Here is a 57,671-nt window from a genome sequence, read left to right as displayed (position 1 = left end):
TGTTCGTCAATCTGACGGCGAAACTGTGTACTTTCCTTCAAATTTAATTGAAAACTTATTTTTAAGTAATGGCATGAGCGCAGGTAATAACTTTGCCGAAGCTAAAGTGCAGTGCTTGTCAGAGATTTTTGAACGTGCAGTTAAACGCCAAATTATTGAGCAAGAACTCGTATTACCAGATGTGCCAGACGCAGTACTTGCTAAATACCCAGCTATTGTTGCCGGTATTAAAGGCTTAGAAGAGCAAGGTTTCCCTGTAGTAATTAAAGATGCCTCGTTAGGCGGTCAATTTCCGGTTATGTGCGTTACCCTAATGAACCCAAAAACAGGTGGTGTATTTGCCTCATTTGGCGCGCACCCAAGTTTTGAGGTCGCTCTTGAGCGCAGCTTAACGGAGCTATTACAAGGACGCAGCTTTGAAGGTTTAAATGACGTGCCAAAACCTACCTTTAACAGTATGGCCGTCTCTGAGCCTGAAAACTTTGTTGAACACTTTATAGACTCAACCGGTAAAATTTCATGGCGTTTTTTCAGTGCTAAACATGATTATGACTTTGTTGAATGGGATTTTTCTGGCACTAACGAAGAAGAAACTGCAAGTCTGTTCGGCATCTTGAAAGACTTAGGTAAAGAAGCCTACATAGCGGAGTTTTCAGATATTGGCACCGCGTGTCGTATTTTAGTGCCTGATTATTCAGAAGTTTACCCTGTAGAAGACTTAATTTGGGATAACACCAACAAAGCCCTTAAATACCGTGAAGACATTTTAAACCTGCACAGTTTAGATGAAGATCAACTAGCCGATTTAGTAGAGCGACTTGAAGAAAGCCAGCTGGATAACTACACAGATATTATCACTCTAATTGGTGTTGAGTTTGATGAAAACACAGTTTGGGGCCAGCTAACAATCCTAGAGCTTAAATTACTTATTTATTTAGCATTAGGTGATTTAGAAGCAACGATGGAATTAGTTGAAACCTTTTTACAGTTTAACGACAACACGGTTGAGCGCGGGTTATTTTATCAAGCAATGCACGCCACACTCGAAGTGGCACTAGGTGAAGACCTAGAAATTGAAGACTACATTCATAGCTTCACTCGCATGTTTGGGCAAGAAGTAATGGATGCCGTGGTAGGTTCAATCAATGGCGATGTGCTGTTCTACGGTTTAACACCGACCAACATGCAACTTGAAGGGTTAGAGCGTCATCAGCGTTTAATTGACAGCTACAAAAAACTCCACGCTGCACGCGCTGCAAGAACTAAATAAACTTTATACTGCTTATAATACTCAAATTAAATTTAAGCACCTAGCATTGGCAGGTGCTTTATTTTTTTGTAGCGCAAAGCCAACGACAAACAATGCGCAAGTTCCTTGTTCGGCAATGCTTGCTCTAGCTCAAACACCAAAGCACGATTACCTTGATAGACAAAGGTATCGCCATATAGCTCTTTAAAGGTATCGATTAGTTTTGTTTTACAATTAAAATAAATACAAAATTGCTGCGGCGCTTTTTCTTTATAATCGAATCTTATTGTTGAACCACTTTTTGCGATATAACTCGGCTCACCCCACTTTAAAGTTTCCTCGACAGTAGTAATACCATCCTGCGCAGCTACCTGAAAAATTAAGTCTCTTATTTCATGTAATACAACCGCGATACTTTCAGGGTACGTCATAAATTTTTGTTTAACGCTATCTTGCATTTAGCTACCCTTAAAGAGTCGAAAAATCATGTTCTTTCGTTAACGTAAGTATATTTACTTGTTTATCTAAGTCTGTACTTTGATAGATTTCAAGTGTAGTTGAATTAGTTAAAAATAAACTCACATCAATGTAGCCGTTTACCTGTGCTGAAAACATTTTTCCCTGCCACTGTAACTCCTGAGACAAATTGGTTTGCTTAGCTGCTGCAATAACATCCTTAATAACTGTTAACCCAACAGCGTTCGAATTGTCATCATGGCGCTTTACTGTAATTCCACCTACATCCGCTGCAAATGTGATTTCTAGCCATGCGGGCTTTTCTGAATGTTTCCAGATACCTGCTATCGAATTAACTACGGGCTCATACCGGTAATGTCCGGTGATCTTATAACGAAACAATACGTCTTCTCGCTGCGGCCCTGATCCGATATTATGCACTATCAAAGGCGTTTTATTATCTACTGCGTATGTGTTTACCACAATGCCGATATGCGGCAGGTTACCTGGTAGGATCCAGGTGACAATATCACCCGCTTTATAGTTTTCAACATTGTTCGTAATCGGCAGCACAGTGCCATGACGTTTAAAAAAAGTTTGTAAGTTGGGCACTCTGCGATGATCGATATTACTATCGGGCTTAGTCAAAGCCCATATTCTTTTTGAAGGATAAGAAGAAAAGTTATCGCGCATGTCTTCATGCACTAATTGTTGTAAATCAACCCCCAGTGAACGGTAGCTACGAATAACCACGTCAGTGCACACGCCAATATTGGCGGGAACATCACCATTTGGATACGCAATTCGATGATATGCGCCATCGTAACGTACATTGTGTTGTGTTCTATCATTTGCGGCGTTTGCCAATCCATCAGTAAATGTATTGCTATAACTAAAAGCAGAAAACAATAGCGGCAAAAACCAAAGTACATAAGTCATAGTCATTCCTGTAAATTTAAACGCTATTTAAACTTCAATAGCTTTAAAATCATGGCTGCTTATTCTCATCCAACATCTTCATTACTCGTTTTAACTCTCGAAGCACCAGCATAGGTTCATCATTTTGAATAAAATGACCGCTTTTTTCTGTTAATACACTACGTCCTTGAGGAAATTCAGCAGTCCAATTCTGCCATATCTCCCCCCACATTATTCGGCCCTTGTCTGTAAAAAACAAATTACTCGGTTCAGCCATTTTGCGCACTGACGCAATAACGGTGACAGGTATATCTTTAATCTGTGGATAGTCTGGTAAGGGCCGTTTACTCCAAAAATCTAAATATTGATTCGACATACCATTTGCCATATCACTTAGTTTTATTTGTGCGATTTCTTTATTACCCTGTTCTAGATTTATGGCACGCAGTATATCTACATCGTGCTCAGAAGAAGGATCGAGCATAAGTAAAGCATTCAGTTGCTGTGGGTATTTTGCGGCAAATTCTCGCGCAACACTGCCGCCATAAGAGTGTGCAGCCAATACTATAGGCTCTTAAATATCCAGCGCCAACAAGAATTCGCTCAGATGCTGTGCATAATCCATTGAAGTGAAATGCCGTTTAATTGCAGTTGAATTACCATTACCAACACGCGAGTATCGAATAACCTTAGTTTGTTCAGCTATGGAACTAAAAACCGAGTTCCAATCATCTAGCCCTGCGCTACCACCTGCCTCTAAAACCACAATTTGCTTACCACTGCCTGCAATTTCATATTGCAACTCAAACTCTCCCACTTTTACAAATGCTGCTTTAACATTTGCAGCAAACAATAAAGAGAGAGTCAGTAACAAGAAGCTATTAGTATTAACACCTAGAGATCTTAACTGCATTGCATTTTCCTTTTACATTTTAGCTTAGGTTTGACTGTTGGAGGTAAAATGCTCACTGAGAATTAGCCTAATTTCAAGCTCGCTTCGCTTGATTTCTTTCATTATCGATTGTCGGTTCATTTCCATAAACAGCCACAGTTTTATTGCAATTTGCATCATTAAACTACTCACAAAACACACTGCCCAAAACAATTGCTGCTCGGAGTTAAAAAATTGATAAGCTGATAATATAAAAATGGCAGTGAATATAAAAGCGAAAAACGTCCCTAAAATAGTCCAAAGTCGCATTTTTCCCTTATATATACCAATTAGTTGTTTAAATAAGCCTGGATCACTCTCTAAAATAGACTCTAAATTGTGTTGCTCTGCTTGCAAACTATGTTTAATTTTTTCATCAAAATTCATCATCATTCTCTCCAATTATTCATTTAACCATACTGCCAACTGAGCTCTTGCCCGATGCAAACGTGACTTAACTGTCCCAACCGCTACATCCGTTATTAAGGCGATGTCACTAATTGACATTTGCTCTAGATAAAATAAGTAGATACTGTGCCGCTCACTATCCGGCAGGTTATTTATTAGTTTGAGTAAATCAATCGATTGCTCATTACTACTTGTCATATCTCTTGTTTGTTCATGCTTATCTGGTTGAAAACTTTCGTAGCCCCTGCTTTGTCGGGTTGTATCTATAAATTTGTGATACACCACTCTAAATAGCCACGCTTTAAATACACTTGGCTCTTTTAGTTTTCGAATATCTTTTGCCACTACAGCCCACGCTTCTTGCGTAATATCCTTTGCTAAATCCGTCTGCTTGCTCAATTTCATCGCGAAGAGAAAGCTTGGTTTGTATAAACAGTTACATAATGAGTTAAAAGCTAGCTCATCGCCCTGCTGTGCATTAATAACAGTAAGCGTTATTTGCGTCGAATTCATGCAATTCCTTTATCTCTTTTTTACAAGACGGTTTAGCTTGGTAAAAGGTTCGCAACTTTTTATTTTTTACAAAAAAGCCCAAGCAATTGCTTGGGCTCATTGTAAGTTAACGCTTAAACTACTTAGTTACTTTTGCAGTTTAATACCATTAAAGTGCGCTTTTAAATCAGTAACCAGTGTTTGTTTTCGTAGATCGGCAAATGGAGTATCTGCAAATTTACTACCACGTAATTGCACATTTAAACGTGCAGCTTGCGGGTTTAGCATGGTTTGTTTGTAGTAATCTTTAATATCAGCAAGTGTGACCTTTTCGACCTCTGAAATTAACTTTTGTTTTGAGTTAAAATCAAAGTTTTCACGGTACCAATCACCAATCAGCGGGCCCATCTCATCGCTAAGGTTTTTAGGCTGCTCTTTTAACGAGACAAGTGTGGCATTTTTAAGCTGCGCAAAGGTCTCTTCGCTCATGGCTTCAAGCTCCACTGCGTACTGTTTTTTAAACGCTTCAAAACGCGCTTGCATCTCTTTCGGCCCTTTAACAGGGGTTTGGATAAACAAACCTATTGCTGAGTAATCTTCAACTGAACGTGCAAGTGCGCCAACAGCATAGGCTAACTGCTCTTCTGTGCGCATCTTATCAAAGGCAATAGTTCTAAAATGATCTTGCAATACTTGTGCTTGCGCCTTTTGCTTATAACCTGCAATTGGGTGAACTGTCATATCAATAATGGCAACATCAGCCACATCTATGTCTTTTTGTAAAACGATAGTTTCACCTACTTGCGGTAACCACGCTTTACTGCGCGTAAATGACGTTGACTTATGATCTTTCGGTAATATTGCCGTCAGCTCTTTTGCAATTGCTTCAACATCTTCTTGATTGTAGTTACCAAAAGTAAATACACGCAGTTCATTGCGGCTAAACGTTTGATTTTTTAGTTCTTCAAAATCAGCAATCGTCAGTGTTTGGGCTGTTTTGATCAATGCATCCGTATCAAAACTACCAGTGCGTACTAGTTTTGAATATTCACCAAAAGCTTGGTAATAAGGGAACTGCTTTTGTGCATTGAGTAAATCACGTTGGTAGCGATCGAGTGCTTGAGCAAAACCTTGCTCTGCTACTTTTACATCTATGCTTTCAAGTGCCTGCGCAAGTAAAACATTTTGTTTATCTGTAAAGCCGCTCATTGACAAAATAAGGCCATTGCTGTCTTCAAGGCCAACACTCATACCGGCTACAGCTGCTTCAGTGCTGAGTTTACTTTGCTGAAGATTATATAAATCTGCCCATACTGAATACAACACTTTCGCTTTAATATCCGCAAGTGCATCAGGAGTATTTAAATAAACTTCTACAAGGCCCTTTGGTTGCTCTGCAAAGTTTTGGCTCGCTTGACGCCATACTTTTACACCGTTTTTATCGTATGTAAGTTCTGGGTGTTTTTGCTCGCTAAATTGCGTGGTTTTAATTGCAAAACTCTCAGGAAGTAAACGATTAACTGTTGGTAATGCTAAGGCAAATTCACTTGGTTTGTTCCAGCTAGCAATTTCACTTTCACCAATGTCTGCTATGCGGTATTTACCATCATAAAAATGCAGTTTTGAGTCCGTTTTTTCTTGCTGTGAGGTGTACCAAATACGCAGTGTTTGCGCATTTAATTGTGCAAGTACTTCATTAATTGCATCTGCATCAAACTGTGCATAATGATATGGCGCATTAATAGCATGATTAAGTGGGTAATCTTGCATGCTGCCCGCTAAGTTACTAACATACCCAAATTCATCGCCTTTTTCTAAAAATTTAAATTCGTTATTAAGCGACGTGCGGATCTCATTAAAGTATTTACTATCAACCCCTTCACGCTTGATCAAGTCAATATATTGCATAATTGTCGCGACAATTGTTTCGCGGTTTTTCATGCCCTCATCAGTCAGCTGAATATCAACCGAAAGCATGCCATAGTTACCATAATGTGTCGGTGAACTACTTGCAGAAAGTTGTGATACCCAGCCCTTATCACGTAAAATTTGTGCTGGGCTTCCTTGCATCTCGTTGCTAAGTAAGTAAGCGACAAAACGGTTTGGTTTAACAGCAAATTCATCGCTATTATCTGTAATTGTAAAATCTAGTTGTAGCTGCTTCACATCTTCATTTGGTGCGTAATGTACGCGTTTTCCGCCAACATTATCAAAGTCTAACTTTTTAGTAACAGTGGGTTTATCAATTTTTTTATCTTCAATATCAGCAAAATATTTTTGTGCTTTCGCTTCCATTTCTGCAAGTGGAAGATTCGAAATCATCGCCACTTTCATAATATTTGCAGAGTAATACTTATTGTAAAAATCAACGGTTTCTTTATGCAGTGAGCTGCCTTCTTTATCGCCTAATGTTTCAAGGTTACCAATTAAAAAGCGGTTTGCTGGGTGATCGCCCATCATTTTACGGGCAAGTTTAAACTGTCCAAAAAAGTCCATTTCACGACGCATTGACCATTCTGCATTGACGGCATTTTTCTCTTTGTCTGTATACTCAGGGTAAAGCTTTGGTGATTTAAAAAAATCAGCAAAACGATCAAGTCCTTCATCGTAGGCATCGTTATTTACTTTAAACATGTAATTAGTGATATCGAGCCAAGTGTACGCGTTGTGCGCGCCACCATTTTTGGTCATAAAGTCAGAATAACCCTTTGTATCAGGGTAACGCTCGGTGCCTAAAAACAGCATGTGCTCTAGATAATGCGCCATACCTTGTTGACTCATTGGATCATGCAATAAACCAACACCTACACTTAATGCTGCAGCTGATTTTTCAGCACTTGGATCAGAGACTAAAATTACTTCGATTTCGTTAGCAAGCTTGAGTGTTTTATATTCACGGTTATCATTTGGGCTGACAACTAGCGTGTCTGATAACAAAGAGGTTTGCTGTTGAACTGGCGTCGTTGTTGTACCACAACCACTTAATACAGCTAGCGCAATGGCACTTAAGGTAATAATTTTTTTCATAACGGGAATATAATCCATATTTGTTGTCTTGTGAGTATGATCGGTAAACCCAACAGGGCTTGCAATCATTTTCATAAATACTTTGTAACACATTGTGAATTGTAAAAACAAACTGTTAGGCTTAGGAGACTGTAATTATAAGAGGTAATAACAATGGAAAAATATTTATTGCTCGCTATGTTTTGTCAGGTATTGCTGACGTTTGCGGTTATGATCATTATGGGGCGTCGCCGCTTTAGCGCTGCGCGTAATAAGACAATCTCGATGCAAGACTTTGTCACTATGAAATTAGATAAAGCCGGTGATGATGTTCATGTAGCAGGTCGTAACTTTGTTAATCAATTTGAAATGCCCGTATTGTTTTTTGTGGCCAGCTTAGCGGCTTTACAACTCAATGCTACGGGATATGTACTTATTGTATTGGCGTGGTGCTTTGTAATTTCACGAATAATACACAGTATAATTCACTTGGGAGGCAATCGCGTTAAGATGCGTTATTATAGCTTTTTAGTCAGTTGTTTATGTGTATTAGCTATGTGGATTCAAATAGTTACACAAGCCTTTTTGATGTAACGAGCATTTTTATATTTTGCTATCAATAAACCTGATAGCAAAATATACATAAAATTTGGATGACTATGCTGCGCGACGACGCTTAAAACCAGCAAATAATAAAGGGAGTAATAACCAGCCCATGCTGCCTCCATCTGAGCCACCCGTCGATGGTTTTTCAACTGTATCTATTAGTGTATTTTTAGTTGGGTTTAAATTAACTGATGAATTTTCATCGTTATCTAATACTACAACACTATTTATAGATACTAAGTTTGCTGTAGTAAGTACAGTATCTGTGCTGGCACACTGTTCTTTAGTCACATTGACAACGGGTACTTCACCACAATGCACTAACTCAGCAATGGTATCGAGCACAGCAAAACTGTCAGTGCTTATTTGGCCAAAAACCGTAAAACCACCATTTTGTATATCTAAATTTGCACTGTTATCTTTTAAATTAAAAAACCACTGACTGGTTGCACTATTTTCGTTGCTACCAAGTTTTGCCATCGCAATAGTGCCTTTAACATTAGACAGTTCGGGCTCATTCTGAACAGCAGCAGATGTAGTGATTGCTTTAAAACCCTCATTATAAGTAAAGCCACCCCCTTGAATAATAAAGTCATCAACAGAACGGTGTATTACCGTTTGATTATATGCGTCACTTTGGATGTACTTTAAAAAATTAGCGACTGTTTTAGGGGCTTGTTGATCAAATAGATCTATCTTAATAGTCCCTTGCGATGTTTGCATTTCAACAACCGTCGCATAACTGTTAAAAGATGCTGCGGCTAATAAACTACATAGTAATAATTTTTTCATTTTTGTTATGTTTCCCAAATTTATTTTAATTATTTAACATTTATGAAATGATAATAAACCTTTGCAGCGAAAGCGATAGCTAAGAGCCTGTTTATACAAATAAGAGCAGTTTGATTACAACTTAATTACATTTTGATTGCAGAGCCTTACACTATCTCTTTATTCTTTCATGTTATAACTAGGTTCTTCTTAAGTCTAAATCGTCTGAACAGGCTATTTCTTATTTGTTAGTATTACTCAAATAATAAAAACTAGTCGTAACAGGATACAAAGCAATGTCATACACTACTGAGCATATTTGTGATTTTGGATTGCACAAAGGCGAACCATACACCAAACTGCCCGCCAGCTTTTTAAACTGGATGGTTGGTAATAATCACGAAAAATCAGCGTTTGCACATCAAGAGTTACAAAGACGCCAACTTGCTGCAACAGGAAAATTAACTGCAGAAACTACATTTGAATTAGAATAATTACGTTATTTTAAAAACAAACTAGGTTAAACTACGCGCTTAATCACCAGCAAATATGGACAACACGGGTCACATTATGCGCGTATTTATTACACTCTTTTTATTACTGAGCCTCAGTGCATGTAGTAATAACAATACCCCAACTCAAAAAAAACCAGCAGCCGAAACTCAATATCTCACTGTTTTACATACCAATGATAATCATGGTCGCTTTTGGCACAATGAAAAAGGCGAATATGGTATGGCCGCACGTAAAACATTGATTGACCAGCTTAGAAATGACGCAAAAGCTCAGGGTCATGCCGTACTACTTTTATCTGGCGGTGATATTAATACAGGTATACCGGAGTCAGACTTGCAATTTGCAGAACCTGATTTTAAAGGTATGTCATTTATTGGTTATGATGCAATGGCCCTTGGCAATCATGAATTTGACAATCCTTTATCCATTTTAAAAAAACAACAACAATGGGCTAATTTCCCTCTGCTGTCGGCGAATATTTTCGATAAAAAGACTGGAGAAAATGCTTTTCAAGCCTATCAAATTTTCAAGCAACAAGGATTAACAATCGCTGTTATTGGTTTAACCACAACCGATACAGCAAAAATTGGTAACCCCCAATTTATTGGTGGTCTTGAATTTAAAGAGCCTGTTGAAATAACCAAAGCAGTAGCTCAAAAAATTAAAGTCCGATATCAACCAGATATCACGATTGCCGTCACCCATATGGGTCACTATGTTGATGCTTCATATGGTATTAACGCCCCTGGCGATGTAACCCTCGCACGCTCATTACCTCATGGCACCTTAGACATGATTATTGGGGGTCATTCACAAGAACCAATTTGTATGACTGCTGATAATAAAAGTGATGACAACTTTAAACCAGGCATGGCATGCAAGCCAGACCAACAAAATGGTACTTGGATTATGCAAGCCCACGAATGGGGTAAGTACGTTGGTAAGGCGATGTTCAAAATTGAAAACAAACAGCTTACGTTAATCAACTATGAACTACTGCCAGTTAATTTATACATAGATAAAGTAAACGCTAATGGTATAACTGTTCCCGAGTTAGCAAACGAATACATTACACCAAACCCTGAATTGAAGAGCTTTTTAGCACCGTATCAAGCTAAAGGAGCGAAACAAATCGAGGGGAAAATTGGCTTTGTTAATGCAAAATTAGAAGGCGATCGTAATAAAGTCCGTTATCAGCAAACTAATTTGGCGCGCGTCATTATTCAAGCACAAATGAACAGTGTTAACGCAGACTTTGGCCTTATTAGTGGCGGCGGTGTTAGAGACAGCATTTCGGCAGGTGAAGTAAGCTATAAAGATATTTTAAAAGTACACCCGTTTAAAAACCGCATTACTTATATGGATTGGCAAGGTCAAGATTTATTGGACTATCTTGATATTGTAACGCGTTTTCCGCCTGATTCTGGCGCTTATTTGCAATACCATCAGCTAAGCTTTGAGCGTAATAATGATTCTCTAATTAACGTAATGATAAACGGTAAAGAGTTAAATAAAACGAAAACATACAGAATGAGCCTTAATAGCTATAATGCTTCAGGCGGTGATGGCTACCCCGCCCTCACCGATTTAAAGGGCTTTGTAAGCACTGAGGAAACTGATGCACAAGCCTTAAAACGATTTTTTAGTGAGTACAGCCCTGTAGATGCTGCGGAATTTTCACCTAAATAACCGACTTTGACTATGGTCAACTTGAAATCTCAAATTGACCATAGTCAACCCCACCTCTACTATTTACCGTTCACAACAATGTCATCTGCTTTTATATTGACTAGCCCATAGCTATGAAGCCGCGAACGGGATCCTTCTCCATGTGCTTTTGGCGGGTAATACTTATCTTTTAGCTCGGGGTACTCACTGAGTATTTCATCAAGCGCAGCACGAATTTCACTTAATGTTTTTTCTAAACTATTGGTAAAATTAGGTCGTTTACGAATTGTATGACCTAGCTCAATCAAACGGTAAAAATATTTATTAGCAAGTTCAAGGAGCTCAACTGGCACATCTTTATTTTGGTTAAGCGTTACATCAGGGTTATCTATACAAAACTCGATTAGTGCTAAATAAAAACACAACGGCTTGTTAGCAAGAGATACCGCCAATATTTGATTTTCAGTATTGCCTAATGTTTTATTATTTAAATCAATCGTAACTTTTACAAACTCAGGAAGCGCTTTCTGAAGTTCTTGTTTTTTCGGGGACAATCGCTGGCGGTGTGTATATTGAATTAATTCAGCCCAGTACCCTAAAAGCAGCGCGCATGTTAAAAGGATCAAAATAACAACAACATCTCTCCATGCCCACCAGAGGTTATTAATAGAGAAAGTTACCGACACTCGCTGATCACTCGTTTGCAAATAATGAAGACGCTGTATTGAATTAGTTGTATTTGATACAGAATCAATAGCGGTGTCACCAATTGCGATTACACGCACTCGATGCGGGGCAAGTTGCAAATTAAGACGCTTAATATAATGTTTTATAGCCTCATTATTACCTGAGTGCTTTAAAAATGTATTTGATAAATCCAACCGCGGTAAATCTAACGCAATACGCTTTTCTGCTTGAGCTATAACTAACGCATCAAGATGGTTTAAGCGAGTATAATCAGACACTTTAAAAAGCCCAAACGAAATAACGAAAAATGAGAAAAATAAAATATAAATCATTTTCTTATTCATCACGTTGCTCTCCTAAATAATCCACACGATTAGTACCACTGTCGCAGCCCCAGTAGGGTTCAACATGGTTAAAATAAGGAGACGTTTGCAACTTAGAAAGCGTCATCAATCTTGCCTGAATAGCGCATAAAAGATCTGTATTTTCATGCTGCATCTTTAAATACCAGCGCGTGCCAACAATGTTATCGCTAATTGGTGTTATATAGTTTTTGGAAAAAGATAATTGATCTTCATCTTTCCAAAATGATGCAATTAAATCAACTTGACCATTAGCAAGTAAGTCTCTTAATTCATTGTGGGAACTTGCGTAAGTAATTTTTAAATTCTCTAAGTTAACACCTAAATTTTTAAACGTTTGTTTGGGTAAAATATGACCTGACCTGCTTGTTGGATAATCAAGTAAACCGATTCGTTTACCTAAGAAATACTGCTTATTAATCTTTGGTTTTTCTTTTGCTGAAATAAAAAAAGCCGTATAGCTAGGAAAGCCGACAATCGGCTGATAATTGTAAGTAGATTCAGCTTTGAATGCAGACATAATATTGTTTTTTGCCAAGATCAGATCAGCAATCCCCTTACCAACAAACTCAATACTGTCTGATGTTCTGTAGCCCCAAAAACCTACAACCTCGCCATATTGTTTTGCAACAACGGCATCCTCACACAAACTTTGAACTAATGAAAACGCTACATTTTTAGAAGGCGCATACACAATTAAATGCTCTTTATTTTGCAATGCTGTCGTTTGGCATCGGGTGGAAGTCTCAATCAACGGCTTTAATGTTCCTACCAATGCATTCGTATTTATTTGCCCACTAAGCCAAGTAAGTAAAAAAAACAGTAACAAAACAGTAACAAAGGTACTTTGTTGCAAGGCAAGGTGCTTAATTTTCAAAAGTTCAACAATCCAAAACTAAAAGTATCCCTATTTGACCAATTTTAATTACTCATTACAATAAGTAATTTTACCCAAAAGAACTAAGCATTTGATTTTTATTATTATTCAATAAGAAATTATGAATCTTATTGAGTCCTTCCTATTTCGCTGAAAATCAGGACAATCTACTTCTAATTATATTGTTCTTAACTGATAAATTATTTTTAGGAAAATGAAAATGTTAAGCAAAATAGTAAACGGAACAAGTTACTTCTTAGCCATAACTCTACTTTTAATCACTAACAATGCACTTGCTTGGGGTCAAAATGGTCATAGGATTATCGGCCAAATTGCTGAAAATCATTTAACTGAGCAAACAAGACTTGCATTAACGCCATTGTTAGAAAATCAAAGTTTACCGCAAATTTCAACTTGGGCAGATGAAATGCGCTCAGACCCGAGTGAGTTTTGGCAAAAAAAATCCTCACGTTGGCACTATATAAATGCCCCAAGTAATAGTAATCACTTTACGCACGATCATTCTCATACATTAAATAAAGAGAACGTTAAAAATATACTTGACGGCATGTACTTCGCAATTAACACATTAAAAGATGATAAAAGTTCACTTGAAGCGAAACGTTTCAGCTTGCGGTTTCTTGTCCATCTAGTGGGCGATAGCCACCAACCATTTCATGCCGGTCGTAAAGAAGACAGAGGCGGAAACAAAATTAAAGTCACATTTTTTGGCCAAAATACCAACCTACACTCACTGTGGGACACGAAGTTAATCGAAAATGAAAATTTATCGTTCACTGAGTTTGCACAATTTATAGATAGTAACAACGCTGAAATAATTTCCGAGTATCTTGCAAGCTCACCGGAGCAATGGTTAACAGAGTCACATAACTTTGCATCTGAATTATATAAACTTAAAAGTGACGAAATTGGATATAGCTATATTTACCAAAATACTCCCATTATTAAAATGCGCTTACAACAGGCTGGGATCAGACTCGCTGGATTGTTAAATAACCTATTTGACAATACGGCAAAACCGTTAGAAAAGGCACTTAAGATGCCAGCTAACATTAATTAAATATAAACCTTAAATAACCTTCACACGGGAATCAACAAAATGAACAAGCTTCGTCTTTCGAAATTAACTGGGGCAGTAATACTTGCTCTAGGCGTTTCAACGAGTGCTATGGCTGCAGACACATCATCAGCAATGCGTGGTAAAATTACAACACCATCAGGTGGCGCTGCTGCCAACGTTAAGATTAAAGTAATTCACCAGCCTACTGGTACTATTAGTGAGTTAACAACCAACGAAAGCGGTACTTTCATCGCCAACGGTCTTCGCGTCGGTGGCCCTTACACTGTGGTTGTCGATTCAGATACTTTTAACGATACAACGTTAGATAACATCTACTTACAGCTTGGCGACACATATCGTTTAAATTCACAGCTAACGCCGTTGAATATGGAAAAAATCGAAGTGTCTGGCTTTAAAATTGTACAGCAGTCAGGTGGTTCTAGCAGTGTGTTTGGTGAAGACACTATCGACAATATGCCAAGCTTTAACCGTGACATTAAAGATATTGCACGTCTTAACCCGCTTGCAAGTATCAATGGTAATGGCGAACTAACTTTTGCGGGCAGTAACCCTCGAAGCAACAGCTTAACTGTAGATGGCATTGGCCAAAACGATGACTTTGGTTTGAACTATGGTGGCTACCCTACCGAGCAACCACCGATCGCCCTTGATGCTATTGAACAAATTTCTGTCGATATTTCACCATTTTCAGCTTCAAAAGGTAACTTCGGTGGCGGTACTATTAATGCAGTAACAAAATCAGGTACTAATGAATTTAAGTTTTCTGGCTTTTACGAAACATCAACCCCAGATATTGCTGGTGATGTTGATAAGATTTCACAAATAACGGAAGATGGTCGCCCAGTTTTAGACGAAGATGGATATAGAACATATAAGATTAATAAAGTTGCTCCAATACAAACTGAAGAGCGTTTTGGCTTTAACATTGGTGGCCCATTAATTGAAGATAAGTTATTTTACTTTGTTAATTACAATAGTTGGAGAAGTGAGCTGGGCCTAGATTACGGCTTTGAAGACTCTGGTACCGTAAACGAGTATGATGTTTCTAAAGAAAGTTATGATAAATTCATCTCAATTTTAGATTCTGTTTACGGCATGCAAGACTCTCTTGGTGGTGACCCAGAAGACACCAATGACTCATTATTAGTTAAATTAAGCTGGAACGTTAATAATGATCACCGTTTAGATTTTACATACCAATGGCAAGATGACCAAGCTGAGAAAAATTTTGGCACCGGTGGTAGCACAGTTAACTTGGCCTCATCACGCTATACCTATGCAACTAAGTTCAACAACTTTTCTACAAAGCTTTATTCTGATTGGAATGAAGATTTTTCGACTGAGATTGGTGTTTCATATAAAGACGTAAGCTCTAATAGTATTACTAATTCAAATATTGGTAGTGTTAAAGTTGAAGAACGTTTTCGTGGACCTGCGTTTGAGTTTGGTACTGATGAATTTCGTCATGCTAACTCTTCATCAACAGAAAACCTAATTCTGACTCTCGATGCGACATACCTTATGGATGAGCATGAGATCAGTTTTGGTGCCCACTATGAATCATTAAACTTATACAATTTATTTGCCGCTAACTCATTAGGTTCTTGGGAGTTTGATACATTTGAGGGATTTGAAAATCGCGAAGTAGGTAACTACAAAGGCGAATATGATTTTTCATACGGCAACGCATATACAAATAACCCAGCAGATACTGCATACGATGCGACTCGCAGCCAGTTAGCACTTTATATCGAAGATACTTTCTATATCGGTGATGATTTAGAAATGACTGCAGGTATTCGTTATGAGCGCCTTTCGTCAGATGATAAGCCTACACTCAATACAAATTTTGCCAACACTTACGGGTTTACTAATCAAGAAAACTTAGATGGTTTAGACATCATCTTACCACGTGTTGGTTTTAAATATTATGCAACAGAAGCTCTGACTATAAACGGTGGAGTGGGTCGTTTCCAAGGGGGTATACCTAACGTTTGGTATAATAACTCATACCAAAATGACGGTATTACTTTTGTAGCAGCTCCGCAAGAAGCGATAGACGCTTATTTTGCAAATAACCCAGCTGATATTACAAAAGTGCCTGACGAAATCCAAGGCACATTAGTACAAGGCGCTGGTAGTACCAACTATGTTGACCCTAACTTTAAACTTCCGTCAAGTATTAGAGCCCAGCTTGGTTTTGAGTACGATTTTAACTCAGACTTACTAGGTGATGGCTTCAAATGGCAAGCTGAAATTGGTTACCATAAAAAAGAAAACGAAGCAGTTTGGCATAACACCGCGATTCGCCCTGTTGGCACAGCGGCTGACGGCGAGCGATTAATTCAAGAAAGTATCTACACAGGCGACTTAAAAGATAATTTTGATATTGCTATGACCAACTCATCGGACAATGGCCGTTCAGTGGTATTTTCGACAGCACTTGCAAAGGAATGGGATAATGGCTTATACATCTCAACTAGCTATGCACACCAAAATATAACTGAAGCAGCTTCAGGCTCATCTTCACGTGCGCAAAGTAATTACCAATATAATATTACTCAAAACCGTAATCAGGATTTAGCGCAACGCGGTTCATATGAAGTTGAACACAGCTTTAAAGTTAACCTTAGTTATAACACTGAACTATTTGCAGGTTATAAAACCAAGTTTAACATGTATTTTGAACGTCGCTCTGGCCGTCCATTTAGCTACACAATGGGCATGTTTAAAGAAGGCAGTTTAGGTGATTCTCGTGACTTTAACTCAAGTTCAGCTTATTTAGCTTATATCCCAACCGGTGCAGATGATACAAATGTCAATTGGGAAAAGTCAGGTATGAGCTGGAACGAACTTGAAGGTTTACTTAATCGCGCTGGAATCTCTGAGCGAGGACAAATCCTTAACCGTAACAGTGGCACTCAACCATGGGTTACAACAATGGATATTAGTATTAAACAAGAAATCCCAGGATTCGCAGAAGGTCATAGCGGAGAAGTTTATTTCATGATAGATAACTTCGCTAATCTATTAAATAGCGACTGGGGAATTGAAAAGCGTTTAGGTTTTTCTGATCAAGCAGTCTATGACTTTAAAGGCTTAGATGACGAAGGTCGCTACATTATAGCTCCTCGCTATAATGGTGCTGATGTACGTAATTATAGTCAAATCACAACGTCATCATCAGCTTGGCAAGCTAAAATTGGCGTTAGCTATAAGTTCTAATCCCCAACATTTTTGTATCAACATGCTAAAAGCCCGTTTTTAACGGGCTTTTTTATGCCCATTGCCTGCTATTTCATATCATTGTCATATTTAACTATTAATTTATATCATAACTTTATTTAAGCTCGATAAAATGAAAATGTGTTCTAAAATACTTTTTATTACAAATTTATGTGCTTTGTAATTTAAATGTAATCAAAAAATAGAGTACAATTCATTTGCTTGGTCTGACCTGAGCAAATAAAGTTCAAAAAAAATATAAAATATATAACCTTACACGGGAAATTAATAATGAAAATTCAATTACGCAAAACAGCTATATCGCTTGCGATAGCTGCATGTGTTGGTGCCAGTGGTGCCGTTTTTGCAAATGAAACTGCATCATCTGTAAAAGGCCAAATAACGGGACCTAATGGCAACCCAGCTGCTGGCACGCAAATAACGATTATTCACGTGCCGTCTGGCTCAACAAAAACAGCAACTGTGAATAACCAAGGTAACTTTTCAACTAAAGGCCTACGTGTTGGCGGCCCGTATAAAATAATAGTTGATTCTGATACATATCAAGATACTCAACTTGATGACATTTATTTAACTCTAGGTCAAACTTACCCTGTATCAGTTGCACTTCGTTCACAGCAAATGGAACAAATTGTTGTTAGCGGCGCGCCAATAAGCTCACAATCAGGTAGCACAGGTCCTGCATCTCATTTTTCATTAGATGACTTAGAAAGTAAACCTGCTATCAACCGCGACTTAAAAGATATAATCCGTGCCGACCCGCGTATTTATATTGATGAGACAAACGCAGGTGCGATTAACTGTGGTGGTGGCAATCCTCGCTTTAATAGCCTTACCGTAGATGGCGTTCGAATGAACGACAACTTTGGCCTAAATTCAAGTGGTTACCCGACTGAAAGAATGCCTTTCTCTTTTGATTCAATTGCACAGGTTGCCGTCGAACTGGCACCTTTTGATGTACACTATGGTGGCTTTACGTCATGTAACATCAACGCTGTAACAAAATCAGGCACAAACGATCTCACTGGTGGCTTCTTTTACGATTATACCAATGACTCAATGTCTGGTGACTCTATTAAAGGCAAAAATGAACCCATTGGTAACTACTCTGAAAAGCGTTATGGCTTCAACGTTGGTCTACCACTAATTGAAGACACATTATTTTTGTTTACTTCATATGAAAAACTTGAAGGCGCAGAAATTTTCTCTTATAGCCCGTTCGCTAATGAGCGTATAGATCAAGCTACTATCGACCGCGTTATCCAAATTTCAAAAGATAAATACAACTATGACCCAGGCACTATGGTACCAAGTATGCCTGTTGAAGATGAAAAAATCTTAATCAAGCTAGATTGGAATATTAGCGATGCTCACCGAGCAAGCTTTGTATATAACTACAACGATGGTTTTTCACTTGCTCAATCAGATACGGGCTCTAGCCGTTTATCACTTTCAAACCATTTTTATGAGCGCGGCGCTGAACTACAGTCTTATGTAACATCTTTTTATTCTGATTGGAGCGACAACTTTTCAACTGAAATCCGTGTAGGTTATTCGAAATTAGATAATCGTCAAAATTCACTCGATGCTGCATCTGGATTTGGTGAGTTTAATGTTGATGTTGGTGACGTTAACGTCTATTTAGGTCCTGATGATTCTCGCCAAGCAAATAAACTTAAGTACGACAATTTATCACTTAAATTTGCAGGTACTTATTACCTAGGAGATCATGAACTTTCATTTGGCTATGAACGTGAAGAATTAGACGTTTTTAACTTATTTGTACAGCATAATGAAGGTGAATACCGCTTTAGTTCTATTGAAGACTTTGAAAAGGGTGTAGCCCGTGTTTATTACGGCAATGCAGCAAGCCATAATACAAGTGACGCAGCAGGTGAGTTTAAGTACGCATTAAATACGTTATACGCTCAAGATAAATTTGATTTAATTGACTACGATTTGTCATTTACTGTTGGCCTTCGTTATGATTTTTACACCAGTAATGACCTACCAACACATAACCAAAATTTTGAAGACCGCTTTGGATTCTCAAATAGCCAAAACTTAGATGGTATTGATTTATTACAGCCTCGCTTAGGTGTTAATTGGATTTATAACGACCAATTAGAACTTCGTGGTGGTATTGGCTTGTACTCTGGTGGCAATCCTAACGTTTGGGTATCAAACAGCTATTCAAATGATGGCGTACGTAATATTCAAATTAATCAAAAGAATATGCAGTTACTTGGCCCTGATGCAGTAGCGTTCAACGGCACTGGCCAACCTGGTTTTGATATTCCTCAAGAACTTTATGATGATGTTGGAAGTGGCAGCGCAGACGCAAGCACAAATGTGACAGATCCTAACTTTAAAATTCCTTCAGAGTGGAAGCTTTCTCTAGGTGGTACGTATATCACTGAAAATGAGTATGTCTTTAATGTTGATTACCTATATACAGACAAGCAAAACTCAGCTGTTATTCGTAACCTTGCGGACGTTAAAACATCTGTAGCGCCTGATGGCCGTCCTGTGTATAGCGATAAATTACACTCTCGTAATTCAGATTTAATGCTTACAAATGTAAAAGGCACTGATGCCTATTCGCAAGTTTTATCATTAGCTATGAGTAAATCGTTTGATAACGGTATTGATTTATCGCTTTCTTATGCTTATACAATGGCAAAAGATATTCACCCGATGACTAGCTCTGTTGCGTTTTCTAACTATCACGGTATCGCGGTATCTGACCCTCAAAATCCTGGTCTTGCGCCATCAAATTATGAAATCCCACATCGCTTTACCATGAGCTTGTCATACAGCCATGAATTTTTTGATGGCTACGATACTAAGTTCAATCTATTTGGACAAGCATCACAAACAAGCCCTTACTCGTACACGTTTGATAGAGATACAAACGGGTTAGGCTTCAATGATAACAGTCGTCAACTTTTATACGTGCCGACACTTGATGATAGCCAAGTTGTATATGCCGATGGCTTCAATCAGGAAGACTTTAACAAGTGGGTTGAAAGCGAAGGCTTAACACGCGGTAAAATTCAAAACCGTAACAGCATTGATGGTGATTGGTGGGTGACGTTAGACTTTAAAGTTGAACAAGAATTCCCAGGTATTACTGCAGATCAAAAAGGTTCTGCTTACTTTGTGGTTAAAAACATCGGCAACATGCTTAATGATGATTGGGGCGTACTAGAGACTGGTAGCTCACTTCAAAGCGCAGTGACAGCTGAAGTTGTAGATGGTAAATATGTTTTTAATAGCTTTAATAACCCATCAGGTGCAACTGTAGACGTTAAACCGTCATTGTGGGAAGTACGTATTGGTGTTAAATACACTTTCTAATTTAGAGTAATATCACTTTAAATTAACTAAAGCCCATCCTTGATGGGCTTTTTATTTACTCATGATTAAGGCGTGTTTAGCTTAATACTTAACTTATCTAAGCATTGTTGTAACACCTGATATTCTTGCTCATCTAATACTGCTAATAACTGTTGCTCCCATGCTAATGCATCTGGTGCTAGCTGCTTATATAATTCATGCCCATCTGATGTTAACTCTAATAGACTCGCGCGTTTATCCTCAGGGTTTAAAATACTGATTATATATTGCTTATCAATGAGTGCTTTTATCGCACGGGATACAGTCGATTTATCCATAGAAGCTTGCATACATAACTCTTTTGCATGACTTTGGCCAAGTTGAGCTAAGTTAAATAAAATACGCCACTGGGGTATAGTTAAATTACTTTGCTGTTGGTAAACACATGCAAACTCTTCACTCATTTTACTGGCTATATTAGCTAATCTGTAGGGTAAAAAGGTTTCTAAATCGAGTGCCATTAATCTGCATCTCCTATTAATTTACAACCATGTTTTAACTGTTCATAAATATGTACACTTATAAAAAGCTTGATGATTGAATTTATTCTCACTTGAGAGTATCTTACAGTAAAACACAAAGGAGTCGAGTGATGACAAGCGAATTAAAATACATGACAGGGTTTGGTAATGAATTTGAAACCGAAGCTTTACCAGGTGCTCTACCTATTGGGCAGTTTAGCCCTCAAAAAGTAAAATACGATTTATATGCAGAACAATTTAGTACAACCGCGTTCACAGCGCCGCGTGCTGATAATCGTCGTACTTGGATGTATCGCATTCGCCCATCTGTTGTACAGGGTGATTACACATCGATTGATAATGGGCTAATTCGTACAGCCCCCATCACTGAAGTGCCGACTCCACCAACGATGCTGCGTTGGAACCCAATTGATATTCCAGCTACACCAACCGATTTTATTGACGGTTTGATCACTATGGCTGCAAACGGCAGTGCCAACGCTCAAACGGGTATTGGTATCCATGTTTACGTCGCTAATAAATCAATGACTGACCGCTATTTTTATAATGCCGACGGCGAAATGTTATTTGTACCGCAACAAGGTGAATTGCTGTTAAAAACAGAGTGCGGTAATTTAACAATTAAAGCAGGCGAAATTGCAGTGATCCCTCGCGGCATTAAGTTTCAAGTTGAATTATTAACTGACTCAGCGCGTGGTTTTATTTGCGAAAACTACGGCCATGCGTATGTTTTAGCTGAGCGCGGTCCAGTCGGTGCTAACGGATATGCCAACGACCGAGATTTTCAATACCCTGTCGCAGCCTTTGAAGATAAAGAAGGCGACTTTGAATTGATTGCTAAATTTAACGGGAATATGTTCCGTTGTGATATCGCTCATTCACCATTAGATGTAGTCGCATGGACAGGAAATAGTGCTCCGTATAAATACGACTTAGCACGCTTTAATGTGATGAATACGGTGAGTTTTGATCACCCAGATCCTTCTATTTTTACTGTTTTAACCTCGCCATCAGGCACCGAAGGCGTAGCAAATATTGATTTTGCCATCTTCCCACCACGCTGGATGGTTGCAGAGAACACTTTCCGCCCGCCGTATTATCACCGTAATATTATGAGTGAATTTATGGGCTTAATTGAAGGTGTATACGATGCTAAAGAACATGGTTTTGTGCCCGGTGGCATGAGCTTGCACAACTGTATGTCACCGCATGGTCCAGAAGCTGATGTGTTTGAAAAAGCCTCTAACGCAGAGCTTGAGCCGCAACGTTACGACAATACACTCGCGTTTATGTTCGAATCTCGTTATGTTATTTCACCAACTAAATATGCCCTTGAAGGCAAAGAACGCCAATCAAACTACACTGATTGCTGGCGTACAATTAAAAAACACTTCACGGCCCCACAAGGATAATAGAATAATGAAACTGTATACTTACTTTCGTTCATCTGCCGCATACCGAGTGCGCATTGCGCTTAATTTAAAAAATATTAGCCATGAGTTAGTGACCGTTAATTTATTAAAGTCAGAACAACAAGGCGCAGAGTACCTTGATAAAAACCCACAAGGTTTACTACCTGCACTTGAAACCGATGAAGGTGTGCTTGCACAATCAATGGCTATTTTAGAATACCTAGAAGAAACACACCCACAAACACCATTACTGTTTGGTAACGCTTGGCAAAAAGCGCAAATTCGTAACTTATGTTATGCCGTCGCGTGCGATATTCACCCTATCGATAACTTACGTGTACTAAAATACTTGAGCAGCGAACTTGGTGCTGACGATGATGCTAAAAATACATGGTATCGTCATTGGGTAGAAATCGGTTTTGAAAAAATTGAAAAATCACTTGATGGTAATAACGACTATTGTGTAGGTAACACACCAAGCCTTGCTGATGTCTGTTTAATTCCACAAGTATTTAATGCTTATCGCTTCAAAGTCGATATGACCGCATATCCAAAGATAGCAGCCATTTATGAACGCTGTAATAAGCTTGATGCGTTTATTGATGCTGCACCACAAAACCAACCAGATGCAGCTTAACCAAATCCTAAGTTTAACTGCCTAATGCGCTATGGAGCACGGTAACGTGCTCTATTAAATCTAAACCCAGTTCTGTTAAATACCCCCCGTCTGGGCTATCAATAACCCCTTTTTCAAATAAACGCTGTGCGGCTTGTTTTAAACTTTCCTCTGCGTCACTATGAAGTTTAAGGCCTTGCATCTTAGTGCTTAGAGGAAATTTAGCTAAAAGTGTAAATTCGTCAATCATTGTTTGGTTAAATTGCATGTGTTCACCTTGTTATTGTTTTGTTGAGCTAATTGTATTAAATAACTGATTTACAAAAGTGATTTAGATCATTTAAATGCACTGTGATTTAATAAAATTACTATCTGTTATTCTTTTGTTGGTTATTTACCCTAACACGTTTTAAGCTTAGTGTAGTTATTTCTAAATGCAAAGGTATAAAATGCGAATTTTAACTATGGTAGGCCTCTGTTTTATCAGTGTAATTTACTCAACAAATAGTTTGGGTAATAATCAAAAAGCGACCTTCCTTATCAATCCAGGTGATCTAATAAGCAACCAAAATATATGCTGGTTTGATGATAAGCGATATAGTGAAGGGGCAATCATATATATGTCTGATACCCGTGTGATCTGCACTCCTAAAAATCCTAGTCAGAGTAATAGCTCTCTTAGCTGGTTAATGATTGATGAAAAAGGCAACATTATTTACCCTAAGAAAGTTAACAAAATTAGCATTAATTAACTTTAACTGCCTAGTCCGATACCTATATCCACGGTGTTGGGTTATAACGCATTGGTATCGAGCAGTAGTTACGTTACAATAGTGCTGACTTTAAACGACAAACAGTGAATTATGAATCAACAACCAAACAATCCATTACATGGCCTAACCCTAGAGCAGATCGTGACGAAACTTGAGCAAACACTCGGGTGGAGAACGATGGGAGAACACGTTGATATTCGCTGTTTTAAATCAGATCCAAGTGTGAAATCCAGCCTTAAATTTTTGCGTAAAACACCTTGGGCCCGTACAAAAGTAGAGCAGTTATATCTTGATAACTGTGTAGAAACAGAACCACAAAATAGCGGTTTTGTATGGCCAAGTATTAAAAAGAAATAAACATATACCACCTCAAGATGCGAGCGTCATTGGAATTTAAAGCGATTTAGGCGAGGCATTGATTGCAAGTAATAGTAGTTCTATTATTAAAATCAATCTCTTATAAAACACTGTATAAATTGCTTTAAAACCAACCCGCTGGGCGTTTCACAGAAACCTATTCTCATCGTTGTACTTCTTAAAAGGGACTGCCATTATTACAAAGAGCCCCTGTGAATCGCTGAATTCTGCATCTTGAGATGGCTTGGGTTTAATCGCACTCTGTGCGCCTATGTTTATTACAACCTTTACTCTGCACACACTACCGCTAATGACTTCGGCTCAATTTCAATAATGAGCTTATCAGCTTCTTTTACCTCACCGTCAATCACGTATTTTATAGTATCAGTGGCGGATATTTCCACACGCCTAGCATTTGTATGATGTGAGTTAAGCGCTAAATGGGCTTGAGTAACACTGCTAAACACTAGTTCAGCAATACTGAGTGCATTTGCTGATGCATCTTGATTAGGGGTTAGCCAATTCACATCTAATAAACCATCATAATGATTTGGTTGCCCTCCTCCTTGCGCGAGCAACGTTGTAAAGGGTGCAGCATTAGCAACAACGAGACTGTTTGTATTAATAACTTGAGGTGCGTTGTCATCAAGTTGCACACTATAATCTTGTGCTTTTTGTGTACCCAGTGCTTGCCAAAACCCTTGTAAATAGGCAAATTGACCTACTGCATTTTTTGTATCTCTATCGGCTTTTTCAATCATACGCTGTTCAAAACCAATTCCTGCAAGTAACAACATTAGTTCGCCGTTACAATATGCGGTATCCATCTGTTTAGTTTGACCATCAATAATCAAATCACACGCGACCTCAACCGGAATCAATTTCGATTGTATTCCCATTAATACATGTGCCAACGCATTAGCCGTACCTAAGGGAATAATCCCTAACTTACAGTCTTGATTAACGAGCACACTGGCTACTTCAGCAACGGTTCCATCTCCACCACACGCGATGATCATATCAGGATTTTCTTTGATTGCTTGCTTTGCAAGCAAAGTACCATTGTGTTCAGCGCTTGTTGTCATCACTTTCAAATCATAATACGCTGATAAACGAGCAATAATTGCATGCTCTTTTTGCTCCCACAATTTGGTGCCAGAGACTGGGTTAGCAATCAAAACTGCTTTATTTTTAATTAATAGCTCCCCTTTTTTGTGGCTTTTTAATAATTGACGTAGCTGATGTTTGTTCAAGTTTGCTGTAGATCGAGTCTCTTTTATTTGCGCTAAAACCTGATGTGCATCTGCATGTTTATTTTGGCTTAACAAATATGCTGCCATTACAAATACCGAACGCCCTCTTCCCAGCGCACAATGAACTACAATGCGACGATTTTCTTTAACATGATGTGCAATCCAGTTAATTGCTTGATTTAGCTGAGAGCGTGTAGGTGCTCGATGATCAAGTACAGGAATATTGAGGTACTTGATGCTTTCTTGCGTTGAACTCCACTCAAGACCATCAAACTCACACGTAACGTCTAAAATAGCCGTAATGCCATTATCTTTTAGCGTATCTATATCTGAGGGAAACAAACGACAGGCTAAAAACAAATGCTCATTTATTTGTTGCAGTGGTGGCACTTTATCGTGCTTACGACTCCACGCATTATAAACCTGTGCGCCGAGTAAAAATGGGATGAATGCCCAGCGTATATAAAATGGAATAACGCCGTTTTCACGTTTGCGAAAAATTTTTGCTATATTAAAAACATACGCACAACCGACCAACGTTAATGATAAGGCTGTCCAGTAAAACAGAACCGAAAAATAACTTGGGCTAACTTGCCACCCCATTATTATAAAAACGATTGCCAACAGTAAATAACTTATTGCCGCCCACATACATGCTCCTTTTAAGTGTTCGTTTTAATATCGAATATTAATCTCATAATTATGAAAATTACTTTGCAAGAATCATGCAGCTAAAAAAATTGTTTTTTATTATGTAGTTAAAATTAAATACCTTGCTGTTACTTTATTAATATTAGTCATATATTCATACTCGTGTTACTTATTTACATTAAATAGGTCATAAAAAAGCCTAGGCTAATAAATAGTCTAGGCTTAATGTAAAACAAGTAGCTAGGGCGTGTTGACCTTTGTGGATTGAAATTTGTTCAATCTAGGGGCGATTTAATCGCGGCGCGAGGTTTGTAATCGAGCGGGCTAAGTTAAAAACCGGGCAAAGCTTACGCGTCCTGCTCACGCCCATTGCCTAAATACCAAACATACTGCTGTAAAATCAATCACGAAAGGTCAACTTGCCCTAGAGTTTACACGTCTATTTTAGTTAACCAACCGTGAGTGTCTTGTGCTTTGCCCCACTGAATATCGTTAAGAGCTTGGCGCAAACGCATGGTTGTTGGTCCTGGCTCACCGCTGCCTACTTTGTACTCTGTATCATTATGGATAAAAGTACCTACTGGCGTTAATACAGCTGCAGTGCCAGAAAGCGCAGCTTCTGTGCCTGGTTTTGCAGCACGCTCTAGTAGCTCTGTTACAGTGAAATTGCGTTCAGATACCGTCATACCTAAATCTTTTGCAATCGTTAAAATACTGCTGCGCGTAACACCGTGTAAAAAAGTACTGTCTAGCGCTTTAGTGATGATTTCGTTGCCATCAATTAAAATAAAATTTGCTGCACCAGTTTCTTGTACATCACCGCCTGGACAGAACAATATTTGATCTGCTTTGTACTTAACCCGTGCGGCAGTAATTGGTGCTAATGCACTCGCGTAGTTACCACCACTTTTGATCATGCCCATATGTGGTGCACAACGCATTCCGTCTTCTTCAAGTAAAACGCGCAGCGCAGTCGCACCACCCGCAAAGTAATCCCCTACAGGCGATAACAATACATATAATAACGAATTGAGTGACGGCACCGCTGCTTTGCCTATTGCCGCCTCAGTACCAATATGTGTTGGGCGGATATACATAGAGCCAGGTGGTAAAGGTGTTTCATCTGCATATTGACGTACAATATCAATGATCATTTTTTCAAGCATGGGTCCATCGACCTCAGGTAAGCTTAATAAATGCGAGCTTTGTATCATACGGGCTATATTGGCATCCATACGAAAAATATACACTGAGCCATCTTCATGGCGAAAGGCTTTTAAGCCCTCAAAACATGTACTTGAATAATGTAATACATGGGCCCCAGCATGTAGTTCAATTTTATCCGAAGGAACAACCGAGCTTTCACTCCACGCATTGTCTGTAAAACGAGCTTGAATCATCTGCGGCATAAATACCGTACCAAACGCTGCCATTTTTATCTCTCTTTATTATTGTGGTCTACTTTAACCCCATTGTATGACAATCATGCACTGTTTAACCATAGCTAAAATAAGGCTTTTAATGACTTCAAAGCAACTGACTGATCAGTTAATTGAAAATACTCGCTTTAATCGACAATTTAGGCTCCATTTAAAGCTAACTTGCGCATTTAGTACCGTAATATTTTATTTCTATTAAATAAATATTCCTGCCAAGATGCTGTTTACTGTTAAGCTAATTAACAACAATGGCTGGAAAATAAAAGCATGGTTGAGCTGTTGTTATTGTTTTTATATAAACAATAGCCCTTTGGGCTTATTGTATCTCCATCTAAATAAATAGATTTTGCCTATATAACCTGTTTCTCAAACTGAGGTGTTTAACATTATAAATTATGATAATCACAAGCTCATTGACATCAACAAGCGTGAATTATTAGCGAAAAGAGTTTAAAAAGAGAAACCACGATCGTTATTTGATCTAATATCTAATATCTAATATCTAATATCTAATATCGAATGTCGAATGTCGAATGTCGAATGTCGAATCTCTAAATACACCATAAAGACGCAGTTTAAACTACTCAGTAAGTTATTTACCATCTTACTGAGTAAGTCACTCTTATTGAATTGTTGTAATAGTTAACTTTAGTTGCTCTATAGCACATCCATAACTACTGGAATTAATGCGATGGTACTGCGTGTTTTTTGCAGCATCTAAACTTACAATAAACTCATCTTGCTGGCCTACCGCAGATTGTTCATTGCTTAAACACATCGCTTGGGTAAGCGAGCGTAATTTTGCATCTGTGAGTATTTTGTCAAAACGCAGCATTGGCAAAGGCGGTATTTTCACTGTCGGTAACGCTTTATCAATACTACGTTTACTCAATATAAAGCCGTATTTTTTCATTTCAACTACAGCGCCTGCAGGCCAATAATTAAACTGGAATTGCTGTTTAGCTAACGATTTCAAATGCACTACCCCATGCTCACCAAGCACCGTTAATACGTTTTCGTGAGGTGATTTAATAACCACAAGACTCGTATTCTCATCAATACCAATGCCATTAGGTTGCATATTTGCATCAAGAGACTTCGCCAAGCCAATTGTACGATTTTGCTCACTAAAATATGTGTCAAGCAACGCAAATGTAATACTACCCACGCCACCTGCTGACACGCTACGTTCTCCGCGCAGCGCAGCTAAACTGGAGATTGGTTTGACCGTGGCAACGGGACCAAATTGAGTACGTCCACCCGATAATAAATTACCACTATAACCTGAAGTTACTAATACTGATGAGTCAGCTATAGCGCTCGTCCACGGGTAGGCATTTCCTTGTGAGTCAAATAACGTTGTCCGTAATCGTTGATCTGTTGCAGTATCAAATTCAGCTCCGATTAAAATAACACCGGTGCTATTTTTAATCCGCTTGATTAGTTTGTCAGTACCTTGTAAACAGGCTGCTTGCTCTATTGCTACACGTTTAGGGTAAACGTTAGCACGGTTATGCACACCAGCCTGAACACGAAATGTATCTAACTGCTCACATTTTTTTTCATGTAATGCTTTGGCAAGCCCTGGTGTCAGTGGCAGCCACTCAAGTGCAACACCGGTCTGCGATAATAACGTTTCATAATAATTAGCTGAAGCATAGGGGTCCCGAGCAGCTGTTGTTATCACTAATAGAGTTGGCTTTTCAGTTTTAACTTTTAAGCTAGCCGCTATAAATTTGTACGTTTTTGTTAACCAATCTTGAGATTTCTTACTATTCTTAGCATCAATACTGAACACGTTACGCAGCCCATCTAAATGCGAGATTTCTAGCATATCAATTACATAATCAAACTCAATTTGCGATAATTCACTCAATTGCTTACTTGCAATATCACGCCATGCCCATAACAATTCTTGTTTGCTAAGGGGCAACGGATGCTGTTTAAGCAGTGTATTTAAATGACTGACAGTTGCTACTAATTGGCTTTTGTCGTCTGTTGGCCAATTAATTTCTAACCTTTTGATTGCTTTTGGCGTTAATGAATAAAGCGCGCCTTTTTCATTCCTCAATGGGGTGTCTATATTACAAAACTGTGGGCTCAAAGTGGTGCAGGTCTCAATTTCGCTGCCCATGATAATCAATGTTTGTTCTTTATTATCAGCAAATACTGACGAAGAACCAGCAAGCAAACAGAGTAAAAACACCCTGCGTTTAACACGTGAAATAAATCCAAGTGACTGTATTAGCATAACTAATCTATACCCAATAATTAAACACTGTCTGTATTGTTAACCATCTAGTTATTAACAACAAGCTGAGCTATAAAATAAATAAAATATGTAGGACGTGTTTGATCTTTTAGCGTTGGTTTCGCCAACTTTCCTGTATTGATCTACATCTATACCCAAACCACCTCAAGATGCGAGCGTCGTTGGAATTTAAAGCGATTTAGGCAAGGCATTGATTGCAAATAATAGTGGTTCTATTGTTAAAATCAATCCCTTATAAAAGTAACGCAGTATAAATCGCTTTAAAACCAATACGATGGGCGTTTCACAGGAACTCACTCTCATCGTTGTTACTTATTAAAAGGGATTGCCATTGTTGCAAAGTAACGCCTTGATATTGCGCCCCTGTGAAACGCTAAATTCTGTATCTTGAGGTAGCTTGGCTATATGTCGTCGTATATAAGTAATTTGTCACTGAATGGGTTATTTAACTCGCCACACTGATAACGTTTTTAATAAAGTTGTATAACCACACTTTAATAACGTGCGCTCTATGTGTGCATTATGCAGGGCTTAACATCAGGCGCTATTTTAAATAAAGTAACACGATGAAGTAAGCCCCTTTGAAATGCCTGAATGATTAATTTAACGCGCCTTAGATATGTCCTGATGCGGTATTCGTCGCCGCAGCTATTTTTGATACCAAGAGCTGCTCTACTCGAATACCTTCTACATCTACAACTTCAAACTTAAAACCACCGTATTGAATATACTCAGCCCGTTTGGGGATGCGCTTCATCATATAAATCAAATAGCCAGCAACTGTTTCGTAATGCATTTGATCTGGGAACTCGTCAACATCCAGTACTTTAGCCAGTTCAACTATTGGCGTTAGACCATCGACTAACCACGAGTTTTCATCACGTTCAATAATTAATTCATCGCCAGTATGAGTTATTAAATCTCCCATAAACCCTTTCATAAGATCTTTAACGGTCACAATACCCACCACTAAAGCGTACTCATTAACCACCACAGCAAAAGGTTTAGCTGCGCCTTTAAATGCATTTAATGCCTCTGATAAGCTGAGTGTCTCTGGCAAATAGAAAATATCTTTTTCTAATAAATCATCATTAATATTCGCCGCTTCGCCTTTGAGCACTTGACGTAGAATATCTTTAGACTCAACTGAGCCAATTAGTTTGTCTAAGTTACCATTGCATACTAAAAAGTGATTATGCGGATGATCGATAATTTTACTCGAAATATCAGCACTGGCTTCTTTAATATCAAAATACACAATTTGATCACGTGGTGACATTACGCTGGATAAGAAGCGGGCTTCTAGATCAAACACATTACCAATTAAATCGTATTCTTGTTGTTGCAGACTACCGTATTCCGCGCCAGCATCCATCATTGCCACTATATCTTCTGTGGTTACAATATCTTCACGTTCAGCTGGCACGTTAAATAGCCGTAGCACAATATTAGTGACACCATTAAAAAACAATACCAGCGGTGTTAAAGCAAACGTCACCCAACGCATAATAGTAACAACCCGCACAGCAACAGCTTCCGGCAAAATCATGGCTAAGCGTTTCGGCAATAAATCAGCAAATAAAATAAATAAAGAGGTAATCGCTAAAAACGATAAAATAAAGCTCATTTGCTCAAGCAAAGGTCCTTGATAAAATATCGTCAGTACACTTTCAACGTATGGCGAAAGTGCTTGTTCACCAACTATACCGCCTAAAATCGCAATCGCATTTAGCGCAATCTGGATCATGGCAAAAAATGCACCCGGTTTTTCTTGTAATTTTAAGACCGCAGCAGCTTTAATATTACCTTCATCAGCCATGACTCTTAATTTTATTTTACGTGATGCGGCTATCGCAATTTCTGACATCGCAAACAACGCACTGATCAAGATTAATAAGCCAATCCCGATTAAATCACCCATTTATAGCTCCAAAAATAAACGCTTTTATAAGCAAAAGCAGCTGGATTATAGCCTCTTTTAAATGCGGAGCAATTTATATTTAAATAATATTAAAAAGCATTTAATATCAATGTAATAGATAGTGTAAGTGTTGTTTTTAAGTGAGATAAACTAAAAATCTGGCAGTACTCTATAAAATAGACATGTACGCAAAGTAGTGCAGCATCATATTTATCAATAGTGCGAAAAGGCACTAAGCAATTTTGATTTAATTGAAGGGTCTAAGTTTTTATTACACGCAAAGTATAAAGGCGGTTGTTCTACGTTTAAACGATAAACAGATTTTAATGATGTAGCAACGTGATTTATTGATTCTTCATAACGAACACGTTGCTCCGGCAATACAACCAAATCAATACTACTTTTACGGTTTTTTATAATTTTAAATATGTTATCGAAGCTATTAATCAGCATCAAGTTTTTTCCATCTTCAAAGCCTTGTGAACGCAAATATTGATGACTGTAGTTATCTTTTAGTACTGCGACATTCATTTTTTTTGCGTCATTGAGCTCAGTGATCGTAATATTTTTTGAATCAAGTGCATACAAATATGTTTTTAATTCAGCTATTTCAGCGACCCAAAAAAGCTTGTTTTCTCGTTCTGATGAACGAACGACTGAGAAAATACATGTTTGGGGGTCTCTTAAGGCTGTATTAAATACGGTACTCCAATTATTAACTGAAAGTGTGTAATCAATCTTTGCTTGATCAAGTACTAAGCGTACTTTATCGGCAACATAACCCACTAAACGATCGTTTTCATCTAAGTATTGGGCAGGCGGGAAGTTTTCCGTAACTACATGTAATTTAGCTACGCATTGATTACTAATAATTATAAATAAAAAATAACACCATTTAGCCACTGTTGCCCCACAGATTTTTTTTATATCATTCTTTTATATAAGTTGAATATAGCGGCAAATTACGGGTATGTGAATAAAAACAGACCACAAAGGGTCTGTTTTTTAATGCGTACCGAATAAAACTTAACGATTCATTGCATTAATTAAAAATGCTGAGATTTTAGCACCTTCCCTAAGCGTTGTGTCTGAGCTTGATTGACCAACTAATGAACTGTCTGTAAATGGGGCAATCTCCATCATATCAGCACCTGTAATTGGAAATTCATCCGCCAGTGCGACTAAAATATCGAGGGCATGTTGTGGCGTTAAGCCATTGCCTTCTGGTGTGCCCGTCGCTGAAGCAAATTCTTCATCTAGCGCATCAATATCAAAACTAACATAAAGCTCATCAACGTTATCTGCTTTTAGCTGTGCAATCGCATCCGCTGCAATTGCCTGCGCGCCACGTTCAATAATTTCATGTGCCCAATGCTGTTTAACACCAAACGTTGATTCCCAGTGTTCCTTTGGTTTACCACTTGAACGAATACCAAATTGGATAAGGTGATGCGGCGCTGGTAAAAATTCTAAAATATGCGTACACCATGAACCAAAACATAAATCAATGCCTAAACGTTCAACGAGTAAATCTGTGTGGGCATCAAAATGAATAATAGCGGTGCGTTTACCTTGCGCGCGTTTTGCTTTTAAATACGCTTTTGTTAACGGGTAACTAATTGAATGATCGCCACCGATGCCAAAAATTCCTTTATCAGTAAAGGTTGCGTAAAAGCTATCGCACACATCTTCAGTGATTGACAATGGGCTGACATAATATTCACTGCTTGGGTTATCGTATAATGCCTTTTGACAGTTACTAATAGTCGCTTCATTTAGGTACTTATCATGCAATAAATGTGGGATCACACGCACATCACCTAAATCGAATGATTTAGCTTGAGGCTGCTGATCAATTAATGCTGAACGCAAAAACAATGGTCCCCAATTTGCTCCACGCAAAATCCCACCACCACAATCTGAACTAATTCCAAGCATAACTGCCTTATGCTCACTTTCTGGTAGATTAATTAACGAGTCACGCCATAGCACATCAACATTATCAGTTTGGCCATACAATTTATTACGCAGTGCTGCTTTTCTTTCTTGTGCTGTATTGACCGTAAATACACCATCACCCGGTGGACATAAACAGTGTTCAACTTTACTTTTAAATGTGTGCCATTGTGTGCTCATCACGATTCCTTACTTGGTATTTTTGCGTAGTTATGCAAAAGGCGCTGCAGAAAATAAATATAATAAAAGATTCATCTTGTTTTTGAATGGTCAAATTTAAGGCTGACTGTTTTGTATAGACCAAACAATAGAAATAATTAACCATTTATATAACAATATGTTATATAAATTTTCATACACCGGATAAATTAAAATTTAGTACTAATTAAGATAGATATAGTGTCTGCTAATACAAGTCAACAACCGCTGGTTTATCACAATATTGTTAAGTGCTTGAATATTCAAATGCACTGAATAAAGCATTATTTTATAAAACGGACATCCGTCCTGTACAGTGCTCGGTATTGTAGTAATTATGCTAAATTGACTATAACTCTGTAAGTTAACGTTACCACTTACGTTATCAACAAAAGTAATAATAAGGCCCCGTTATGGAAAAGGTATTTCACTTAGGACTCTCTCGCGATGATCTTCAAGGCGCAACATTAGCAATCGTTCCTGGCGATCCAGATCGCGCAGCACGTATTTCAACGTTCCTTGAAAACCCCACATGCCTTGCTCAAACCCGTGAGTTCCATGTTTATTTAGGGCAATTAAATGGCCATTCAGTGGTAATTTGTTCCACAGGTATTGGTGGACCTTCAACATCTATTGCAGTTGAAGAACTGGCCCAACTAGGTGTAGGTACATTCTTGCGTATAGGGACAACTGGCGCGATCCAACCACATATAAATGAAGGGGACATATTAATTAGCCAAGCATCTGTGCGTTTAGATGGTGCCAGTCAACACTTTGCTCCTCTTAGCTACCCTGCTGTATCTGATTTTTTTGCAACTCAAGCAATGGTTAATGCCTGTGGCAATTTAGGGATTGATTTTCACATTGGTATTACAGCATCAAGCGATACCTTTTACCCAGGCCAAGAACGTTACGATACGTATTCTGGTTATGTGCCAAAAGCATTTCAAGGTAGTTGTGAAGAATGGCAAAAACTAGGTGTAATGAATTATGAAATGGAATCAGCAACCTTATTTACTATGTGTGCAGCACTTGGTTTAAAAGCGGCTTGTGTCGCTGGTGTATTAGTGAACCGTACTCGCCAGGAAATACCAAATGTTGATCACGGCGAAATCGAGAAGAAATCAGTCGCCGTGGTTATCGAGGCTGCAAAAATACTTCTTGCTTAACAGGTCTTTATAAGCGCTAAACTATATGCAATCAACGCTGGTAAGTTACTATAACTTGCCAGTACTGATTCACTTACGTGTAACTGATTTTCCACTCCCTTAGTTTGTAGCAACTCAATACTTTTCACTGTTGTGTCATTCATACTTAAGCCCGCTAAATGCAACTGGCTAATTGCACTTTGTAGTGGTGCTAAACTTGGGCTATAGGCTGCATTTTCAGCATAACAGCCATAGAAGCAGCCATTATCAAACGTTGTAATTTTCACAGCGCTGTAATTAGCCGTATAAGGGACATAAGCTGTTAAAGCAAGCTTAGTAAGCGCAGTATCAATATCAGCGTTAGCCTCAAAAGTCTGCGTTTGTGGGGCTGGATTAAATAGGCTGTAATTATTACCTAAATCTTTTGGACCAAATGCATGTGGTAATAATTGGTTTAATTTAAATTGCTGATCAGGTAACAAAATATCAAACTTTTCTGCATCGGCAAGCTCATTCATAAACTGACGACAATAGCCACAAGGTGCATCACTTATTGCCATTTGCACAATTGTTTGTGCACCTTTAAGCCATGCGTTGTTTATCGCCGATTGCTCGGCATGTACCACCAAGCTCAATGGTTGTTTGGCGAATTCAACATTAGCACCAAAGTAAAAATTTATAGCATCATCACAATCAATACCAACAACAACAGCACCAACCAAAAAGTGAGAAATCGGTGCTACAGCAAACAATGAGGCTACCGGCAAACATGCACGTAAAAGCTCATCATGTGTAATTGTATATTGAGCGCAAAGCGCTTTAATGTCAGCAGCAAACAGCAATCCATGCTGTGTTTTAACTTGATTGAACAATGCTGTGCGCTGCGATTCATCAAATGAAAATGTGGTTTTATTTAATGAATCTTTTAATACAGAAGACGTTGATGCAGTCATAAACAATTTATTCTTATTTAATGGCTACACAGTGTAAAATGTTACAGGCCTAATTGCTAGGCTGATTTTCAAGCCAGTGCTTTGCACTACGAAAACACTCAAAATTCTCAGCCGTTATTTCAAAACGTTTCGCTTTTTGCAAAAATAAATCATGCATAAAACCATCAAAACTAACAATGCGAGCTATAAAACAGTGTTTAAGCCAGCTCGAAATCGCAGGCATAATGCTAAGTAAGTCACTTGCAGGAAAATCGTGTTTTAATTCAGATACATCTACCAATAATTTATTACATTTATAGATGCCAATATATTGTTCAGCTATTTGATAAAAAGTAATCACATCCTGTGCATTTGCAGTCCCTCGTAATGTCATCATTATTAATGATGTCGACGCATCATAAGTAATACAAGTAGAAACATTAGACATTAAACGGCTCTGTCAGTTAAGTAAAAGAGAATAAGATAAACTCTCATTCAAGGAGGTGAGTCATTGTAGTTTTTTCTTCGCCGCCGTCAATCATTATCATCCTAACTGGTCAGTCCATTCGATAGAAACAGATTAAAGTATTAGCAAAGACTACAAAAAAGGTAAAAATCATACACAACTGAGCTACTTTTTCACTTATAATTAAAGAATATTTTATATCGTCACTCATGCAGTTAAAAGGAAGTTATATGCTTCGTGTTGTGTTACTTGTCATTTTATATAGCCTAAGTTCTGTATCTGCTTTCGCTCAGTCCTACACTAATAGATCGTTTGAAGAATTACGCGTGGATCTTCGCGCCAGTTACGCAAAAAACCCCACCGAAGCACTTACACAATTAAAAAACATTCTCAATAATGACGAGTTAAATCCAACTCAAAAAATTGTAATGCTTAATTACAAAGCATGGTTTGAACTCGAAGCCAAGCAATTTGAAGAGGCAATGCGCACTTTAGTCCTGTATAAAAATCTGGTTCAACGGTCAGATAAACCGAGCTTAATTTATGGGTACTATAATATTTCTGGCGGTATTTACACACAATTAGGCATGTATCAACTTGCTATAGAGCATTTTTTAAAGGCGCTTGAACACACTAAAAAAGATAACAAAAATTTAGCCCAGCAAACACTTAACAACTTAGCTGAAGTATATTTACAACTTGGACGTCTCGATGAAGCAGAGGATATTTACAGGAAGTACCTCGATTATGCCACCGCATTAAAAAACCCATTAAGCATCTCAATTTCGACGATCAATTTAATTAATACATTAATTGCCAAACAACAGTATGCAGAAGCAAAAACGCTAGCTTTAAATATTATTATTAAGTTACAAGACAATGATTTTAAATACTACTTAGCTGAAGCATATTTATTACTCGGTGAGATTGAACAAGCAAATAATGACTACCCACTTGCCAAGCAGCATTACGAAAAAGCCCTCAGTATTTTTCAGCAACAAGGTTTGCCTGAAAAAATATCACAAGCTCATTTTTTTATTGCACAAATATATGCTGATATGGGTGATCTAAATAAAGCAAATACAACCCTAGCGTTAGTGATTGCGAGTATAAATAAACAAAGTAATTTACTATTTGTATCTCGTGTTTATAAATTTCAGTCAAGTTTCCTTGAATCTCAAAGCCTTTATAAACAATCAATTAATGCATATAAAAAGCATACTAATGCGCATACTCAATTAGTGAAACAGCAAAGTGATGTTAACTTAGCCAAGGCACTCGCCGAAGCTGACTCAAGTAGTAAGGAAGTAGAAATAACCGAGTTAACTCGTACAAAACAACTCAAAGAAACAAAAGCTAAAGCGTTTCAAGAATTGTCTATAGCAATTACTATTTCGTTGTTAGTGATATTGTTCGGCTCTTTTTTTGCTGTACATAATATTCATAAGCGTGAGCAACGCTTAGCTAAAACACTCGATGAACTTCATAAAACTCAATCGCAATTATTAGAAGCTGAGAAAATAGCCGCATTAACAGTGTTAGTCACCGGGCTTGCACATCAATTAAATACCCCTATTGGCACAGCTGCGACGGCCAGTTCTTTGATCGAAGAAAATCTAAAACGATTGAGTCAGAAATTCAATGAAAAAACACTCAGCAGCAACGACTTTAGTAAATTTATTCAAGAAACGAACGAAGCAAAAGATTTTGTGATCAATAATATAAACCGCTTAGCAAATATTGTTGAAGAGTTCAAAGCATTAAGTGTCTCGATTGCACCCGATATACCAATGCGAGTAATCCCACTTAAAACGTTTATTACAGATAGAGTGACCACATTACAAAATCACTTTAAAAAACATATTAGTTTTAACGTGATAGGCACCGAAGTCTCTATTCCTACTTATCCATCAATTGTTTCTGATGTTATTAAAACATTGATCATTAATGCTTACGAGCATGGTTTTGTACACACTGATAATGCGTTAATCACAATAGAAATAAGTGTAGTTAACAATCATGCTGTGATTATATTTCAAGATAATGGCAGCGGCATTGATGATAAAATACTCAAAGATATTTTCACTCCATTTTATTCAACAAATATGGGGGGAAACCACTTAGGACTGGGTTTAAATATTGTGTTTAACGCAGTAAAGCAATCATTAAATGGTAATATATGCGCCGAGCCGTGTAAGCTAGGCGCATGTTTTAAAATTGTATTGCCTCTCAATGGGCCAGTTGAGACGATGTAATATAAACCCTAAGTTAACGCTATCTAACCCGTATTACGCATACCGGCGGCAATGCCCGTCATAGTGATCATTAGTGCATTATCAATATCACCGGAGCTACCTTGCGCAGCTTCACGAGAGCGTTTTAATAGCTCAACTTGTAATACATTAAGTGGATCGGTGTACGGATTACGCAAATTGATAGATTCTTTGATCCATGGCTGATCTGCCAATAAGCTTTGTTGTGGGCTTAATGATTGAACTAATTCAATGGCTTGTTTTAGCTCTTGGCGTAACGTCACACCAAGAGGTTTGTATTGTGTCTCAACTAACGCATCGTCATAATGCGCGCTTAACCAGCAGTCAGCCTTACTAAACACCATTTCGAGCATTTCTAGACGCGCTCTGAAAAATGGCCATTGTTGACTCATTTCATTAAGCGTCTCTATGCCATGCTTTTCAAGTGCTGCCTGTAGCCCTGTTAATGCACCTAACCATGCTGGCAGCATTAGACGGTTTTGACTCCATGCAAATATCCACGGAATAGCACGTAAGCTTTCAACGCCCCCATGTGGGTTTCGTTTAGCAGGCCTTGAACCTAGCGGTAATTTAGATAGCTCTTGCTCAGGTGTTGCCATTCTAAAATACGGCACGAAATTGTCATCATGACGAACCACATTACGATAATGTTCACATGATTTTTCGCTGATCAATGCCATCACGTCACGCCATTTATCTTTAGGTTCTGGCGGCGGTAATAAGTTACTTTCAAGCACAGCACCCGCGTATATATTTAAACTTTGTAATGCCACATTAGGCAAACCAAATTTAAAGCGGATCATTTCACCTTGCTCAGTTACACGCAGGCCACCTTTGAGTGATCCTGGCGGTTGTGAACGAAGTGCTTGCGCTGCAGGTGCACCACCACGACCCACCGTACCACCACGACCATGAAACAACACCAGTTCAATACCGCGTTGCTGCGCTAATTGTACAAGTTTATCCATTGCTTCATATTGAGCCCAACCCGCTGCCATCATACCAGCGTCTTTAGCTGAATCTGAATAACCGATCATGACGTTTTGCACACCCTCAGCTTGACCACGATACCAATTATTATCCAGTAATTGCGTTATAACACTGTGCCCGGCGTTTAAATCATCTAAGGTTTCAAATAACGGCGCAACTGGCAGTTTAAAACCACAGCCACTTTCTTTTAATAATAACTGTACCGCCAGCACATCTGATGCTGTACGTGCCATTGAAATCACGTATAAACCAAATGTTGACGCATCTTGTTGTGCTATTACATCAAAGGTATCGAGCACTTCTTTAACATCTGCGCTTGGTTGCCAATGTTTAGGGATAAGTGGGCGGCGAGAGTTAAGCTCAGCCAATAAAAAGGCTTGCTTATCTTCTTCTTGCCATTGATTGTAATCGCCCAGACCCAAGTAACGTGTTAACTCTGAAAAAACATCGCTATGGCGTGATGAATCTTGACGTACATCAAGCTTAGCTAATCGGATCCCAAAACTATTAATACGATGTAATACATCTAATAATAAACCATTCGCTACAACACCCATATTTGTTTTAAGTAATGAGCGATAGCACGCCTCCAGAGGGTATTTAATTTGGCTAATATCAGTAATGATGTCTTGCGCTTCACTGCGATTACCCATAATTTTAGCGCCTAAATGAGCTACCGTTTCACTCACCTGTGCCTTGAGATCTTTTAATACAGCACGATATGGTTCAAACTCTTGTCCTGCCTGCTCAATCAGTTCATCACTTGCTTGCGACATTGATAGCTCTGTACTTAAGGTCTCAATATCACGACTGTACAAATCAAGCGCCATCCAACGACCATGATCCAACACTTGCTGTGTTACTTGTGCAGTAACAAATGGATTGCCATCGCGATCGCCCCCCATCCAGGATGTAAATTCAACCGGGCTATAGTTGTTTGGCAGTTCTAAATCCAGGTGCTCTTTTACTTCTTTACTAAAATCACGTAAAAAACGAGGAACCGCATGCCACAAGCTGTTTTCTATAACCGCAAAGCCCCATTTCGCTTCATCAATGGGGGTTGGTCGCGAGCGACGAATATCATCAGTATGCCATGCTTGGCTAATAAGCTGAGCAATACGGTTTAAAATATTCTCACGTTCAAATGGTAAGTTATCAGTGCGCTCAAGCGCTGCTAAACAGTCACTTAGTTCAACATGTTTATTAATAATAGTACGACGAGTTACTTCTGTAGGATGCGCGGTTAGTACTAAATTGATATGTAATTTAGCAAGGTTGTCTGCTATTTGGTTTGGATCTATTTTACCTTGCTGGACTTGGCTTGATAACGCTTTAAGTGTTTGTGTCAGAGGGCTTAATTGACAAAAGCCAACATCGTTAAAGCGCGATATTGTATGAAATTGCTCAGCAACATTCGCTAAGTTTAAAAAGTGATTAAACGCACGCGCGACGGGCAATAGCTCTTCATCAGTTAAAGCGTGCAGAACATCAATTAAGGCATAACGATCTTGCTCATTACCTGTGCGAGATGATTTAGCTAAAGCTCGGATCTCTTCCACTTTATCTAAAATTGCTTGTCCTTGGGCGTCTTTAATTGTTTGGCCTAATAATTGGCCCAATAAATTAACGTTCCCCCGTAAGGCGGCATATTGTTCACTCATTCCTGATACTCCATTGTTGATGTTTTTATACCGTTTAGGTACAAATAGTTAGCCGGATCGATTTTAAAAGTGTGGAGTGTGGATAATGGTTAAAATCGACATTTTGCTCACCCTTATTTTGTTAGGCTCTATTAATATCATCCAAATTGCTAATTGAACAGATCCAAAGCTTATTCTATTTCGTAACAATTAATAATGAATTGATACTGGATGAGTAAACTGTGATTATTTTTTACGATGGCAAATGCCCTTTATGCAGCAAAGAAATGCAACAACTCAAACACGCCGACACACGCAACCAAATTGTCCTTGAAGATATCAACAAAGATGATTTTGAAGACCGCTATAGCTATATAAAACGCCAAGATGCTCAGGCTTTTTTACATGGTCAAAGTGACAATGGCGAAATGCTATATGGCTTAGATGTTACATTTGCGGCTTGGAAAGCCGTTGGTCGTCATTCATGGTTAAAGATTTTACAACTTCCTGTAATACGCTTTTTTGCCGATCTAGGGTACTGGGTATTTGCAAAGTATCGCCTGCAAATCTCAAGCGTACTGTGTAAATCATCATGTGGGATCAAATAATGTCATCTGTGTATATCTTATTTGGCGCAAACAGTGCAATTGCAAAAGCATACATAGAAAAAATTGCATTAGATGACGCCAACGCGCATGTTTTTTGTGTAAGCCGTGCGCAGATTCAATTGCCCAACACTTCATTACTTATTGAACAAATACACAGTGATTACACCAAATCCAGCTTAGCCAAATTAACAGCCCATCTAAAAACTAAAAACATTACTCCTACTCAAGTTTTAATATTCAACGGTTTACTGCATTTTGACCAATCAATGCCAGAAAAAAAACTCGAAGATTTAGATGAAAATTATTTCAACGTACTGCTAAACACCAATGCACTCACACCGGTATTGTGCTTACAATCTATTTTACCGCTACTTAATAATAAATCCCCCTGTGTGATAACCTCACTCAGTGCGCGTGTTGGTAGTATTACTGATAATGATTTAGGTGGATGGTATAGCTATCGCGCCTCTAAAGCGGCGCTTAATATGTTGTTTAAAACTGCTGCCATAGAGCTTGCCCGTAGAGCAAAACAAACACGGTTAGTGCTTTTTCACCCTGGCACAACAGATACTGAACTATCTAAACCATTTCAAAAAAATGTCCCCGCAGGAAAACTGTTTACACCTGAATTTGTGGCGGATCAATTATTTGCTCTTTTACAAACACCCGAACAATTAACAAATATTGGTACGCCAGCTTACATAGATTGGCGAGGCGAACACATTCACTGGTAAGGATTCATCATGCATATAACAAAAGACGCAATCGAAAGCTTTGAAAAGGATTATCGCACTCATCTGATAAACTCATTGTCTGGATTCAAAAGCGCTAATTTAATTGGTACACAAGACGAATCAGGTAATACAAATTTGGCGATTGTCAGTTCAGTTATCCACTTAGGCGCGCATCCACCTTTGGTCGCAATGATAATGCGTCCACACAGCGTACCTAGACACACCTTTGAAAATATTATTCAGACCGGTGTATTTACAATCAACCAAGTTAACAGTGAAATTGTTGAGCAAGCACATCAAACATCAGCTCGCTATGATAAGGATGAGTCTGAGTTTGATGCAACAGGCTTAACGGAGCAATACTTAGCTGATTTTAAAGCTCCATTCGTCGCGCAAAGTAAACTAAAATACGCTGTTAAGTTTGTTGATCATCAGCACCTTAATATTAACGCAACAGAGCTGGTAATCGGTGAAATAATGGACATACACGTTGATGATATAGCCGTGATGGACGACGGTTTTCTGGACATTGAACTTATAAATACAGTCGCCATCAGTGGTTTAGATAGCTATCATAAAACTCGCCACTTAACTCGCCTGCCTTACGCTAAAAAATAGCCTGTACTCAAAAGGTTGGTTTTTAAGTTACTTTATACCAACCTTTAAATGGCCAAAACTACGGCACTAAAAAGTAACTACCCGCACATAGGCTTAACCCTGAAAATAACCATATTGTTGCGTAGCTATGCCACAGCTGCGCATTGTTATATACACTCTGCGGGTTATCTTTATCAACTAATATAGTGCAGCTTTGCGAATCTCTAAAACGCAGTAATAATCGTCTGTCGTAACCAATTAAAACACTGTGCAAATGGTTATTAAAGCGAAAGCTTACTAACATTGATTTTTGTGGTAGTAACTCACGCGATGCCACGCGCGTATTAACAACACTCGTTATATCGTCAATCGGGCATACTCGCCAATGATGCTTGCTAATTTTACTTTTTAGCCAGCGCAGTAGTGGCAAAATGCCAACGAATATAAAAATAGCCCCCAATATAAATAGTACTTTGCTCATCAGTTTCTAGCCTTGTAAAGATTGATATACCCAAACGACCTCAAGATGCGAGTTTCAGTTGGTCATTTTGCAGGTGGTTTGGGTGTACACTTTATATGCAGCAATTAAATCACTCAATGCCGTACCAACTGACTTAAATACTGTTATATCCGTTTCATTAAAACGAGCAATGGTATTTACCTTGGCTAAATCAGCCAACTCTGCACATACATCTTGCTCACTAAATACCCCTTGCGCTATCGGTATTAATAACTCACCTGCTTCTGCCAAAACATTTGCTTTGCTATCTACATAAACACGGCTGCGGGTGATGGTCGTGGTGTCGCATTCACGATGCTCGCTGTGATGATTACCTATTAAATCAATATGTGTGCCTGCTTTTAACCAGTTACCATCAAATAATGGTTTAGCAGAACCTGTTGCGCAGCTGATCACGTCAGCGCTATAAATAATCTCCTGTGTGCTTTGTCCAATCACAAACTCAACATCGGGAAATGCATGCTGTAAACGACGTTGCAGGGCGGCTACTTTTAACTTATTGCGCGCCACCAGCGTTACCCGCTTAAAATCACGTACAGCTAAATGTGCACGTACCATGTATTGGGCTAAGTTGCCACTGCCAAAAAACACTAAATGCTTGCTGTTCTCTCGAGATAAATAACGACTCGCCAGTGCAGATACGCTCGCCGTGCGCCACAAAGTAATCCGCGTTCCATCCACCAATGCCAGTGGCTCGCCGTGCTCGCGCGAAAACAGCATAATTTTAGAATACAACGAGTCAAAACCCGCTTCGCCATTGTTTGGAAAGTAAGTAAATGCTTTAACCCCAATCACTTGTTCATTCCAAGCAGGTAGCACAGCAAACGCATCATGGCTGGCACTGTTGCTATCTAACTCATACACGTTACGTTTTGGCATGCCAAAATCGAGCGCAAATCCTTGTTGCATAGCAGTTATTAACGAATCAAAATCAAGAGCGCTATCAATGTGTTTTGTATCAATAACTTGCATTTTATAGCTCCAGCTCAAATGGCTTTGGTGCATGCGTTAATATTTCGTAGCCGGTTGGTGTAATTAAAATATCTTCTTCAAGACGTACACCACCAAAATCAGGGATGTAAATACCCGGTTCAATTGTTATCACATTACCAACCTCTAAAACATGACTCACATTTTTATTAATAAAGGGGTGTTCATGTAAAAATAGCCCCAAACCGTGGCCAAGCCCTTGCCCTGCCCACTTCCCATAACCTGAGTCATCCAATACTCGTTGCGAGGCATTTTGTAAATCAATACAATCAACACCAGGCTTAAGTAAATTAATAGCAGTTTGTTGAGCAGTCGCAACTGCATTGTAAATTTGAGTTTGTTTGCTTGACGCCTTGCCTAGTACATAGCTGCGAGTCATGTCTGAGCGATAACCATTAATAACAGCACCAAAATCTAAGGTAATAAAATCGCCCTCTTTAAGTGTGCGCTCACTTGGGCTGCCATGGGGGAGTGATGTACGTTCAGCAAACATTAAAATGGTCGCAAATGACATGCCTTCTGAGCCTAGTTTTTGCATTCTAAACTCAAGCTCTAGGGCTAAATCACGCTCACTCACACCGACTTTAAAGTATGGCAGTGTGTGTGCTAACGCTTCATCAGCAATCGCTGCCGCAGCTTTAATTTGTGTTACTTCCCAGTCATTTTTGATCATGCGCTGGCGTTCAATTACACCTTGGATTGGCACTAATGTATGGCTATTCAAATCATTTGCAACCTGCTGCCACAATGCCACATTTATAAATGCGGCATCAAAACCCAAATCGCTATTAGCTGGTAAAAAACGATTAATACAATGACCCAAGCTCTCGTTATCACGATCACGGCAGATCACTTCAAAACCTTGGCACTCTTGCTTTGCCCGTTCAAAGTAGCGGTAATCAGTAATAAGTACACAACTAGCTGGTGTTACTATTGCATACGCCGCGTTACCACTAAAGCCACTCAAGTAGCGAATATTTTCATGACCTAAAACTAAAATAGCAGTTAAATTATCATTTATTAGTTGTTGTTTTAAAATCTGTTGGCGCTGAAAAAAATGACTATTCATCGAAAAATAAATCCTTGCTTTAGGGGATCGTTCGGATCAATTAAAAATGTATGTTTACCTGTTATAAATGCACTACCAGTAACGCGGGGAATAATAGCAGCATGTGTTTCAAAGGTGCATGATTGCTTAATTTTCACATTAAATAAGGAGCCTAAAATGCTCTCAATATTTGCACTTTGCCCAACGGCTAACTCGCCTTTAGCAAATGCTAATGCTGCACGAGCACTTACGCCTGTGCCTGTTGGGCTTCTATCAAGTTCACCTTCGGCAAATACACACACATGGCGACTAAAGTGATTGACTTGCGATAACTGACTATTGGAGTAAAAAATAACCCCGTATAGAAAACCAAGTCCATTATCGCTCGGGTGTTTTGGTTGGTATTGCTTAGTAACCTGCTGTTTAATCGCTTTACCAAGACTAATTATCTGCTCATGATTTTCAGGCGCTAAGCTTAAATCAAGGGTGTCTGCATCAATAAATGCGTAATATGCACCGCCAAATGCTATATCGCAGCTAACTGAGCCAAACATAGGCAAGCTTATTTGAACGTCGAGTTTATCGACAAAGCTGGCGACATTATCAAAATACACCTGCTGTAACTGATTATTTTTAAGTTCAACATAGGCTTTTATAAGCCCTGCAGGGGTGTCTATTCTTAGCTCATTATGACCATCTTTAAACTCAACAAATCTGCAATCTTTTGCAGCGGTTGCCAGCGCAATAATCGCATGCCCGCACATCGTACTGTAGCCTTCATTATGTAAAAAAAGTACGCCAAAGTGGCTATCTGGGCGCTCAGCGGGGGTGATCACTGCGCCATACATGTCAGCATGACCGCGAGGTTCAAACATCAATGCTTTGCGTAAGTAATCAAAGCGAGCTAAACAATCTGCACGTTTTTCAAGCATCGTATTACCTACTAGCTGCTCAAAACCATCAACAATAATACGCAGCGGCTCGCCCCCGGTGTGCATATCCAAGGTGTGTATTTGTAACCAATCATTATTTGGCTGTTGCCAGTGAGAGAATAAAGTGTGGGACATCATCAACTCCTTTTTGCATACAATATATCTTAATGTTTTTTAGTGCAATAACTTTAATGAAAAATGCCGAGCAGTTTCCTGCTCGGCATCAAGGCTGTATCACTCTTAACAGAGAATGTGCTTAAACATTAAAACAACAAGCTAAAAACGATGGGTAAAGTTATTACCTTATTGTTATTTAACAGCATCTTACCAGGGAATTTAAAACTCTATACGCGCGGTTAACGATACATAACGCGCACCTTGTCGGCCTGTCACCAATCCATAGTCAGGGTTAAGCTCTAAGCCATCATCACCATACTGCGCACGCTCTTCATTAATCGAAATGGCACTGTCACTATCAAGTAAATTATAAACAGTGCCTTTTAATGTCATATCAGCGCCAAAAAAGTCTGTGTAATACGTAAGCGACATATCTATATTTGTAGCCCACGGTAAATTACCTTTGCTTCCACGCGGAGCTGGGTTACCATTTTCATCATAATGTGATGCTTGGTCGTAGTATTTACTGGCACATGCATCCCATGGACTGCCTTTTGCACAGCTATCGACTCCTTCAGGGTGCACTGAGAAATAACTCTTAGGTCGACCCGACGCAGTACGCGCAACTAAGCCTAACGTTAACGAGTCTGTAATAGTGTAAGCACCGCTGAGTTTAATAGCGTGGCGATGATCATTTGGTAAATTACCATAACCATGGTCCATCAAGTCACCGTAATCATATGACGTTGTCCAGCCCGGATCCGCTTGGTTATTATCGGTTTTGACGAGTCCTTCCGTGTTGCCATAACTATGAGACCACGTATATGACGTATTAATGCGTAAATCGTCTGTTACATTGCCGTCTAAAGTAAACTCAAGTGCTAAATATTTTCGTTGTGCCGCAGGAAGTGAAAGTTCCTCTGCACTTAAATTAACATCATCAACTTGGCCGTCACCATCAAAGTCATACGACATTTGAATCGCTTCGCCGGGATTATTAAGGACATAATACGAACCCTGACCGACATTATCGGTTATGCCCATTTCTGCTAATTTTTTAGCTAAAACAGGACCTACATCAGTGTCTTCTACGCTGCGACCTAAATCACGGTAAATGGCACGTATACCAGCTGACATGGTATCGAACACTTCTTGTTGATAACCAATGGTAAATTCATCACTGTACATAGGCTTTAAAGAGGCTGATGCTATTAAGCCTGGCTCTGTAATACCACGTTGGCGCCAACGCCTATCTCGCAGCATTTCACCACGACTTGGCGAACCATCGGTCATTAAGCTTGGCGCTCCGTTACCATCTAGCTGATCTAAATCGAAATATTCAAACCACTCTACTGACGCAGACCCTTGAGTGATATTCATATTGGCAGACACTGGCTGGAAGTAACGTCCATAGGTTGCAAAAATCTTTGAGCTGCCATCACCTGATAGATCGTAGATAGCTTGTAAGCGTGGCGCAATTTGACCATCAATATCTACAAAAGCACGGCCATCTGATACCGTATTTTCAAATTCGCTGTATCGAACACCTAAATTAAGCACTAAATTATCAGTCGCCTGCCAAGAGTCGTTAATATAAAATGCCAATGAAGAAACGTCTGACTCTACGTCACGAGTACGGATGCGACGTTCAATATAATCACTACCGACCGCTGCGCCTGATACATCATTTTCGCCCGCAGTTTTTACTGTCCACCAACCTTCTGCATCACCAACACCGTTCTGGCCTGAATGAGATACCACATCAACTTTGGTGTAATCCACACCAAATTGAATTGAATGTGCATCTAAATCCCAACTAAAATCGATACGTGCTTGATCACGAGTGTACTCCTCTTCGCTAACCGCGGAATTAGTGTGTTGGCTTAGCGTAACAGAGCCATCACGTGCATCCCATACACCAGGGTTTGGCGAGGCTACAACGTTTTCAACATTTTCAGTAACGCGCCCTATTACCGCAGAGACAGAAAACGTATCGCTAAGGTAACCATTATAGTTAATGCTATATACATTACCGCCGTCTTCACCCGGCGCATCCACACCTTGTTGCGCACCTACAACATTGTCTTTCCAGCTATAAGCAAAGGTTTTATCAGTCCATGTACGTTTGTTGTTCATGGCTGAAAAGCCTACTGAATGGTCTTCATTAATAAACCAATCTACTTTGGTAAACCAGCGATCTTCATCACGCTCAAAATCTGAGAACGTCGTTTGACCTGCGCTATTAGACTCCTCACGGCGCGGTGCAAATAAACCATAAAAGAACAAAGTATCTTCGATAATCGCACCACTGGCCCACAATTGCAGTTCTTTAAAGTCGTAACTACTTTGCTGCGTATTGGTGCTTATCGTGCCATTATCTTGAAATATTGAGTCATGTTGGCTGCGTAAGCTATTTGGATCCCAGCGTACTTCAGCACCAAATTTAAAGTCATTATCACCTGATTTAGAAACAGCATTAACAATACCGCCTAATGCGCCACCAAATTCAGGACTCACGCCGCCCGTTTTAACTTGGGTTTGCGAAATAGCTTCCCACGGCAGGCGTATTGAACCTAACCCGGTACGAATACTCGTCACATTTAAACCATTAAAGTAATAGCCATTTTCAGCAGCAGACGAGCCACCAAAGCTCGATGCACCTTTAAAGTTTGAGCCACCCGGTGCAACAGTACCCGGCGCTAATAACGCAATACTTTCAAAACCCGTATTTACTGGCATCGCTTTAAGCTCAGCGTCGCTAAATGTTAAGCCCGACGTAGAAGACGCCATATCAACACGACGGATCGCAGCGCCAGTTACCGCAATGCGCTCCATATCGGTACCCGCTTTATAAAGCTGTACATCAAGAATAATTGATTGCCCAATCGTCACAGAAACATTTTCTTCTGTTAGTGTTTGGTAACCATCTTTAACAATTGTCACATCATACGTACCTACTGGTACATTACGCAGCAAATACTCACCTTGCGCATTACTTGTAATGGTATAAACCAATCCTTTGCTTTTGTGTTTAAGCGTAATTGTTGCGCCAATTAAATCCGTGCCCGCTTGCGCTACAACATGGCCTTTTACAACACTACTACCATCTACCGCATGCGCAGCAGGTGCCATCATTAACGCAGCTGTAACCGCCGTTGCTAATAATGTTTTAACGCCAACACCCCGAGTTTGCTTTTTATTATATGTAAACATGAATATGTTCCTTGATCCTGTTGATTTTTGTTGTCTGTCTAACCTCAGACGCAAAAAATATACACCCATTACATATTGTATACAATATTAAATATACATTTATTTCACATATCATATAAAAAATATGTTTCATTTGAAAAGAGAACAGCAATAAAAACAAGGAAAGTAGACGGGAGTTTACCTCGCGCAGTTTTATATATTTGAAGATCCGCGCGGCATAAAACCCCGCCTACGTGAAATATAAACCACATTATTGAGCATAGCTCTAGGCGAGTCACTTTTCATACTCTAAGTGCTTTGACGCTAGTTTGGTGGGACTCTTCAGATCTGTCGGCTACTATTCAATCTTAAGGTAGATGTCAGATTTATTTATATTTAGCTTTATTTTTATCCCGGCCTTGCTGAAGTTAATTTTACTGATACAATGATTGCATAATGTATACAATATAAAACAAAAGAGAGAATATGATGGAAGCAAGCAGTAAAGATTGGCGATATACAGTTATGCCGGCCGTATTTACATGGCTAAAAGAGTCAGAATCCGGAGTTCTTGAAATTGACCTTGAAGCAACACAAAAATACGCTGCTGATATTTTAAAAGTTCAAGGTAAAGGTGGAGCTAGAATGGGCGGGCTGGTTGGCTCTGGTACTCTGGGTGAGAATAGCTACCTAAGTTCTGAGCAGCGCCTTTCTTTACTAAAAGCCCTTTCTAGTGTTGCTAATGAATACAATGTTCCATTGATCAGTGGCGCTGCGGCAGAAACGAAAGAAGAACTTACTAAAATCGTTAAAGAGCTAGCAACAGTTGGTGTGGATACCGTTATGGTAATGCCACCAAAAACAAAAGTAGCACCATCTGATGAACAAATGTATGCGTACTACGCACTTTCTGCTGCGGCTGCAAAAGAAGCCGGCATAACAATAATGCCTTATAACAACCCTGATGCGGCCGGCTATCATGCGCTCTCAACTGATCTTCTTACAAGACTTGCAGCCCTGCCTGAAGTAACCGCGCTTAAGATATCGACTATAGACGTGTCAGTTATTGAAACAATGATACTAGAGAACAAAGATTTAAAAGTGCTGGCCGGTGTTGATACCGTAACGGTACATGCAGGGCTCGCTGGTGCATGTGGTGGAATTACAGGCGTTGGGTGTATATTCCCAAAAGCGAGTATTACTATGCAAGAATATGTAAATAATGGAGAGTGGGCTGAGGCAAATAAAATTTCTCAGGCGATGAATTCTATCTCCTACCTTGATGCACAACCGTTACTTTTAGAGTACCTAAAATTTGCTTTCGGAATTCATCATAACGATGCCAACGGCGGGCTTCGTACCTTTGGTAAGAAGTTAACTCAACCGCAAATTGATGACGTGCGCGCACGATATATCAAAGCAAAAGAAAGACTTGAAATTCTGGGCTTAATAGATTGATCTTTTAGAATATTCGCAAAGAAAACTCCGCTTTACGGAGTTTTTTTGTATCTACAGTTTAACTGTTATTGTTACATCTTGAGCTATTCAATATTCATGCTAATTAAACGTCATAAAAACAGGGGAAACACCAATGTTAAGATGAGTGGTGTGGAGCTGGAGGCTAGAGAACTCCGGCTACCCGGTTATGTTCGAAATTTAACAGCTGTGCCAAACACTAATATTTCTGATGCCCCATCAGTAACTGAGCTAGTTGTAAATCGTATTCCTACTATTGCATCGGCATTTAACTTTTTTGCATCTTCTATTAATCGTTCTACCGCTATATTTCGAGCTTCCATCAACATCTCGGTATAGCCTTTGAGTTCGCCGCCCACAATACCTTTTAAACCAGCCATGATATCTCGACCAACATGTTTAGACTGAACCATGTTCCCATTGACGATGCCCAATACAGCTTCAATTTCCTTGCCAGGAACAGTTTCCGTTGTCGTATAAATCATAATTTCTCCCTAGAACATAACGAGCCTGTAAAATAACTCGTTTTTAATTTATTTTTATTGATGCATCAACCATAGCTGAGTTCCTATTTTGGTTCAATCGAAAACTGACTTTCACGTAAATATAAAAAGAGGACTTGGTGTTGTTTTAATCGGCGTTTTGAAAGGGATTGCAGGTGTGTGAGTGGTTTATTTAAAGTGATAAGGGGTTACCCTTATTAATGCATCGTGTTTCTCAGTTTTTCTAGATTATGAACAAGGCAATACAGTTGCCGCAGAATAAAGTGAATGCATTCACATTAGTTTGTCCGCGTAAGGTCAATTTATTCATGTCTTTATTGACTGTAATATTGCGCTTTTTACCTCAAGAAAGACAGGCTTAATACTGCCGAGTCTTTTACCATTACTTTATAAAATATTGTCGTCGTTCCAATAGACTGTCTATTTTGACCTTCATCTTGTCAATGTAGCTCATTTTTAGCCTGACAATGCTTATTATCTAACGGTGGATTTAGATCATTGGATCCGCTATAGAATAAAAATGTGCCACTGGCGACAATGGCGCTCTTTCCAAAGGAATAGCACGCACCAAAGTACGCAATTTAATGAAATTGGGCGTTAGCGAACAACTGCCATAGCCTGTGGTATCACCAGTACCAAAAGTAGGCGCTTGGAAGCGAAGGCCCTTGTAGAAGCTCAAAAACAAAAGGAATTAACATTGCGCTAGGCAATGACTATTTAGCATCACAAGGTTTAGTGTCATTGAAAGATATTTGGATCAATATTCATTACGGGAGATGAACCGCCCATTGCACTTCCTGTTAATAAAAAGCGCATAATGGGTGGTGTGGGGGCTCGAGGTTAGAGACCTCCGGCTACCCTATTATATTTTTTATGCCACTGCAAAGTTTACTGCGTGGACATTGGTTAAATTAATTTTTTGTTTTGCATGCCACAGGTCGTAGTTATCTTGCATTGCTAACCAACTCTCAGGAGTTCTGCCAATGGCTTTAGATAACCGAAGTGCCATTTCTGGTGAGATTGCACTTTGACCTTTTAGAACTCTATTTAATGTAGACGATGCTACATCTAGTTGTTTAGCTAAATAACGGCAACTAAAGCCTGCAGGCTCTAGGTAAACGTCATAGATAAACTCTCCTGGATGTGGTGGATTATGCATAGTCATTAGTGATAGTCCTCATAATTGAGAATGTATGCATTACCATCGATAAACTCAAAAGTAATGCGCCAGTTACCATTTACAGTAATAGACCAAATCCCGTCACGATCCCCTTTGAGAGGGTGCAATTTAAAACCGGGTAAATTGATATCATCAATTTCTTGTGCGGTATCTATTGCTGCAAGTTGCATGCGCAGTTTGCGTTGATGCTTGGCCTGAATTCCATCAACACTTCCTGTTTGGAAGTATTTCTTGAGGCCTTTATGCTTGAAAGATTTAATCATGTCACAAGCATAGCGCGATGCGCATCACTCAACAATAAAAATATAATGAGCCTGTAGAATAACTCGTTTTTAATTTATTTTTATTGATGCTTCAACCATAGCCGAGTTCCTATTTTGGTTCAATCGGTTACTTTGATTTATCGTAAAATATCAAAAATACAAACTTTAAGGTGGGTGTCATTTTTGTTTTATTGAGAGATATTTGGATCAATATTCATTACGGGAGATGAACCGCCCATTGCACTTCCTGTCAATAAAAAGCGCGTGATGGATGGTGCGGAGCTGGAGGTTAGAGACCTCAGGCTACCTGGTTATGTTCGTAACTTATTGAGTAAAAAGCTGTCCTGCCGTATTCATTGGCAAAAACATACGAATTCGACCATTATGCTCGCATAGCACTTCAAAGCCAAATTTCGTGTAAAAGGCTTGAGCAGAGTTAGTAAGGCAGTCAACAACAATGGCATACGCTCTCATGTGGTGATTGACTTCCCATAAGTACTTAAGTGCCCGAATTAGGCTAACCTTTCCCAAACCAGAGCCGTGATACTCCTTATGTACGGCAAGCTGAGCAAGTAAAAATACAGGTATGGGATAACGAGGGAGCTTCTTTGCAAGTTGCACAGGTAAGGTTTCGCGGCAAATTGAGCTTGCCGCCACACTGTAAAACGCACAAATCGCATACTTTTGATTGAGTAATGGCTGAACACTAGGTAACACCATTGTTCGGCTAATACCCGCTTGCATATGTTTAGCCGCATGAGTTTTGATAAACACATTTAACTCTTGCTGACCACAATCAAAAGAATTGCGATCATGTTTCGATTTACTCAGTTCAACGAACTCTTTACCCCAGCTCACTTAATGCAACTCTCATCTGTAAACCTCGCCGCTTCAAGCAAAGCCTGGTTTGGCGCTTTAGCTTTATCACACGCATGCATAAATTCATCAAAGACGCTGTCCTTAACAACGATACTCTCATGTTCTTCAATTACGTGCGTAGCGTCTTCATCCATTAACCTAACCACATATTCAGTTAAACTTTTTAAACCAAGTAACGCCGATGCCTTTTCTGCTTTTGCCTTAATTTCTTCATCAAGACGAATATCTAAGCGCGCTGTTGCCATAATGCCTCCTACGTACGGAACAACTCCGTAATCACGAGTAGATTATAGTGCACTTAATGAACCGATTCAATACGTACGGAAAACTACCGGAAGGTGAGAGAATATAGCGAGACTGTAGAATAACTCCAACAGCCAAATCCAATTAAAAAAGAGCTCCTGTAATTAACGCTAGTTGTTTTTGATAAAGCATTTTGCTGGCAATAGTCAGTGATAGTTAAATCGCTAGCTTGTTGTTCTTCAATGATACTACACCACTGCTCTGGGTAAGAGAACTCACTAACCGCAACAAGGGGATCTCAATGACCCTACAAATTCATAAACTCACACAGTATTTACGCGGCTGGAGACACTACTACCTAATAGCCAACGCTTATCAACTGACAGTGGGTTTAGATCATTGGATCCGCCGCAGGATAAGAATGTGCTACTGGCGGCAATGACGCTCTTGATAAAAAGAATAGCGCGCACCAAAGTACGCAGTTTAATGAAATTGGGGGTTAGCGTGCGACTCGCCAGAGCCTGTGGTATCACAGTACCAAAAGTAGGCGCTTGGAAACGAACGCCCTTGTAGAAGCTCAAAAACAAAAGGAATTAACATTGCGCTAGGCAATGACTACTTAGCATCACAAGGTTTAGTGTCATTGAGAGATATTTGGATCAATATTCATTACGGGAGATGAACCGCCCATTGCACTTCCTGTTAATAAAAAGCGCATGATGGGTGGTGTGGGGGCTGGAGATTAGAAACCTCCGGCTAACCGATTATACGCAATGACTGTAATAGAACACAGCTTCTCCTGCAATTAAATTAACACCTTCATCTATTTCAGATTGAGTAGGAGAGTTAATGATTTTAACAACCTCAACTAAAGCTGATTCCATTACTTGTGGTTTCAGTTTCATAATTAAATACTCAATGGCATTACACTTCCAGATATCATCATTACCCAGTAAGATTTCATTGATAAACGGAACTAAATCATCGTTCGCCTGTGATAGTTTTTCCGCAACAGGTAATGCCACTGGCCAATTAATATCTTTAAGCCATGGAAGTAGTTGCTCAAAATATAATGGCAACTCCGAATTAGAGATAGCTTGTAAGTTAATGCATGCATCTAAATCATGTTTATTTTGTGGCACAATGTTCGAATTCATATTTGCGTATAACTTTAAGCTAAGGGGTGCTGATACGTGGGGCATAATGGCGAAGCCGCCCCGCGTATAGGCGTCCCAGCGACCGAAGGGAGAGGCTTAAGCGCTTTGTTAGCAGTCATTGTTTAAATTACCTCTTAAGCTTTTTAAAACTCGAAGAAGACTAATTGTAAGACATACAACTGCAACTGATGGAGAGTAAATCATTAGCAGCTCCGTCAAAGACAAGGAATCATTTTCTTGATAACTATATTCTGATACGACACCTGATAAGACACTTAGAACCAGTACCGTTAGACAAGAGAAAACGAGCAGCCGAGAATCCTTGGAGTTAACGCGACGATTTAATTTAACTGAGCCCACTAACAAAGCTATAAAACAAGCGCAGATGACAAGTGCATCTAAGGCGTAAAAAAGAAATTCCAGTAAAGTAAAACCGTACATTTCATATATTACTTGCTTAAAAAATTCCATTTAACTTAATCCTAAAACCTGACTGCTAACGAGGCTGTAGAATAACTCTAACAGCCAAATTCAATTAAAAAACGAGCTCCTGTAATTAACTCTAAGCGTTTTTAAAGCATTAGGTAATGCATTTGGAACCCATAAAACAAGCTGTTTTTCTAAAAAAGAGTAATTCTACAGCCACAACGCCGCAATAAGCGGTGAGTAACAGTTTGCTAAAATGTGAAACGAAGTGGAACCGAGCAAACTGTTACGAATCCGACTTAATTGCCTTGTTATACCTACTTAATAGGTAAATCATTAATTTTATATATTGCTACTGGCCCCGCACAAAATGTAATTAACCCACCTTTGCGTTTCTGTCGTTTATAATAAACAGTAATGGAAATCTTGTCTAACATACTAGGCTCAACTAGAAAAGTGGATACCATATAGTTTTTTAATTCTGGATTCTCCGTCAGTTGATAAGGTACTGTTACATTTGTAGGAACGGATAACATTGACTCGTCTATGTTACTACCAAATGAAATGTCTGCGCGAAAAGCAATTGCTTCGCCAAACTTTAAAGGGTAATAAACCGAGACATCTAATGACCTAAGGTGACTTTCTTTAGTAATAAAAGCGGCTATACCGTTTTCGGGTTTACCATCTGAACATGCAAAACTAGATAATGAAATAAACGAAAATATCAGAATTAAAAATTTCACCGTGCCCCCTGTAGGTATAACGAGGCTGTAGAATAACTCTAACAGCCAAATTCAATTAAAAAACGAGCTCCTGTAATTAACTCTAAGCGTTTGTAAAGCATTAGGTAATGCATTTGGAACCCATAAAACTAGCTGTTTTTCTTAAAAAAGAGTAATTCTACAGCCACACGCCTCGTTAAGAGGTAAAAAATAGTAGGCTAAAATAAGCGACGCAGGAGCAAACAGCCTACTGTTTAACGTCCGTTTGAGCAACAACAAATTAGACAGCCATTCTAATTGAGCCAACATCACTATTCCACTAGATTTACTTTTTAGGTTATGAATTTACTTTTTATTAATGGGTTGCTTTCATTCCATCCATTAAATAAGTTATTAGTACTCTAAAGCCTAAATTACGCGCATAATAATAACTGCATAATTGCAGTTTTAACTTTTTACTGAGGACTTTTAACTTTATGCCAGCAGCTTTTCGCTGTTACTGACGTTGCTACGCCGTTTTCTGCTCAAGTGTTCACAGTAACTCTCTTGTGAGGTCGTCCTACCTACTGCGCCATGAAATACGCGTGTAAATTGCGTGGTCAGTTTTAACC

General features: G+C 39.0%; 48 protein-coding genes and 6 pseudogenes (1 of these 54 running past the window's edge). 19 read left to right on the top strand and 35 right to left on the bottom strand.

All coding sequences use genetic code 11. From position 1 onward, the window contains the following. Window positions 1-1,270, top strand: the 3' portion of a protein-coding gene (locus A7967_RS18800) for an OsmC domain/YcaO domain-containing protein (protein WP_054205967.1). 911 nt of this gene lie to the left of the window's left edge; 1,270 of the gene's 2,181 nt are visible here — the last part of the coding sequence; the start codon falls outside the window, past its left edge; it ends in the stop codon at window positions 1,268-1,270. A 32-nt stretch (window positions 1,271-1,302) separates the two neighbouring features. On the opposite strand, the gene A7967_RS18795 is transcribed toward A7967_RS18800, so the two are convergent. The 6 genes and pseudogenes from A7967_RS18795 to A7967_RS18770 form a co-directional block, all read right to left on the bottom strand. Beyond that, window positions 1,303-1,707 carry a DUF1801 domain-containing protein gene (locus A7967_RS18795; RefSeq protein ID WP_054205966.1) on the bottom strand — a complete coding sequence of 135 codons (405 nt, stop codon included), beginning with the start codon at window positions 1,705-1,707 and terminating at the stop codon, window positions 1,303-1,305. 358 nt (window positions 1,708-2,065) lie between these two features. Beyond that, window positions 2,066-2,644 (bottom strand): annotated as a pseudogene (locus A7967_RS23455) (DUF1287 domain-containing protein); the annotation flags it as partial. A gap of 49 nt (window positions 2,645-2,693) precedes the next feature. Next, a pseudogene (locus tag A7967_RS23740) lies at window positions 2,694-3,536 on the bottom strand (alpha/beta fold hydrolase). 24 nt (window positions 3,537-3,560) lie between these two features. Further along, the gene (locus A7967_RS18780) at window positions 3,561-3,947 is read right to left on the bottom strand and encodes a DUF6768 family protein (protein ID WP_231659066.1); all 387 of its coding nucleotides are present in this window, start codon (window positions 3,945-3,947) and stop codon (window positions 3,561-3,563) included. A gap of 9 nt (window positions 3,948-3,956) precedes the next feature. Then, window positions 3,957-4,475, bottom strand: coding sequence for an RNA polymerase sigma factor (locus A7967_RS18775; RefSeq protein WP_054205965.1), 519 nt, complete (start codon window positions 4,473-4,475; stop codon window positions 3,957-3,959). Between the two features lie 126 nt (window positions 4,476-4,601). Then, window positions 4,602-7,481 (bottom strand): insulinase family protein, encoded by a 2,880-nt coding sequence (locus tag A7967_RS18770; RefSeq protein ID WP_054205979.1) that lies wholly within the window; start codon window positions 7,479-7,481, stop codon window positions 4,602-4,604. A 153-nt stretch (window positions 7,482-7,634) separates the two neighbouring features. On the opposite strand from A7967_RS18770, the gene A7967_RS18765 reads away from it, so the two are divergent. Beyond that, window positions 7,635-8,054, top strand: coding sequence for an MAPEG family protein (locus tag A7967_RS18765; RefSeq protein WP_064435973.1), 420 nt, complete (start codon window positions 7,635-7,637; stop codon window positions 8,052-8,054). 63 nt (window positions 8,055-8,117) lie between these two features. Here the strand turns inward: A7967_RS18765 and A7967_RS18760 are convergent, their stop codons facing one another. Further along, on the bottom strand, window positions 8,118-8,858 hold the full coding sequence (locus A7967_RS18760; protein WP_064435972.1) for a peptidylprolyl isomerase: 741 nt from the start codon (window positions 8,856-8,858) through the stop codon (window positions 8,118-8,120). Between the two features lie 275 nt (window positions 8,859-9,133). Here A7967_RS18760 and A7967_RS18755 point away from each other — a divergent pair, with 275 nt between their 5' ends. Together A7967_RS18755 and ushA are read left to right on the top strand one after the other, a co-directional pair. Continuing rightward, on the top strand, window positions 9,134-9,331 hold the full coding sequence (locus A7967_RS18755) for a hypothetical protein (RefSeq protein ID WP_054205962.1): 198 nt from the start codon (window positions 9,134-9,136) through the stop codon (window positions 9,329-9,331). 76 nt (window positions 9,332-9,407) lie between these two features. Further along, window positions 9,408-11,042, top strand: a complete 1,635-nt coding sequence (ushA, locus tag A7967_RS18750) for a bifunctional UDP-sugar hydrolase/5'-nucleotidase UshA (protein ID WP_054455758.1) — start codon at window positions 9,408-9,410, stop codon at window positions 11,040-11,042. Between the two features lie 59 nt (window positions 11,043-11,101). Here ushA and A7967_RS18745 read toward each other — a convergent pair whose 3' ends face one another. Then, window positions 11,102-12,052 carry a hypothetical protein gene (locus A7967_RS18745; RefSeq protein ID WP_064435971.1) on the bottom strand — a complete coding sequence of 317 codons (951 nt, stop codon included), beginning with the start codon at window positions 12,050-12,052 and terminating at the stop codon, window positions 11,102-11,104. Continuing rightward, complete coding sequence (locus A7967_RS18740; protein ID WP_064435970.1) at window positions 12,045-12,947, bottom strand: PhnD/SsuA/transferrin family substrate-binding protein; 903 nt, start codon at window positions 12,945-12,947, stop codon at window positions 12,045-12,047. The genes A7967_RS18745 and A7967_RS18740 overlap by 8 nt, the downstream gene beginning before the upstream one ends. 220 nt (window positions 12,948-13,167) lie before the next feature. On the opposite strand from A7967_RS18740, the gene A7967_RS18735 reads away from it, so the two are divergent. From A7967_RS18735 to A7967_RS18725, 3 genes are all read left to right on the top strand, one after another. After that, window positions 13,168-14,028, top strand: a complete 861-nt coding sequence (locus A7967_RS18735) for a S1/P1 nuclease (protein WP_064435969.1) — start codon at window positions 13,168-13,170, stop codon at window positions 14,026-14,028. A 39-nt stretch (window positions 14,029-14,067) separates the two neighbouring features. After that, entirely contained in the window at window positions 14,068-17,274 is a 3,207-nt protein-coding gene (locus tag A7967_RS18730; protein WP_064435968.1) for a TonB-dependent receptor, read from the top strand. A 291-nt stretch (window positions 17,275-17,565) separates the two neighbouring features. After that, window positions 17,566-20,655, top strand: a complete 3,090-nt coding sequence (locus A7967_RS18725) for a TonB-dependent receptor (protein ID WP_064435967.1) — start codon at window positions 17,566-17,568, stop codon at window positions 20,653-20,655. Window positions 20,656-20,720: 65 nt separating this feature from the next. Here A7967_RS18725 and A7967_RS18720 read toward each other — a convergent pair whose 3' ends face one another. Then, on the bottom strand, window positions 20,721-21,155 hold the full coding sequence (locus A7967_RS18720) for a MarR family winged helix-turn-helix transcriptional regulator (RefSeq protein WP_064435966.1): 435 nt from the start codon (window positions 21,153-21,155) through the stop codon (window positions 20,721-20,723). A 131-nt stretch (window positions 21,156-21,286) separates the two neighbouring features. On the opposite strand from A7967_RS18720, the gene hmgA reads away from it, so the two are divergent. Together hmgA and maiA are read left to right on the top strand one after the other, a co-directional pair. Then, window positions 21,287-22,588 (top strand): homogentisate 1,2-dioxygenase, encoded by a 1,302-nt coding sequence (gene hmgA, locus A7967_RS18715; protein ID WP_064435965.1) that lies wholly within the window; start codon window positions 21,287-21,289, stop codon window positions 22,586-22,588. Window positions 22,589-22,595: 7 nt separating this feature from the next. After that, the gene (gene maiA, locus A7967_RS18710; protein WP_054205955.1) at window positions 22,596-23,225 is read left to right on the top strand and encodes a maleylacetoacetate isomerase; all 630 of its coding nucleotides are present in this window, start codon (window positions 22,596-22,598) and stop codon (window positions 23,223-23,225) included. 13 nt (window positions 23,226-23,238) lie between these two features. Here the strand turns inward: maiA and A7967_RS18705 are convergent, their stop codons facing one another. Beyond that, window positions 23,239-23,472: a TIGR02647 family protein gene (locus tag A7967_RS18705; RefSeq protein WP_054455730.1), complete on the bottom strand. Its 234-nt coding sequence runs from the start codon at window positions 23,470-23,472 to the stop codon at window positions 23,239-23,241. A gap of 181 nt (window positions 23,473-23,653) precedes the next feature. Between A7967_RS18705 and A7967_RS18700 the strand changes: the two genes are divergently transcribed. After that, window positions 23,654-23,956 (top strand): DUF1496 domain-containing protein, encoded by a 303-nt coding sequence (locus A7967_RS18700; protein ID WP_054455728.1) that lies wholly within the window; start codon window positions 23,654-23,656, stop codon window positions 23,954-23,956. Between the two features lie 111 nt (window positions 23,957-24,067). After that, the gene (locus A7967_RS18695; protein ID WP_054205952.1) at window positions 24,068-24,334 is read left to right on the top strand and encodes a VF530 family protein; all 267 of its coding nucleotides are present in this window, start codon (window positions 24,068-24,070) and stop codon (window positions 24,332-24,334) included. Between the two features lie 287 nt (window positions 24,335-24,621). Here A7967_RS18695 and A7967_RS18690 read toward each other — a convergent pair whose 3' ends face one another. The 6 genes from A7967_RS18690 to A7967_RS18665 form a co-directional block, all read right to left on the bottom strand. Then, window positions 24,622-26,238 carry a diacylglycerol kinase family protein gene (locus A7967_RS18690; RefSeq protein WP_064435964.1) on the bottom strand — a complete coding sequence of 539 codons (1,617 nt, stop codon included), beginning with the start codon at window positions 26,236-26,238 and terminating at the stop codon, window positions 24,622-24,624. Window positions 26,239-26,669: 431 nt separating this feature from the next. Further along, a complete protein-coding gene (locus A7967_RS18685; RefSeq protein WP_054205950.1) occupies window positions 26,670-27,671 on the bottom strand; it encodes a branched-chain amino acid aminotransferase in 1,002 nt (333 codons plus the stop codon). Between the two features lie 628 nt (window positions 27,672-28,299). Further along, window positions 28,300-29,928 (bottom strand): type 1 glutamine amidotransferase family protein, encoded by a 1,629-nt coding sequence (locus A7967_RS18680; protein ID WP_054455724.1) that lies wholly within the window; start codon window positions 29,926-29,928, stop codon window positions 28,300-28,302. Between the two features lie 634 nt (window positions 29,929-30,562). Next, window positions 30,563-31,870: a polyamine export protein PaeA gene (paeA, locus tag A7967_RS18675; protein ID WP_054205948.1), complete on the bottom strand. Its 1,308-nt coding sequence runs from the start codon at window positions 31,868-31,870 to the stop codon at window positions 30,563-30,565. A gap of 213 nt (window positions 31,871-32,083) precedes the next feature. Beyond that, the gene (locus A7967_RS18670; RefSeq protein WP_054455722.1) at window positions 32,084-32,773 is read right to left on the bottom strand and encodes a substrate-binding periplasmic protein; all 690 of its coding nucleotides are present in this window, start codon (window positions 32,771-32,773) and stop codon (window positions 32,084-32,086) included. 123 nt (window positions 32,774-32,896) lie between these two features. Beyond that, window positions 32,897-34,006 (bottom strand): arginase family protein, encoded by a 1,110-nt coding sequence (locus A7967_RS18665; protein WP_054455720.1) that lies wholly within the window; start codon window positions 34,004-34,006, stop codon window positions 32,897-32,899. A 431-nt stretch (window positions 34,007-34,437) separates the two neighbouring features. Between A7967_RS18665 and udp the strand changes: the two genes are divergently transcribed. Continuing rightward, window positions 34,438-35,193 (top strand): uridine phosphorylase, encoded by a 756-nt coding sequence (gene udp, locus A7967_RS18660; protein ID WP_054205945.1) that lies wholly within the window; start codon window positions 34,438-34,440, stop codon window positions 35,191-35,193. Here the strand turns inward: udp and cdd are convergent. Further along, entirely contained in the window at window positions 35,190-36,125 is a 936-nt protein-coding gene (gene cdd, locus A7967_RS18655; protein WP_064435963.1) for a cytidine deaminase, read from the bottom strand. The genes udp and cdd overlap by 4 nt on opposite strands. Window positions 36,126-36,174: 49 nt before the next feature. Continuing rightward, complete coding sequence (locus tag A7967_RS18650; RefSeq protein WP_054205943.1) at window positions 36,175-36,552, bottom strand: hypothetical protein; 378 nt, start codon at window positions 36,550-36,552, stop codon at window positions 36,175-36,177. Window positions 36,553-36,800: 248 nt separating this feature from the next. Between A7967_RS18650 and A7967_RS18645 the strand changes: the two genes are divergently transcribed. Beyond that, window positions 36,801-38,825 (top strand): tetratricopeptide repeat protein, encoded by a 2,025-nt coding sequence (locus tag A7967_RS18645; RefSeq protein ID WP_064435962.1) that lies wholly within the window; start codon window positions 36,801-36,803, stop codon window positions 38,823-38,825. A gap of 23 nt (window positions 38,826-38,848) precedes the next feature. On the opposite strand, the gene ppc is transcribed toward A7967_RS18645, so the two are convergent. After that, on the bottom strand, window positions 38,849-41,494 hold the full coding sequence (ppc, locus tag A7967_RS18640; RefSeq protein WP_064435961.1) for a phosphoenolpyruvate carboxylase: 2,646 nt from the start codon (window positions 41,492-41,494) through the stop codon (window positions 38,849-38,851). A gap of 221 nt (window positions 41,495-41,715) precedes the next feature. Between ppc and A7967_RS18635 the strand changes: the two genes are divergently transcribed. The 3 genes from A7967_RS18635 to A7967_RS18625 are packed head-to-tail and all read left to right on the top strand — an operon-like array spanning window position 41,716 to window position 43,433. After that, window positions 41,716-42,081 (top strand): thiol-disulfide oxidoreductase DCC family protein, encoded by a 366-nt coding sequence (locus tag A7967_RS18635; RefSeq protein WP_054205940.1) that lies wholly within the window; start codon window positions 41,716-41,718, stop codon window positions 42,079-42,081. Beyond that, window positions 42,081-42,815: an SDR family NAD(P)-dependent oxidoreductase gene (locus A7967_RS18630; protein WP_064435960.1), complete on the top strand. Its 735-nt coding sequence runs from the start codon at window positions 42,081-42,083 to the stop codon at window positions 42,813-42,815. Before A7967_RS18635 ends, A7967_RS18630 begins: the two co-directional genes overlap by 1 nt. Window positions 42,816-42,824: 9 nt before the next feature. Next, the gene (locus tag A7967_RS18625; RefSeq protein WP_054205938.1) at window positions 42,825-43,433 is read left to right on the top strand and encodes a flavin reductase family protein; all 609 of its coding nucleotides are present in this window, start codon (window positions 42,825-42,827) and stop codon (window positions 43,431-43,433) included. Window positions 43,434-43,491: 58 nt separating this feature from the next. Here A7967_RS18625 and A7967_RS18620 read toward each other — a convergent pair whose 3' ends face one another. The 5 genes from A7967_RS18620 to A7967_RS18600 form a co-directional block, all read right to left on the bottom strand. Beyond that, the gene (locus tag A7967_RS18620; RefSeq protein ID WP_054205937.1) at window positions 43,492-43,893 is read right to left on the bottom strand and encodes a hypothetical protein; all 402 of its coding nucleotides are present in this window, start codon (window positions 43,891-43,893) and stop codon (window positions 43,492-43,494) included. Between the two features lie 54 nt (window positions 43,894-43,947). Further along, complete coding sequence (gene lhpI / locus A7967_RS18615; RefSeq protein WP_054205936.1) at window positions 43,948-44,904, bottom strand: bifunctional Delta(1)-pyrroline-2-carboxylate/Delta(1)-piperideine-2-carboxylate reductase; 957 nt, start codon at window positions 44,902-44,904, stop codon at window positions 43,948-43,950. Window position 44,905: 1 nt separating this feature from the next. Beyond that, complete coding sequence (locus A7967_RS18610) at window positions 44,906-45,991, bottom strand: M24 family metallopeptidase (RefSeq protein WP_064435959.1); 1,086 nt, start codon at window positions 45,989-45,991, stop codon at window positions 44,906-44,908. After that, on the bottom strand, window positions 45,988-47,037 hold the full coding sequence (locus A7967_RS18605) for a proline racemase family protein (protein ID WP_054455704.1): 1,050 nt from the start codon (window positions 47,035-47,037) through the stop codon (window positions 45,988-45,990). The genes A7967_RS18610 and A7967_RS18605 overlap by 4 nt, the downstream gene beginning before the upstream one ends. A 201-nt stretch (window positions 47,038-47,238) precedes the next feature. Next, window positions 47,239-50,232, bottom strand: coding sequence for a TonB-dependent receptor (locus A7967_RS18600; protein WP_064435958.1), 2,994 nt, complete (start codon window positions 50,230-50,232; stop codon window positions 47,239-47,241). Window positions 50,233-50,700: 468 nt separating this feature from the next. Between A7967_RS18600 and A7967_RS18595 the strand changes: the two genes are divergently transcribed. Beyond that, window positions 50,701-51,669: a dihydrodipicolinate synthase family protein gene (locus tag A7967_RS18595; protein ID WP_064435957.1), complete on the top strand. Its 969-nt coding sequence runs from the start codon at window positions 50,701-50,703 to the stop codon at window positions 51,667-51,669. A 185-nt stretch (window positions 51,670-51,854) separates the two neighbouring features. On the opposite strand, the gene A7967_RS18590 is transcribed toward A7967_RS18595, so the two are convergent. Next, the gene (locus A7967_RS18590) at window positions 51,855-52,172 is read right to left on the bottom strand and encodes a heavy metal-binding domain-containing protein (protein ID WP_054205931.1); all 318 of its coding nucleotides are present in this window, start codon (window positions 52,170-52,172) and stop codon (window positions 51,855-51,857) included. Between the two features lie 215 nt (window positions 52,173-52,387). Next, window positions 52,388-52,653, bottom strand: a pseudogene (locus A7967_RS23735) (transposase); the annotation flags it as partial. Between the two features lie 3 nt (window positions 52,654-52,656). Here A7967_RS23735 and A7967_RS23450 point away from each other — a divergent pair. Beyond that, window positions 52,657-52,970, top strand: a pseudogene (locus tag A7967_RS23450) (hypothetical protein); the annotation flags it as partial. 91 nt (window positions 52,971-53,061) lie between these two features. On the opposite strand, the gene A7967_RS18585 reads toward A7967_RS23450, so the two are convergent. From A7967_RS18585 to A7967_RS23730, 5 genes are all read right to left on the bottom strand, one after another. Next, window positions 53,062-53,355: a HigA family addiction module antitoxin gene (locus tag A7967_RS18585; protein ID WP_054205929.1), complete on the bottom strand. Its 294-nt coding sequence runs from the start codon at window positions 53,353-53,355 to the stop codon at window positions 53,062-53,064. Then, entirely contained in the window at window positions 53,355-53,633 is a 279-nt protein-coding gene (locus tag A7967_RS18580) for a type II toxin-antitoxin system RelE/ParE family toxin (protein WP_064435956.1), read from the bottom strand. The genes A7967_RS18585 and A7967_RS18580 overlap by 1 nt, the downstream gene beginning before the upstream one ends. A gap of 324 nt (window positions 53,634-53,957) precedes the next feature. Next, a complete protein-coding gene (locus tag A7967_RS18575; RefSeq protein ID WP_064435955.1) occupies window positions 53,958-54,491 on the bottom strand; it encodes a GNAT family N-acetyltransferase in 534 nt (177 codons plus the stop codon). Next, on the bottom strand, window positions 54,488-54,757 hold the full coding sequence (locus A7967_RS18570; RefSeq protein WP_054205926.1) for a type II toxin-antitoxin system TacA family antitoxin: 270 nt from the start codon (window positions 54,755-54,757) through the stop codon (window positions 54,488-54,490). The genes A7967_RS18575 and A7967_RS18570 overlap by 4 nt, the downstream gene beginning before the upstream one ends. An 83-nt stretch (window positions 54,758-54,840) precedes the next feature. Next, window positions 54,841-54,969: a hypothetical protein gene (locus tag A7967_RS23730; RefSeq protein WP_419761259.1), complete on the bottom strand. Its 129-nt coding sequence runs from the start codon at window positions 54,967-54,969 to the stop codon at window positions 54,841-54,843. A gap of 51 nt (window positions 54,970-55,020) precedes the next feature. On the opposite strand from A7967_RS23730, the pseudogene A7967_RS22555 reads away from it, so the two are divergent. Further along, a pseudogene (locus A7967_RS22555) lies at window positions 55,021-55,437 on the top strand (group II intron maturase-specific domain-containing protein); the annotation flags it as partial. An 82-nt stretch (window positions 55,438-55,519) separates the two neighbouring features. Here A7967_RS22555 and A7967_RS18565 read toward each other — a convergent pair. The 3 genes and pseudogenes from A7967_RS18565 to A7967_RS23445 all read right to left on the bottom strand — a co-directional run. After that, on the bottom strand, window positions 55,520-55,912 hold the full coding sequence (locus tag A7967_RS18565) for a DUF5071 domain-containing protein (protein ID WP_064435954.1): 393 nt from the start codon (window positions 55,910-55,912) through the stop codon (window positions 55,520-55,522). A 743-nt stretch (window positions 55,913-56,655) separates the two neighbouring features. Then, window positions 56,656-57,081: a hypothetical protein gene (locus A7967_RS18560; protein ID WP_064435953.1), complete on the bottom strand. Its 426-nt coding sequence runs from the start codon at window positions 57,079-57,081 to the stop codon at window positions 56,656-56,658. Between the two features lie 453 nt (window positions 57,082-57,534). Next, window positions 57,535-57,671 (bottom strand): annotated as a pseudogene (locus tag A7967_RS23445) (transposase); the annotation flags it as partial.

The sequence above is a fragment of the Pseudoalteromonas neustonica genome, assembly GCF_001653135.1.
Classification (GTDB): Bacteria; Pseudomonadota; Gammaproteobacteria; order Enterobacterales; family Alteromonadaceae; genus Pseudoalteromonas; species Pseudoalteromonas neustonica.
The sequence above is the reverse complement of the archived record's forward strand: the minus strand, read 5'-3'. Positions and strand labels throughout refer to the sequence as shown.

Coding starts and splice junctions, on each gene's coding strand:
- A7967_RS18795 (WP_054205966.1), bottom strand. CDS start 1,707: ATGCAAGATAGCGTTAAACAAAAATTTATGACGTACCCTGAAAGTATC.
- A7967_RS18780 (WP_231659066.1), bottom strand. CDS start 3,947: ATGATGATGAATTTTGATGAAAAAATTAAACATAGTTTGCAAGCAGAG.
- A7967_RS18775 (WP_054205965.1), bottom strand. CDS start 4,475: ATGAATTCGACGCAAATAACGCTTACTGTTATTAATGCACAGCAGGGC.
- A7967_RS18770 (WP_054205979.1), bottom strand. CDS start 7,481: ATGAAAAAAATTATTACCTTAAGTGCCATTGCGCTAGCTGTATTAAGT.
- A7967_RS18765 (WP_064435973.1), top strand. CDS start 7,635: ATGGAAAAATATTTATTGCTCGCTATGTTTTGTCAGGTATTGCTGACG.
- A7967_RS18760 (WP_064435972.1), bottom strand. CDS start 8,858: ATGAAAAAATTATTACTATGTAGTTTATTAGCCGCAGCATCTTTTAAC.
- A7967_RS18755 (WP_054205962.1), top strand. CDS start 9,134: ATGTCATACACTACTGAGCATATTTGTGATTTTGGATTGCACAAAGGC.
- ushA (WP_054455758.1), top strand. CDS start 9,408: ATGCGCGTATTTATTACACTCTTTTTATTACTGAGCCTCAGTGCATGT.
- A7967_RS18745 (WP_064435971.1), bottom strand. CDS start 12,052: ATGAATAAGAAAATGATTTATATTTTATTTTTCTCATTTTTCGTTATT.
- A7967_RS18735 (WP_064435969.1), top strand. CDS start 13,168: ATGTTAAGCAAAATAGTAAACGGAACAAGTTACTTCTTAGCCATAACT.
- A7967_RS18730 (WP_064435968.1), top strand. CDS start 14,068: ATGAACAAGCTTCGTCTTTCGAAATTAACTGGGGCAGTAATACTTGCT.
- A7967_RS18725 (WP_064435967.1), top strand. CDS start 17,566: ATGAAAATTCAATTACGCAAAACAGCTATATCGCTTGCGATAGCTGCA.
- A7967_RS18720 (WP_064435966.1), bottom strand. CDS start 21,155: ATGGCACTCGATTTAGAAACCTTTTTACCCTACAGATTAGCTAATATA.
- hmgA (WP_064435965.1), top strand. CDS start 21,287: ATGACAAGCGAATTAAAATACATGACAGGGTTTGGTAATGAATTTGAA.
- maiA (WP_054205955.1), top strand. CDS start 22,596: ATGAAACTGTATACTTACTTTCGTTCATCTGCCGCATACCGAGTGCGC.
- A7967_RS18705 (WP_054455730.1), bottom strand. CDS start 23,472: ATGCAATTTAACCAAACAATGATTGACGAATTTACACTTTTAGCTAAA.
- A7967_RS18700 (WP_054455728.1), top strand. CDS start 23,654: ATGCGAATTTTAACTATGGTAGGCCTCTGTTTTATCAGTGTAATTTAC.
- A7967_RS18695 (WP_054205952.1), top strand. CDS start 24,068: ATGAATCAACAACCAAACAATCCATTACATGGCCTAACCCTAGAGCAG.
- A7967_RS18690 (WP_064435964.1), bottom strand. CDS start 26,238: ATGTGGGCGGCAATAAGTTATTTACTGTTGGCAATCGTTTTTATAATA.
- A7967_RS18685 (WP_054205950.1), bottom strand. CDS start 27,671: ATGGCAGCGTTTGGTACGGTATTTATGCCGCAGATGATTCAAGCTCGT.
- A7967_RS18680 (WP_054455724.1), bottom strand. CDS start 29,928: ATGCTAATACAGTCACTTGGATTTATTTCACGTGTTAAACGCAGGGTG.
- paeA (WP_054205948.1), bottom strand. CDS start 31,870: ATGGGTGATTTAATCGGGATTGGCTTATTAATCTTGATCAGTGCGTTG.
- A7967_RS18665 (WP_054455720.1), bottom strand. CDS start 34,006: ATGAGCACACAATGGCACACATTTAAAAGTAAAGTTGAACACTGTTTA.
- udp (WP_054205945.1), top strand. CDS start 34,438: ATGGAAAAGGTATTTCACTTAGGACTCTCTCGCGATGATCTTCAAGGC.
- cdd (WP_064435963.1), bottom strand. CDS start 36,125: ATGACTGCATCAACGTCTTCTGTATTAAAAGATTCATTAAATAAAACC.
- A7967_RS18650 (WP_054205943.1), bottom strand. CDS start 36,552: ATGTCTAATGTTTCTACTTGTATTACTTATGATGCGTCGACATCATTA.
- A7967_RS18645 (WP_064435962.1), top strand. CDS start 36,801: ATGCTTCGTGTTGTGTTACTTGTCATTTTATATAGCCTAAGTTCTGTA.
- ppc (WP_064435961.1), bottom strand. CDS start 41,494: ATGAGTGAACAATATGCCGCCTTACGGGGGAACGTTAATTTATTGGGC.
- A7967_RS18630 (WP_064435960.1), top strand. CDS start 42,081: ATGTCATCTGTGTATATCTTATTTGGCGCAAACAGTGCAATTGCAAAA.
- A7967_RS18625 (WP_054205938.1), top strand. CDS start 42,825: ATGCATATAACAAAAGACGCAATCGAAAGCTTTGAAAAGGATTATCGC.
- A7967_RS18620 (WP_054205937.1), bottom strand. CDS start 43,893: ATGAGCAAAGTACTATTTATATTGGGGGCTATTTTTATATTCGTTGGC.
- lhpI (WP_054205936.1), bottom strand. CDS start 44,904: ATGCAAGTTATTGATACAAAACACATTGATAGCGCTCTTGATTTTGAT.
- A7967_RS18610 (WP_064435959.1), bottom strand. CDS start 45,991: ATGAATAGTCATTTTTTTCAGCGCCAACAGATTTTAAAACAACAACTA.
- A7967_RS18605 (WP_054455704.1), bottom strand. CDS start 47,037: ATGTCCCACACTTTATTCTCTCACTGGCAACAGCCAAATAATGATTGG.
- A7967_RS18600 (WP_064435958.1), bottom strand. CDS start 50,232: ATGTTTACATATAATAAAAAGCAAACTCGGGGTGTTGGCGTTAAAACA.
- A7967_RS18595 (WP_064435957.1), top strand. CDS start 50,701: ATGGAAGCAAGCAGTAAAGATTGGCGATATACAGTTATGCCGGCCGTA.
- A7967_RS18590 (WP_054205931.1), bottom strand. CDS start 52,172: ATGATTTATACGACAACGGAAACTGTTCCTGGCAAGGAAATTGAAGCT.
- A7967_RS18585 (WP_054205929.1), bottom strand. CDS start 53,355: ATGACTATGCATAATCCACCACATCCAGGAGAGTTTATCTATGACGTT.
- A7967_RS18580 (WP_064435956.1), bottom strand. CDS start 53,633: ATGATTAAATCTTTCAAGCATAAAGGCCTCAAGAAATACTTCCAAACA.
- A7967_RS18570 (WP_054205926.1), bottom strand. CDS start 54,757: ATGGCAACAGCGCGCTTAGATATTCGTCTTGATGAAGAAATTAAGGCA.
- A7967_RS18565 (WP_064435954.1), bottom strand. CDS start 55,912: ATGAATTCGAACATTGTGCCACAAAATAAACATGATTTAGATGCATGC.